The organism is Rahnella sp. CJA17(1/100), from assembly GCF_963881615.1.
Classification (GTDB): domain Bacteria; phylum Pseudomonadota; class Gammaproteobacteria; order Enterobacterales; family Enterobacteriaceae; genus Rahnella; species Rahnella aceris.
On record NZ_CAWOJA010000008.1, the window covers coordinates 57,672 to 102,831 of the forward strand.

The 45,160-nt window shown below is 52.4% G+C and carries 38 protein-coding genes, 6 tRNA genes and 1 rRNA gene (1 of these 45 running past the window's edge); 10 read left to right on the forward strand and 35 right to left on the reverse strand.

Annotated elements, in window-relative coordinates; all coding sequences use genetic code 11:
- A protein-coding gene (locus tag AACU55_RS05120) for a class I adenylate cyclase (RefSeq protein WP_013577520.1) crosses the window boundary here: on the reverse strand, positions 1 to 57 show its 5' end (the start). 2,502 nt of this gene lie to the left of the window's left edge; 57 of the gene's 2,559 nt are visible here — the first part of the coding sequence; it begins with the start codon at positions 55 to 57; its stop codon lies off the left edge, out of view.
- Between the two features lie 327 nt (positions 58 to 384).
- On the opposite strand from AACU55_RS05120, the gene hemC reads away from it, so the two are divergent.
- From hemC to hemY, 4 genes are read left to right on the forward strand one after another with little or no spacing between them, the layout of a single operon-like run.
- Positions 385 to 1,326, forward strand: a complete 942-nt coding sequence (hemC, locus tag AACU55_RS05125) for a hydroxymethylbilane synthase (protein ID WP_037035462.1) — start codon at positions 385 to 387, stop codon at positions 1,324 to 1,326.
- On the forward strand, positions 1,323 to 2,072 hold the full coding sequence (gene hemD, locus AACU55_RS05130; RefSeq protein WP_037035461.1) for a uroporphyrinogen-III synthase: 750 nt from the start codon (positions 1,323 to 1,325) through the stop codon (positions 2,070 to 2,072). Before hemC ends, hemD begins: the two co-directional genes overlap by 4 nt.
- Before the next feature lie 13 nt (positions 2,073 to 2,085).
- Positions 2,086 to 3,237, forward strand: coding sequence for a uroporphyrinogen-III C-methyltransferase (hemX, locus tag AACU55_RS05135; protein ID WP_037035460.1), 1,152 nt, complete (start codon positions 2,086 to 2,088; stop codon positions 3,235 to 3,237).
- A gap of 3 nt (positions 3,238 to 3,240) precedes the next feature.
- Positions 3,241 to 4,437, forward strand: a complete 1,197-nt coding sequence (gene hemY / locus AACU55_RS05140) for a protoheme IX biogenesis protein HemY (protein WP_134706781.1) — start codon at positions 3,241 to 3,243, stop codon at positions 4,435 to 4,437.
- 591 nt (positions 4,438 to 5,028) lie between these two features.
- Here the strand turns inward: hemY and AACU55_RS05145 are convergent.
- From AACU55_RS05145 to trxA, 17 genes are all read right to left on the reverse strand, one after another.
- A tRNA-Pro gene (locus AACU55_RS05145) sits at positions 5,029 to 5,105 on the reverse strand.
- A 59-nt stretch (positions 5,106 to 5,164) separates the two neighbouring features.
- Positions 5,165 to 5,250 (reverse strand) — tRNA-Leu (locus AACU55_RS05150).
- 29 nt (positions 5,251 to 5,279) lie between these two features.
- A tRNA-His gene (locus AACU55_RS05155) sits at positions 5,280 to 5,355 on the reverse strand.
- A gap of 65 nt (positions 5,356 to 5,420) precedes the next feature.
- Positions 5,421 to 5,497, reverse strand: a tRNA-Arg gene (locus AACU55_RS05160).
- A 143-nt stretch (positions 5,498 to 5,640) separates the two neighbouring features.
- Complete coding sequence (gene thrP / locus AACU55_RS05165; RefSeq protein ID WP_134706782.1) at positions 5,641 to 7,035, reverse strand: bifunctional threonine/serine APC transporter ThrP; 1,395 nt, start codon at positions 7,033 to 7,035, stop codon at positions 5,641 to 5,643.
- 241 nt (positions 7,036 to 7,276) lie between these two features.
- Positions 7,277 to 8,017 (reverse strand): lipopolysaccharide N-acetylmannosaminouronosyltransferase, encoded by a 741-nt coding sequence (wecG, locus tag AACU55_RS05170; RefSeq protein ID WP_013577526.1) that lies wholly within the window; start codon positions 8,015 to 8,017, stop codon positions 7,277 to 7,279.
- A complete protein-coding gene (wzyE, locus tag AACU55_RS05175) occupies positions 8,001 to 9,380 on the reverse strand; it encodes an ECA oligosaccharide polymerase (RefSeq protein WP_134706783.1) in 1,380 nt (459 codons plus the stop codon). Before wzyE ends, wecG begins: the two co-directional genes overlap by 17 nt.
- A complete protein-coding gene (locus tag AACU55_RS05180; protein WP_112198179.1) occupies positions 9,377 to 10,459 on the reverse strand; it encodes a TDP-N-acetylfucosamine:lipid II N-acetylfucosaminyltransferase in 1,083 nt (360 codons plus the stop codon). Before AACU55_RS05180 ends, wzyE begins: the two co-directional genes overlap by 4 nt.
- Positions 10,456 to 11,706 (reverse strand): lipid III flippase WzxE, encoded by a 1,251-nt coding sequence (gene wzxE / locus AACU55_RS05185; protein ID WP_134706784.1) that lies wholly within the window; start codon positions 11,704 to 11,706, stop codon positions 10,456 to 10,458. Before wzxE ends, AACU55_RS05180 begins: the two co-directional genes overlap by 4 nt.
- 1 nt (position 11,707) lies before the next feature.
- Entirely contained in the window at positions 11,708 to 12,838 is a 1,131-nt protein-coding gene (rffA, locus tag AACU55_RS05190) for a dTDP-4-amino-4,6-dideoxygalactose transaminase (RefSeq protein WP_134706785.1), read from the reverse strand.
- A gap of 4 nt (positions 12,839 to 12,842) precedes the next feature.
- Positions 12,843 to 13,577 carry a dTDP-4-amino-4,6-dideoxy-D-galactose acyltransferase gene (gene rffC / locus AACU55_RS05195; protein WP_134706786.1) on the reverse strand — a complete coding sequence of 245 codons (735 nt, stop codon included), beginning with the start codon at positions 13,575 to 13,577 and terminating at the stop codon, positions 12,843 to 12,845.
- Complete coding sequence (gene wecC / locus AACU55_RS05200; RefSeq protein ID WP_037035450.1) at positions 13,544 to 14,806, reverse strand: UDP-N-acetyl-D-mannosamine dehydrogenase; 1,263 nt, start codon at positions 14,804 to 14,806, stop codon at positions 13,544 to 13,546. The genes rffC and wecC overlap by 34 nt, the downstream gene beginning before the upstream one ends.
- Positions 14,803 to 15,933, reverse strand: a complete 1,131-nt coding sequence (gene wecB, locus AACU55_RS05205) for a non-hydrolyzing UDP-N-acetylglucosamine 2-epimerase (protein ID WP_013577533.1) — start codon at positions 15,931 to 15,933, stop codon at positions 14,803 to 14,805. Before wecB ends, wecC begins: the two co-directional genes overlap by 4 nt.
- Positions 15,930 to 16,982 carry an ECA polysaccharide chain length modulation protein gene (gene wzzE, locus AACU55_RS05210; RefSeq protein WP_134706787.1) on the reverse strand — a complete coding sequence of 351 codons (1,053 nt, stop codon included), beginning with the start codon at positions 16,980 to 16,982 and terminating at the stop codon, positions 15,930 to 15,932. The genes wecB and wzzE overlap by 4 nt, the downstream gene beginning before the upstream one ends.
- 44 nt (positions 16,983 to 17,026) lie before the next feature.
- Complete coding sequence (wecA, locus tag AACU55_RS05215) at positions 17,027 to 18,112, reverse strand: UDP-N-acetylglucosamine--undecaprenyl-phosphate N-acetylglucosaminephosphotransferase (protein WP_015690588.1); 1,086 nt, start codon at positions 18,110 to 18,112, stop codon at positions 17,027 to 17,029.
- A gap of 287 nt (positions 18,113 to 18,399) precedes the next feature.
- The gene (rho, locus tag AACU55_RS05220) at positions 18,400 to 19,659 is read right to left on the reverse strand and encodes a transcription termination factor Rho (RefSeq protein WP_013577536.1); all 1,260 of its coding nucleotides are present in this window, start codon (positions 19,657 to 19,659) and stop codon (positions 18,400 to 18,402) included.
- A 415-nt stretch (positions 19,660 to 20,074) separates the two neighbouring features.
- Positions 20,075 to 20,401, reverse strand: a complete 327-nt coding sequence (trxA, locus tag AACU55_RS05225; protein ID WP_013577537.1) for a thioredoxin TrxA — start codon at positions 20,399 to 20,401, stop codon at positions 20,075 to 20,077.
- Positions 20,402 to 20,518: 117 nt separating this feature from the next.
- On the opposite strand from trxA, the gene rhlB reads away from it, so the two are divergent.
- Positions 20,519 to 21,811, forward strand: coding sequence for an ATP-dependent RNA helicase RhlB (rhlB, locus tag AACU55_RS05230; protein WP_134706788.1), 1,293 nt, complete (start codon positions 20,519 to 20,521; stop codon positions 21,809 to 21,811).
- Positions 21,812 to 21,817: 6 nt separating this feature from the next.
- Complete coding sequence (gene gppA, locus AACU55_RS05235; protein ID WP_013577539.1) at positions 21,818 to 23,308, forward strand: guanosine-5'-triphosphate,3'-diphosphate diphosphatase; 1,491 nt, start codon at positions 21,818 to 21,820, stop codon at positions 23,306 to 23,308.
- 77 nt (positions 23,309 to 23,385) lie between these two features.
- Here gppA and rep read toward each other — a convergent pair whose 3' ends face one another.
- Positions 23,386 to 25,410 (reverse strand): DNA helicase Rep, encoded by a 2,025-nt coding sequence (gene rep, locus AACU55_RS05240; protein ID WP_013577540.1) that lies wholly within the window; start codon positions 25,408 to 25,410, stop codon positions 23,386 to 23,388.
- A gap of 175 nt (positions 25,411 to 25,585) precedes the next feature.
- Here rep and ppiC point away from each other — a divergent pair, with 175 nt between their 5' ends.
- On the forward strand, positions 25,586 to 25,867 hold the full coding sequence (ppiC, locus tag AACU55_RS05245; protein ID WP_015690589.1) for a peptidylprolyl isomerase PpiC: 282 nt from the start codon (positions 25,586 to 25,588) through the stop codon (positions 25,865 to 25,867).
- A gap of 89 nt (positions 25,868 to 25,956) precedes the next feature.
- Here the strand turns inward: ppiC and ilvC are convergent, their stop codons facing one another.
- Entirely contained in the window at positions 25,957 to 27,432 is a 1,476-nt protein-coding gene (ilvC, locus tag AACU55_RS05250) for a ketol-acid reductoisomerase (protein ID WP_013577542.1), read from the reverse strand.
- Positions 27,433 to 27,618: 186 nt separating this feature from the next.
- Here ilvC and ilvY point away from each other — a divergent pair, with 186 nt between their 5' ends.
- Positions 27,619 to 28,500, forward strand: a complete 882-nt coding sequence (gene ilvY / locus AACU55_RS05255; RefSeq protein ID WP_013577543.1) for an HTH-type transcriptional activator IlvY — start codon at positions 27,619 to 27,621, stop codon at positions 28,498 to 28,500.
- 48 nt (positions 28,501 to 28,548) lie between these two features.
- Here the strand turns inward: ilvY and ilvA are convergent, their stop codons facing one another.
- From ilvA to AACU55_RS05290, 7 genes are all read right to left on the reverse strand, one after another.
- Positions 28,549 to 30,093: a threonine ammonia-lyase, biosynthetic gene (gene ilvA / locus AACU55_RS05260; RefSeq protein ID WP_013577544.1), complete on the reverse strand. Its 1,545-nt coding sequence runs from the start codon at positions 30,091 to 30,093 to the stop codon at positions 28,549 to 28,551.
- Positions 30,094 to 30,098: 5 nt separating this feature from the next.
- Positions 30,099 to 31,949 (reverse strand): dihydroxy-acid dehydratase, encoded by a 1,851-nt coding sequence (ilvD, locus tag AACU55_RS05265; protein WP_015690590.1) that lies wholly within the window; start codon positions 31,947 to 31,949, stop codon positions 30,099 to 30,101.
- 134 nt (positions 31,950 to 32,083) lie between these two features.
- Entirely contained in the window at positions 32,084 to 33,013 is a 930-nt protein-coding gene (locus AACU55_RS05270; protein ID WP_013577546.1) for a branched-chain amino acid transaminase, read from the reverse strand.
- A 16-nt stretch (positions 33,014 to 33,029) separates the two neighbouring features.
- The gene (ilvM, locus tag AACU55_RS05275) at positions 33,030 to 33,293 is read right to left on the reverse strand and encodes an acetolactate synthase 2 small subunit (RefSeq protein WP_134706789.1); all 264 of its coding nucleotides are present in this window, start codon (positions 33,291 to 33,293) and stop codon (positions 33,030 to 33,032) included.
- On the reverse strand, positions 33,290 to 34,936 hold the full coding sequence (gene ilvG, locus AACU55_RS05280) for an acetolactate synthase 2 catalytic subunit (protein WP_013577548.1): 1,647 nt from the start codon (positions 34,934 to 34,936) through the stop codon (positions 33,290 to 33,292). Before ilvG ends, ilvM begins: the two co-directional genes overlap by 4 nt.
- A gap of 147 nt (positions 34,937 to 35,083) precedes the next feature.
- Positions 35,084 to 35,185, reverse strand: coding sequence for an ilv operon leader peptide (gene ilvL / locus AACU55_RS05285; RefSeq protein ID WP_015699153.1), 102 nt, complete (start codon positions 35,183 to 35,185; stop codon positions 35,084 to 35,086).
- A gap of 132 nt (positions 35,186 to 35,317) precedes the next feature.
- Positions 35,318 to 36,556: an MFS transporter gene (locus AACU55_RS05290; protein ID WP_037035442.1), complete on the reverse strand. Its 1,239-nt coding sequence runs from the start codon at positions 36,554 to 36,556 to the stop codon at positions 35,318 to 35,320.
- Between the two features lie 366 nt (positions 36,557 to 36,922).
- On the opposite strand from AACU55_RS05290, the gene AACU55_RS05295 reads away from it, so the two are divergent.
- Complete coding sequence (locus AACU55_RS05295; RefSeq protein ID WP_134706790.1) at positions 36,923 to 38,458, forward strand: YifB family Mg chelatase-like AAA ATPase; 1,536 nt, start codon at positions 36,923 to 36,925, stop codon at positions 38,456 to 38,458.
- Positions 38,459 to 38,483: 25 nt separating this feature from the next.
- On the opposite strand, the gene AACU55_RS05300 is transcribed toward AACU55_RS05295, so the two are convergent.
- A complete protein-coding gene (locus tag AACU55_RS05300) occupies positions 38,484 to 38,822 on the reverse strand; it encodes a DUF413 domain-containing protein (RefSeq protein WP_013577551.1) in 339 nt (112 codons plus the stop codon).
- 118 nt (positions 38,823 to 38,940) lie between these two features.
- Between AACU55_RS05300 and hdfR the strand changes: the two genes are divergently transcribed.
- Complete coding sequence (gene hdfR, locus AACU55_RS05305; RefSeq protein ID WP_037035439.1) at positions 38,941 to 39,765, forward strand: HTH-type transcriptional regulator HdfR; 825 nt, start codon at positions 38,941 to 38,943, stop codon at positions 39,763 to 39,765.
- Between the two features lie 12 nt (positions 39,766 to 39,777).
- On the opposite strand, the gene yjfF is transcribed toward hdfR, so the two are convergent.
- The 7 genes from yjfF to rrf form a co-directional block, all read right to left on the reverse strand.
- Entirely contained in the window at positions 39,778 to 40,764 is a 987-nt protein-coding gene (yjfF, locus tag AACU55_RS05310; RefSeq protein ID WP_013577553.1) for a galactofuranose ABC transporter, permease protein YjfF, read from the reverse strand.
- On the reverse strand, positions 40,764 to 41,783 hold the full coding sequence (gene ytfT, locus AACU55_RS05315; protein ID WP_015690591.1) for a galactofuranose ABC transporter, ATP-binding protein YtfT: 1,020 nt from the start codon (positions 41,781 to 41,783) through the stop codon (positions 40,764 to 40,766). Before ytfT ends, yjfF begins: the two co-directional genes overlap by 1 nt.
- Positions 41,784 to 41,795: 12 nt before the next feature.
- A complete protein-coding gene (gene ytfR, locus AACU55_RS05320; protein WP_205960148.1) occupies positions 41,796 to 43,277 on the reverse strand; it encodes a galactofuranose ABC transporter, ATP-binding protein YtfR in 1,482 nt (493 codons plus the stop codon).
- Positions 43,278 to 43,387: 110 nt separating this feature from the next.
- The gene (gene ytfQ, locus AACU55_RS05325) at positions 43,388 to 44,344 is read right to left on the reverse strand and encodes a galactofuranose ABC transporter, galactofuranose-binding protein YtfQ (RefSeq protein WP_013577556.1); all 957 of its coding nucleotides are present in this window, start codon (positions 44,342 to 44,344) and stop codon (positions 43,388 to 43,390) included.
- A gap of 403 nt (positions 44,345 to 44,747) precedes the next feature.
- Positions 44,748 to 44,823, reverse strand: a tRNA-Trp gene (locus tag AACU55_RS05330).
- Between the two features lie 53 nt (positions 44,824 to 44,876).
- A tRNA-Asp gene (locus AACU55_RS05335) sits at positions 44,877 to 44,953 on the reverse strand.
- An 87-nt stretch (positions 44,954 to 45,040) separates the two neighbouring features.
- Positions 45,041 to 45,156, reverse strand: a 5S ribosomal RNA gene (rrf, locus tag AACU55_RS05340).
- Positions 45,157 to 45,160 lie beyond the last annotated feature (4 nt).

A 45,160-nucleotide genomic window follows, 5' to 3' on the forward strand; every position in this document is an offset into this window, starting at 1 on the left:
TCGTAACTGATTGATCGCATCCAATCTTTGCTTCAATGTCTCGATGTAGAGGTACAAGACGTTTCGCCTGATTATGTGTCTGGAAAGAACCCCGTTCCTAATCCGTCATTTATCGTGATGCTTATGCTTTGAACAACCGCGATTGTGCAAATAGTTGACGAATAATTGCTGGAAACGTGATCAATTTAACACCTTGCTGTTTGACCGTAAAGAAAGTAACGCACCACAATTACTCTTCCGCTTCTCTGGATTTTACCGTCTGTTCCGAAACGGAACAAATCTCTTCAACACCCGTTAACCTTCTTTTACGAATGGCTTCTTACGCTGACAGCTTTCTATTGTCAGTGGTAGGATGGGCACAGAGACAGTTAAACGGTAACAAACATGGTAGACAAAATCATTCGAATTGCCACCCGCCAGAGCCCGCTGGCTTTGTGGCAGGCACAATATGTTCAAAGCCGGCTGATGGCCTGTCACCCCGGTTTGCAGGTGGAACTGGTTCCAATGGTGACCAAAGGCGATATCATTTTAGATACCCCGCTGGCCAAAGTGGGTGGCAAAGGTTTGTTCGTCAAAGAGCTTGAACTGGCGATGCTCGATGGCCGTGCGGATATCGCCGTGCATTCCATGAAAGACGTGCCGGTAGAGTTCCCGGAAGGTCTGGGACTGGTCACTATTTGTGAACGCGAAGACCCGCGTGATGCTTTCGTCTCCAATCAGTACGCCAGTCTGGCGGATTTGCCACAAGGCAGTATTGTCGGAACATCGAGCCTGCGCCGTCAGTGTCAGTTGCGTCAGAAACGTCCTGATCTGGTGATTCGTGATCTGCGCGGCAATGTGGGCACCCGCTTATCCAAACTCGATAACGGTGAATACGATGCCATTATTCTGGCTGTCGCTGGCCTGAAACGTCTGGGTCTGGAAAACCGCATCACTTACGCACTGACACCGGAAGAGTGTCTGCCCGCTGTAGGACAAGGTGCCGTCGGCATCGAATGCCGCCTTGACGATCAAACTACCCGCGACTTGCTGGCGCCACTGGCGCACCGTGAAACCACGTTACGTGTGCAAGCTGAACGGGCAATGAATATGCGTCTTGAAGGGGGATGTCAGGTGCCAATCGGCAGCTATGCCGAGCTGGAAGGTGACGAGCTCTGGCTTCGTGCGTTGGTCGGCGCACCGGATGGCAGCCAGATGGTGTGTGGAGAACGTCGCGGTCCGGCCGCTAACGCGCACCGCATGGGTGTCGACCTGGCAGAAGAGCTGCTCGCCAACGGCGCGCGCGAAATCCTGCATGAGGTCTATCAGGGGAACGTGCCTAAATGACCATTCTGGTCACCCGCCCCTCTCCGGCAGGAGAAGCACTGGTTAGCCGGCTGCGCGCTCTGGGGCGGGTTGCCTTCCATTCCCCGCTGATTGATTTTGCACCGGGGAACCAGCTCGCATCGCTTCCGAACCTGCTATCCTCATTAAATCAGCAAGATCTGGTGTTCGTGCTCTCGCAACATGCCGTCAGTTACGCTGACCGGGCTTTGCGCCAGTCCGCCACAAACTGGCCGGACACCGTGAATTATTTTGCCATTGGTCGCACCACTGGCCTGATTTTCCACCGGGTCAGCAGCCTGCCGGTTCTCTATCCTCAGGATGGCGAAACCAGCGAGACGCTATTGAATCTTCCGGCATTGCAACGCATACAGGGTAAAAAAGCGCTGATATTGCGCGGTAATGGCGGACGGGAGCTGTTAGCCGAAACGCTGACAGAACGCGGTGTCGATGTCACTTACTGCGAATGTTATCAGCGCAGCCCGGTTTACTACGATGCCAGTGAACAGAGTGCACTCTGGCAACGGGCCGGAGTTGATACGCTGGTCGTGACCAGCGGAGAAATGCTGCAACAGTTGTACCAGTTAGTTCCTGATTACTACCGAAATTCATGGTTACTGCGCTGTAATCTGGTGGTGGTCAGTGAACGTTTGGCAGCCCTTGCACGCCAGCTTGGCTGGAGCGCAATTCGGGTTGCTGAGAATGCAGACAATGATGCGCTGATCCGCGCATTACAACTACCTGACTAAGGGATGTGCCAAAATGACGGAACAAAAAAATCCTTCCGCGCCGGATGAGAATGTTGTTGTCTCCCCAGCGGTTGAGAGCCCCCAGCCAGACGCTTCCGACCTGGACAAGACGCTGAAAACGTTGCAGAAAAAGCAACGCACCGCGCCGGTACTGGGTGCTGTAGCAATTGTATTGGTGATCGCGCTTGGTGCCGGTCTCTATTATCACGGCCACCAGCAGTCGCTGGCGCAGGTTGCCTCAGATGAAGCGCTTTCTGAACAACTCGATGCGCTGCAAAAAACCCAGCAGCAGGACAAACAACAAATCGCTGATCTGCTCGCTCAGCAGCAAAAAACCCGGCAAGAGGCCGATCGTCAGCAGGCTTCCTTTGGTCGTCAGCTAAATGAGCTACAAGACAAAGTCGCCAGCATTTCCGGCAGCGATGCCAAAACCTGGTTACTGGCGCAGGCCGATTATCTGGTGAAACTCGCTGGCCGCAAATTGTGGAGCGATCAGGATGTCACCACCGCTGCCGCACTGCTGAAAAGCGCAGATGCCAGCCTGGCCGACATGAACGATCCGAGCCTGATTGACGTGCGCCGTGCGCTGAACGAAGACGTGGGCAGCCTTTCTGCCGTTGCGCAGGTCGATTTCGACGGCATCATTCTCAAGCTGAATCAGCTATCGAATCAGGTGGATAACCTGCGCCTGGCCGACAATGACACTGACGATTCCCCGATGGACAATGACAGTTCCAGCTTGTCCAGCTCTCTGACCGAATGGCGTCAGAACCTGACCAAAAGCTGGCACAACTTTATGGATGACTTCATCACCATTCGCCGCCGTGATAGCAGCGCAGAACCGCTCCTGGCACCGAATCAGGATGTGTACCTGCGCGAGAATATTCGCTCGCGTCTGCTGATTGCCGCACAAGCCGTTCCGCGTCATCAGGATGAAGTCTACAAACAGTCGCTGGAAAGCGTCTCAACCTGGGTTCGCGCCTACTTTGATACGTCCGATCCTTCGACCAAAGCGTTTCTTGAAGAACTGGACAATCTCAGCCAGCAATCTGTTTCGATGGACGTGCCGGAGGAGCTGAAAAGCCAGCCGATGCTGGAAAAACTGATGCAGACCCGCGTGCGTAACCTGCTTCAGCAGCCCGCCGCCGCCACGCAGGGGGAATAACACATGTTACGAGTTTTCGTGTTGTTCCTGATTGTGTTTGCCGGGATTATTGTCGGCCCGATTCTGGCCGGCCATCAGGGCTATGTCCTGATCCAAACCGACAATTACAATATTGAAACCAGCGTCACCGGTTTAGTCATCATGCTGATCGTGCTGATTGTGGTGCTGTTCTTGATTGAATGGATCCTGCGCCGCGTTCTGCGTACCGGTGCTCGCACCCGCGGCTGGTTTGCCGGGCGCAAAAGCTCTAAAGCGCGTAAGCAAACTCACGCAGCTATGCTCAAGCTGGCGGAAGGCGATCATCGTCAGATGGAGAAATTGCTGGCGCGCAATGCTGATCACGCCGAACAGCCGGTGGTGAACTATTTACTGGCAGCGGAAGCGGCGCAGCAGCGCGGCGACGATATCCGCACCAATCAGTATCTGGAGCGGGCGGCAGAAATCGCTGATATCGACCAGATGCCGGTCGATATCACCCGCGTACGTATCCAGCTGGCCAGAGGTGAAGTTCACGCAGCACGCCATGGCGTTGACCGTTTGCTGGGTCAGTCGCCACGTCATCCGGAAGTTTTACGTCTGGCAGAGCAGGCTTATCTTCTGACCGGCGCTTACGGTTCACTGCTGGAGATTTTACCGTCGATGGCGAAAGCCGATATTCATACCGACGATGAAATCCGGGTGCTTCAGGAGCAGGCTTATATCGGCATGATGAATCAGCTGATGGCTGAAGAAGGCAGCGAAGGCCTGAAGCGCTGGTGGAAAGATCAGAGCCGTAAAACCCGTCATGAAGTGGCCCTACAGGTCGCAATGGCAACGCATCTGATTGAATGCAATGATCAGGATCTGGCACAGGAAGTGATCCTCGACGGGCTGAAACGCCAGTACGACGATCGGCTGGTCGCGCTGATGCCGAAGCTGCGTTCGGGTAATCCTGAGCAACTGGAAAAAACACTGCGTCAGTTGATCAAACAGAATGGCACAACGCCGCTGCTGAGCAGCACCCTGGGCCAGTTGCTGATGAAACACGGTGAATGGCAACTGGCGAGCGAAGCCTTCCGTGAGGCGCTGAAACAGCGTCCTGACGCGTATGATTACGCCTGGCTGGCTGATGCGCTGGACAAGCTGCATAAACCGGCAGAAGCAGCGGAGATGCGCCGTGAAGGGCTGATGCTGACCCTGAATAATTCGCAGCAACAGTAATAACCTTGCTGTCTGTAAAAGGCTCCTTCGGGAGCCTTTTTTATGTCGGTCGTAAATTTCAGACAAAAAAAACACTTGTCTGGAAGACAAGTGTCTAAAAACAATCAGGTCTAGGACAACAGATTTAGTGCCTCACTCAACGTTTTGCCTTCTGGATGATAGCGCTTGCGCGTTATCGGTCAGGATGACAATAGGCACTGTAAATTGGCTCTGCATCATTCCCAGGTTTATGAAGCCGGAGCAAACATAATAGGTGGAATGAGCATCTACGGCGGGAATATTGCAGGACGCGTGCCAGTATGGCAAGAGTCAGGTTAAAATTTTTTATTTAACTGATAATTAACAACTTTATTTTCACTAACTTTCAGCAGTCAATTTTTGGAAAGCCAGGGACTGCCCGTTAAACCGCCATTCTGTCGCCAGTGAGCGACGTGTGAATGTCAGCTTATGTGAAGCTTTATTTATCAATAAGATAAGTGTCTCCTGCAAGAGACAGGCATACAGCGGAATGTCGCAGATAAACAACAGGGTGAGTTGAGAAACTCCAGACGAAAAAAAACCTGCTTTAAAAAAAGCAGGTTTCTTTGAATGTGGTCGGCGAGAGAGGATTCGAACCTCCGACCCACTGGTCCCAAACCAGTTGCGCTACCAAGCTGCGCTACTCGCCGATGTCGTGCATCTTACTACTTTCTGACGCTAACTGCATCATTTAAATGTATTTTGTGTGTGGTGCGAAGGGAGGGACTCGAACCCTCACATCCGAAGGACACTAACACCTGAAGCTAGCGCGTCTACCAATTCCGCCACCATCGCATGTCACAATCACAAAATCATTTTTAGAGTGGGGTGGCTAATGGGACTCGAACCCACGACAACTGGAATCACAATCCAGGGCTCTACCAACTGAGCTATAGCCACCATATCTCTAACTAACGTGAATTGTCTGACTTCAACATTCCACCGCAACTCTAGCGCATACTAAATGGTGCGCCCGACAGGATTCGAACCTGAGACCTCTGCCTCCGGAGGGCAGCGCTCTATCCAGCTGAGCTACGGGCGCTTAGCGCCGTTGCGGGTGGGGATACTACGGTTTTAACGCTTGGCTGTCTAGTGCTTTTTATCAGAAATATTGCGTTTGATTACGCTTTATCCAATACGCAGTAAAAGTAAGCATCTTGCCTTCCCCACCCGTGACTTACGACGTTATTTTGCTTTTTCTGCCGTCAGCGCAGCGCGCTTATGCATGCCGAGACCGAAGTATATCAGCGAGACTGCCGCGATAAAAATACCGCCGACCAGTAAAGAAACCCGCGTATCCGGATTAATCGCCATACCGACCAGCACACATGCCAGGAAAATCAGCGTCAGGTAGTTGGTATAAGGGAAGAGAACCGATTTAAACGGATGGTTTTTCAGTTTCTCTTTATGCGCATCACGGAAACGTAACTGGCTGATCAGCACCACAAACCACGGCACCATGCCCGGCAGTACGCTGGCGCTGTAGACATACACGAACACTTTCTCAGGATTCGGGATGATGTAGTTCAGGCACGAACCGACCAGCAGACACAAAATGGTGATGGCAATACCGTAAACCGGCACACCACTTTTCGAGACATTGCTCAGAAACGCAGGCAACTGCCGATTCTTCGACAGTGCATAAAGCATACGTCCGCAGCTGTACATACCGCTGTTACAGCCGGACAACGCCGCCGTCAGCACTACGAAGTTGATAATGCCAGCCGCCGAAGCAATGCCAATCTTCGCGAATGTCAGGACAAACGGGCTGCCGTGTATGCCCATTTCGTTCCATGGGAAAATGGTGATGATGACGAAAATCGCACCGACGTAGAAAATCAGGATACGCCACAGGATATTGTTGATAGCGCGTTTGAGCGTAACCTGCGGATTCTTCGCTTCACCGGCGGTAATCCCCACCAGTTCCACGCCCTGATAGGACGCCACAACGATACACAGCGCAAACAGGAAACCTTTCCAGCCGCCTGCGAAGAAACCACCGTGCGCGGTCAGATTGGCAAAACCGACAGCTTCGCCGTGATTGCCAAAGCCGAAGAAGATTACCGCCAGCCCCACCACGATCATCACAATGATGGTAGTGATTTTGATCAGCGCAAACCAGAACTCCATTTCGCCATACAGTTTAACGGCGGCAAGGTTCGCGGCGGCTACAATCGCCACAGCCATCAGCGCGGGGATCCACTGTGGTAAATCCGGGAACCAGTATTGGGCGTATACTCCGATAGCGGTGATTTCAGAAATCCCCACTGCTATCCACATAAACCAGTAACTCCATGCGGTCAGGTAGCCGTAATATGGCCCAAGATATTTATGGGCGTAGACGGCGAACGAACCGGCAACGGGCTCCAGATGCAGCATCTCGCCCATCGAGCGCATGATAAAGAAGACGAACACGCCCGCCAGAATATAGGCCAGCAATACTGACGGCCCGGCCCATTTCAGGGTACTGGCCGCGCCCATAAATAATCCAACCCCGATGGTGCCGCCGAGCGCTATCAGCTCAATATGTCTCGCTTCAAGCCCCCGGTGTAGCCCACCCTTTTCCTCTTGATTCGCCATAGTTCCTCAGTTTCTCTTTAATTGTGTTTGCCTTCCGGAATGACCGAAATGTTATTTTTATTTGTGATGATGCCCATATAGGGCGGAAAAACGGCGCTATGGTTCCGCATTTCAGCATGAGTTGCAAATCACAATTGAGAAAGATCCGCACGGGTAGACATGTCAGGGTGAAAACGACAGTAAACGATGGAGTGAAATGAGAGGTAAAACGCCGCGCTGAAGATCAGCCACGGCGCAAGTATTACAGACGACCGGTATAGTAATAACGGATAAATTTAAGCAGTTTGAGCTGACGACGTAAACGGCTCGGCTGTAAAATCAACCGGTAGAGCCATTCCAGCCCCAGATTTTGCCAGATTTTAGGCGCACGTTTAACATGTCCGGTAAAGACGTCATAGGTTCCGCCGATGCCCATATAAAGCGCATCAGGATGCACAAGGCGGCAATCGCGCATCAGGATTTCCTGTTTTGGTGAACCCATTGCCACGGTCACGATAGCCGCGCCGCTGCTTTTCACCCTTTCGAACAATGCCTCGCGCTGTTCCGGCACAAAATAACCATTCTGGCTACCGACAATATTGACGTTCCACTTGGCGCGCAGCTTTTCTTCTGTCTGCGCCAGTACTTCCGGCTTACCGCCTATCAGAAAGACCGGTGTTCCTTCACGGCCTGCTCGCTCCATCAGCCCTTCCCAGAGGTCAGCACCCGCGATACGCGAGACGTGTGACTGCGGGTATTTACGCCGTATAGCCCGCACAATGCTGATCCCGTCAGGGTACTTAAATTCCGCGTGCTCGATCAGCGTACGCATTTCAGGATTGCTTTCGACCGTCAGCACTTTCTCTGCATTTATCGCCACCAGCGAACCGTTTTTCACCTGATGACCGGCAAAAAGATAATCGAGAAAATGCGCCATATTGCGAAAGCCCCAAAGGCGGATCCCACGGATGTCGTATTGCGGGATTTTATTCTCCAAATTCATCCATCTTCCTTACTGCCAAAGGCTCCATGAGGTTTTTCCTGACCGGCATTTTGGCACGTATCAGCCCGGCGGCGTCAAACATCCAGTACAACAGTTTTGCGACAATCAGGCAGGCGCCGAATACGACACAGAAAAACACCACCCGCGAGAAAAAGGAATCCACGCCTTCGCGGGCAAGTACGATCATATTGAACACAGCACCAAAGCAAAAACTTTGCAAAATGGCGGCCTTATAAATGTTGGTGTCGGCTTTGCCTTTTTCATAAAGCCAGTCGAACCATTTAATGATCATGCCCACAGCCACTGCGCCAAGCGGGATAAACCAAACGCCGCCCATCACGACCAGTGAGCCAATTAACGTCGGCGAAATGGCCAGACCGGAATGGTTGTCGAGCACATCCCAGGTGAAATAGTTGGCCGTGTTGAGCACTACGCCCGGACGGTCATGCCACAGCCAGCTGGGGATAAAGACGTAGAAATCACGGACAATAGGCGCCAGCCCCTGAAAACTAATTTTGTCGTAATTTTGCAGCAACAGCCCCAGATTTTCCCATGGCGAAAATGTATCACGCGTCAGATAAAGGAACGTGTAGATCGCCTCAGGGCCGCTGACATTCAATCCGTAGCGTTTAAGTGCCAGCCAGAACATACCGACGATACCCAGTACGCCCGCCGCCGCCAGCATCCACAAACTAATCCAGCCGCGTACAATACCGATAAACAAAAACAGTGCGAACGCGATGATAATATTCGCGCGCGTCCCGCCGACGATGATGTACGTCAGCAGGCCAAATGCGACGGTACTCACCAGGAAAAACAGCCAGCGCTGCGGATTGGGTTTGAGGAAGAACACCACCAGCATCGCTGGCAGGAAGAAATAGAAGAAGCGTTTAAGCGCAACCCCGGACACATCACTGGAAAAAATCTGGCTGTACGACTTGAGCTTAAACAGCAAAAAACCGTTATGCATAAAGAAGATGGAAACGGTCACCACGGCGATAAGCGCCAGCAAAAACCAGGTCAGATGGGTTTCGACACGGTTCATCGTAAACAGCGGGCGGGACGGGCCTTCACGCTTCGCCCTGAGCCGCGTTTTATAGCTGACATAATAAATACCGTAAAAACAGGTTGCGGCCAGCATCGCCTGTAACAGGTTTTCAACCGGTACAACGTTGACATCAAACTGGAAAACCAGCAGACAGGTCAGCGGAAAACCAAAATAAAATGTCAGCAGATACAACAGCGAAAACAGGACGTTGAAGTTAAAACGTACGCGGCGGAATTCTTTATAAGTCAGCGTCAGAATGAACAGCAGCGAGAACGCATAAACGACCGACAGGCCGCCAAGCTGTGCCATTGTCATGATGTTTCTCCTGCCGCCAGCAGTAATGCCTGTTGCCAGCCCGCGATGTAATTCGGGTTGAAGAAGGCGATATTCTCCCGATCCGTGTTCAGCAACTGACGGCGCGCTTCGGCCACGGTTCTGGCATCCAGCGCATCACCATAAAACAGTACCGGCAGATTTTGCTCCGCCAAATCCTGCCAGAACGGGTTCTGACGGCTGACCACAAACGGCACGCCAAACTGAATCAGCAAACACTGCGTCCCGATACCCTGCTGGCGGTCGAAAATAAAATACCCCAGCGAGCAACGGCGCAGCACATCAAGATAATCAGCAAAAGGCATCGAGCCAGTCATCACTTCAATGTTTTCGGGCGCAAACAGTTTCAACGCTTCACTGTGCACCTGGTCGATGTACGCATGATTATTGGCCGGATACCCCATCGGGATAATCACCCGGATATCCGCACCAAACTGCTGATGCAACGAACGCAGCGCTTCAATATGTCGGTTAGTGCGGTCACCGGAATTGCCGACCAGCACCGTCATCGGCCCTGTCGGTTCAGGCTGACCGGCTGGAAGCGTCAGTGACGGATCCATGCGCGTCGGAAAATACAGTAATGAGGACGGTACACGCGGATGTCGCTGATGGAAATAAATCAGATCGCCGCGGGTAGCGAAAACATGGCCGATACGTCCCTGTGCCAGACGACGCATCAGATAGAACAGACGGAATTTCAGACCACCTGCCGATTCATAAAGATCGGCACCCCAGATGTGCCAGCTGGCCTGTTGCGACTTAATTTTGCCGGTCAGCAGCGCCAGCCAGAGCGTCGGGTTGAACTGACCATGGAAGAAGAAGTGATGTGTGCGATCCTGGGCGCGGGAAATAACCGCATCGGCCAGCGATTTTTTGTCCGGATAAACACGAATATCCAGACGAGTGAATTCAGCAAATGCTGATGCATCCGCTGCCGCCACCATAAAATGATAAATCAGCTTTTCAGGCGCACATTCGGCCAGAACATCATTAAAAAAGCGCAGCACGGTGACATTATGGTGGGGAATGTCAGATCCCAAAACGTGAATCAGCGTTGTCATGCTCGTCTACGATAAATAACAAATACGGTACAGCACAGGGCGAAATAAACGACATACGTCGCCATATACGCTTGCGCGGCGCCAAGAGAACCCCGTATCGGGATCAACCAATGTGAAAAACCCGTCAGTAACGCAAACTGGCTGATTTCAGTCAGCACGTAAAAGCGCAGAGACGCTCTCGCAATCACCAGATAGCCAAAAACATACGAGCCGACTTTCAGTACGTCACCGACTAACTGCCAGGCAAACAAATCGCGCATTGCGATAAATTGTGTTGAAAACAGCAACCAGATGGCGAAGTCGCGCAGCAGCCAGACAGTAAAACTGACGGCCGCCACGGCGGGCAGAACAAATTTTAACGACTTAACGATTTCACGCGAGACATCGCGTTTGTCAGTCATGCGCGATAACGTCGGCAATAAATACACGCTGAAAGAGGCGGTAATGAACTGCAAATAGGCATCGGAAATACTGCTGACGCCCTGCCAGATCCCCACATCCTTCCAGCTGTAATGCTCCGCCAGCAGATTTCGCATCATCACATACGCCACGGGCAACGTAACAGACGTGATCAGCGCCATCAGGGTAAATTTCCCCAAATGACTGGCGATAAAGCGATCCCAGCCCGGTTTTAAGTAGGCCAGCGGAAAGGATTTTCGTCGCCACACCATGCCACCCGCAGGGAGTATTACCAGTGCAGGCACCAGCGCCAGCCCGGCCAGCGCGCCTTCATAGCCACCCAGTTTGAAACACAACAGATAGGCCAGTAAACCAATCAGACTGCCGCCAATTACGGCCAGCGCATTACCCATCGCATCACGATAACCTTTCAGGATGGCCTGAAAGTAGTTGGCGTAAGCAATGCCCATCTGGATAAAGGCCACGGCCCGGACAACGGACTGATAGCGGTCGTGCCCGAACAACCCGACACTGATGGGCCCGGCGGCCAGCAAAAAGATGGCGGCCAGCAGCGTCGAGAAACCCAAAATCAGCGAAGACGACGTGCCGAGTACGGCTTTAAGCCGCTCAGGATCCTGATGATATTCGGCAACGTATTTGGTAATACCATTGAAAATACCTGCACCGGACAGAACGCCAAGTACGGTTACGAGCTGGCGGAAATTGCCTGCCTGCCCCACGCCTTCAGGGCCGAAGGTTACGGCCAGCAATTTCACCACCAGCAGCCCGGCACCAATTTTAATCAGCGTAGAACCGGCGGTCCAGACGGACGCTTTTGCCAGCGACATATCAGGCGAAATATTGCAGCATGGCCGCAATCACGACGCGCTGCGTGTCATCGGTCATGTTGTAAAACAACGGTAAACGCACCAGCCGCTCACTCTCTTTTGTCGTGAAACGATCGACACCCGCGAAACGACCAAAATTTTCGCCCGCCGGACAAGCATGCAGCGGGATGTAATGGAATACGGTGAGAATATCGGCCGCTTTCATGTGACGAATAAAGGCATCGCGGTCGTCGATATCGTTCAGGCGCACATAGAACATATGGGCGTTTTGCACGCAATCCTGCGGAACTGAAGGCAGCTGAACGCGGCCAGCGTCGGCCAGATCCTGCAACGCTTCGTAATACTGATTCCAGATTGCCAGACGGCGCTGATTAATCTTTTCAGCCGCATCCAGATTTCCCCACAGATACGCAGCCTGCAAATCGGACATCAGATAGCTGGAACCAATGTCGCGCCAGGTGTATTTATCCACCTGACCACGGAAGAACTGGCTGCGGTTGGTGCCTTTTTCACGAATGATTTCGGCACGATCAATCAGGGCCGGATCATTAATCAGCGTGGCACCGCCTTCGCCGCCCGCTGTGTAATTCTTGGTTTCATGGAAACTGAAGCAACCGATATGGCCGATAGTGCCCAGCGCTTTGCCTTTGTAAGTCGACATCACGCCCTGCGCCGCATCTTCCACCACAAACAGATGATGTTTTTCGGCGAGCGCCATAATGGTGTCCATTTCACAGGCCACGCCCGCGTAATGCACCGGGACAATCACTTTCGTTCTTTCCGTGATAGCCGCTTCAATCAGGGTTTCATCAATATTCATGGTATCCGGGCGGACATCCACAAATACAATCTTCGCGCCACGCAGTACGAACGCATTAGCGGTCGAGACAAAGGTGAAGCTCGGCATAATCACTTCGTCACCGGGCTGGATGTCGAGCAATAATGCCGCCATCTCCAGAGAAGCGGTACAGGAAGGCGTCAGCAACACTTTCGGGCAGTTAAAACGTAGTTCAAACCACTTCTGGCAACGCAGGGTGAATCCGCCATCGCCACACAGTTTGCCGCTGTTCATCGCCTCGCGCATGAAATCAATTTCAGTACCCGCAATCGGTGGCGCATTAAAAGGGATCATCGTTTCACCTGTACAACCAGTACGCCGTGCGGATAACTTTGCCACCGCTGGCGAGATAAAGATTTAAGGCCGCGATATTGCCGGTTTGCGTGGCCACATACATTCGCGACACGCCCTGTTCAGCACACCATTTTTTCGCAGCCGCCATTAACTTTTTGCCCGCTCCCTGCCCCTGATATTCAGGTCTGACAGCCAGCAGGCCAATTCTTGCTTCGTCTTGCGAAATACGACGCAAGGTGACAAAACCCTGCGCATTGCCCTGCTCGTCATCGGCCCAAAGGCAAAGATGGTCGAACGTACCCAGCACCGCCTTTTCCGCCCACATCGCATAGAAACGGGCGCTGTCATCAGGCTGATACCAGGGCGCGCGAAAACGGCTGAGATGAAAAGCCTGACGGGCAATCGCGGTCACATCCGCAATATTGTCCGGTACCGCCAGACGCCCGGCCGTCAGCGCATTATCTTGCGTCGTCACCGCGACACAAATGTCCGTTTCACCTTCTGCCAGCCGGAAACCCAGCGCAGAAAGTGCGTCCAGCGTGTGCGTTTGTGACGCATCCACTTTCGCCTGCACCAGCGCATATTGTTCCAGCCTCTGCGGCGTGATTTCACCGGCAGAGGCCTCTGGCGTCAGACGCGCACTGTTGAGCTGGAAGAAATCACTCTCCCATTCGAGCGGGGCGATATTGCCGTGCAAAGGCAGGTTTATCGCCATACGCCTTTGGTATCCACAATCCATGACTGCCGGACCTGATCAGCAGGGATCGCTTTGAACGGCTTGTGATCGACTAACATCACCAGCAGATCGGCTTCTGCCAGCGCGCGATCAAGGGGATGTAACGTCACTTTGTCCGCCAGAGAAGCAGGAAGCTGATGCACGTTAGGTTCAACCGCCCAGGTTTCACCTGAATGCCAGTCAGCAATCAGATGGGTCACTTCCACTGCCGGACTTTCGCGGAGATCGTCAATATTCGGTTTAAACGCCAGACCAAAGCAGGCGATTTTGATGTCGGCCGCACGTTTTCCCGTGGTGGTCAGGCAATCTGCCAGTGCCGCTTTCACGCGCTCCACCACCCAGTGCGGTTTGCTGTCGTTCACTTCACGCGCCGTGCGGATAATTCTTGCCAGCTCAGGGTTTTGCGCAACAATGAACCATGGATCGACCGCAATACAATGCCCGCCCACACCCGGACCCGGCTGCAAAATATTTACCCGTGGATGGCGGTTCGCCAGGCTGATCAGTTCCCAGACGTTAATGCCCTGCGCATCGCAAATCAGCGACAATTCGTTAGCAAAGGCAATGTTTACGTCACGGAAACTGTTTTCCGTCAGCTTGCACATTTCGGCAGTGCGGGAGTGGGTAATAACACATTCACCTTCGAGAAAAATGTTATACAAATCGCTGGCACGCCGTGAACAAACTGATGTCATGCCACCAATCACGCGGTCATTTTTAATCAGTTCAACCATCACCTGCCCTGGCAACACACGCTCCGGGCAATAGGCAATATTGATATCGGATTGCTCACCGGCCTGCTGAGGGAAGCTCAGGTCAGGGCGGACTTCTGCCAGCCAGGCGGCCATTTGCTCTGTCGCACCCACCGGTGACGTGGATTCCAGAATGATCAGATCGCCTTTTTTCAGAACCGGCGCCAGAGAACGTGCAGCAGATTCGACGAATTTCATATCCGGTAGATGATCGCCCTTAAATGGCGTCGGGACAGCGATCAGGAAAGCATCCGCAGGTTCAGGCTGAGTCACTGCCCGCAAAAATCCCGCATCAACCGCCTGTCTGACCAGAAGGTCGAGATCGGGTTCAACAATGTGGATCGCACCGCGGTTAATCGTCTCCACGGCATGCTGATTGATATCAACACCCACCACCTTTTTCTGGCGTGAGGCAAAAGCGGCGGCGGTTGGCAGACCGATGTAGCCCAGTCCGATAACAGAGATAGTGTTAAAACTCATTGTGATACCCAATGATTTTTCAATGCGTCAAGAATGTGGCGGCAGGCATGCCCGTCGCCGTAAGGATTGTGCGCCCGGCTCATGCTGTTGTATTCGTTTTCATCGTTCAGCAGACGGTTCACTTCCTCGACTATTTTAGCGGGATTTGTACCCACCAGCCGGACTGTTCCGGCATCAACCGCTTCCGGACGTTCTGTGGTTTCACGCATCACCAGCACGGGCTTGCCCAGTGAAGGCGCTTCTTCCTGCACGCCACCGGAGTCGGTCAGGATCAGATAGGCTTTATCCATCAGATAAACGAACGGCAGGTAGTCCTGAGGGTCGATCAGCACGATATTGTCGATGCTTTGCAGAATGCGGTTCACCGGTTCGCTGACATTGGGGTTGAGATGCACCGGATAAACAATTTGTACATCAGGGTGCTTGCACGCAATTTCCGCCAGGGCCGAGCAAATCCGCTCAAAGCCTTCGCCAAAACTTTCACGGCGGTGGCCCGTCACCAAAATCAGCTTTTTGTTCGCATCAAGAAATGGATAGTTATCAGCCAGTTGCTGGGCCAGCGAGGCATCGCTATTAAAGCGGTCGCGAACCCAGAGCAGTGCATCAATCACCGTATTTCCAGTAACAAAAATATTCTCTCCGGCAATATTTTCCCGCTGCAAATTGGCACTGGCATTCTCGGTGGGCGCAAAGTGCCATTTCGCCAGATGGCCTGTTAACAGGCGATTACCTTCTTCCGGCCACGGAGAAGACAGATCTCCGGTACGCAGGCCTGCTTCAACGTGCCCGACGGGGATCTGGTGATAAAACGCCGCAAGGCTGGCGGATAACGTCGTGGTGGTATCACCGTGAACCAGCACAATGTCAGGCCTGAACTCATCCAGAACAGGCTTAAGCCCGGTCAGGATCCGGCTGGTAATTTCTGTCAGACCCTGCCCTGGTTTCATGATGTTGAGATCATAATCCGGAGTAATTTCAAAGAGGCGCAATACTTGATCGAGCATTTCACGGTGTTGAGCCGTCACACAAACTTTAGATTCAAAAGCCGCATCCTGCGACAAAGCAAGCACCAGCGGGGCCATTTTGATGGCCTCCGGACGAGTGCCGAAAATCGTCAACACTTTCACAATGTGTTTCTCTTATTTTTACGGCGAGTCAGGGCAACACCAGCCCCGATTAAACCACCGACAATGCCCCACATAATCATCAGTAATGCCCGGCGCGGGCTGTCACGTTTTACAGGTTCTTCAGGCGTTCTCAAATAACGATAAGTCTGGAATTTTGCCGTAAGCGTTGGCCCGACGTTGAGGGTCGACAGCATCGCACGGTTCTGATCGTAGTCCAGATCATACCCCGGACCGGATGCTTGCAGTAATTCAAGACGGGCCTTGAGCATGGGCACACCCAGCAGGAACATATCGGAATCCGGTAATTCTTCAGCGGGCGTGTCAGTCACACTTTTATGAATGTTTTGCTGCTGAGCAATCTTCATTGCCTGCTCAGTATTATGCGTGGTGCGCTTGAAAATAGTCTGAGCAACTTCTTCCTGACGTTTGACCTGCGCTTTCATTGACTGCGTTCGTGCCGCCCACGCACCTTCCAGTTCATCATACAGATGCTGTGCAGCACGCTGGCTGGCAAAATCGACATACTGGCGCAAAAGCTTATTAGCATCAGCCGCGTTTTCCGCAGTGAGTTTCACAATATCGTTCGGCACTTTCGGTACATCACGGGCAGTAAACTGAATGTCATTGATCATTTCATCCAGCAGAACGGCATCAGCACGCGCAACATTTTCCTGACGTTGCTTGTAATAAGGGCTATGCAGCCAGAAATCCCGGCGGGTGTCATAAGCCGCGAGTTGCATGACAAACTCGTTGTAGGCTTCATCAGAAATGGGTGGCCTGCTGGCGTCTGACTGCGGCGCGTTATGCACATCCAAATTACGCAGAAACTGTGCCTGCGAGAAATAGGACGAAAGATTATTGACCGTAGGTCGATCCGTGATCGCCGTGGAACTCCACTCCTGTTTCATCAGGTAAGACGAGCCCAGGGCGATTAAGGCAAAGAGTATCGCCAGACCTGCAATCCAGAATTTTCCGTTCCATAAAGTGCAGCACAACCCACGGATATCAAGCTCGTTCTCGATGGCGTGTTCGTTCTGGTTTCTCATCATTTCTGGTTTATCCACAGCCAGTATGCCCTTGCTTAAAAGAGTGATTATTGATTAGAGGAACGGCGCAAACGTCTTTTAACCCGTTTAATAAACCGCGCCACGCGCCAGGCGTGCTTGATGCAAATGCCGTACACCAGGAAGGCAACGAAGAATAAAGCCAGCATTATCCATTCGGGAACAAAACTCAGATGTTCGCCCACCACGCCAATCCCCGCCAGAATGGCGGCAGCGACGGTAATTAAGACGAAAGCCTGGCGAGAAGTAAAACCTGCACGCATGATCAAATGATGAATGTGCTGACGATCCGCTGAGAACGGGCTCATTCCTTTGCGAAGGCGTCGGTACATGATGGCAACCATGTCCATCAGGGGAATAGCGATAAGCCAAAGTGCCGTCACCGGATTCATCGGATGAGATTCACCTTGCGTACTTTGCAGGAGGATCCAGATGACAGTAAACCCTATCAGCGTGCTGCCAGCATCACCCATAAAGACTTTGTAACGGGGCCCTAAAACACCCAGATTGAGTAAAATATAGGGGATGATCGCGGCAATCATCGCGAAGCACCAGAACGCGAGTTCCATGTGTCCGCTGTCGTACATGATAATGCCTAACGAGCCAAAGCTGACACAAGACAAGCCACCCAGTAAGCCATCAATACCGTCGACCATGTTGAAGGCATTAATAGCAGCCCAAACGGCAAACAGGGTGACAAGATAGCCAAACGGGCCTAATACCATTTCCCAGGGACCAATCAGATGTCCGAGGCTGCGAAGAGTGAGGTTAGCAAAACTCATCATCGCAACAGCGACCACAGCCTGAACCATCGCCCGGGTTTTGACACTGATATCGAAACGGTCATCCAGACCACCGACTAATACCAGTAGTCCGGCGCAGGCAAGGTAAAGATAGCCATGGGGGATGGTATAACTGGTGATCAGAAAGGCAAAGCAAACGCCAGCAAATACAGAGATCCCACCCACCAGTGGGATCAGTCCCTGGTGACGCTTACGAAAATTTGGCTTATCAACAAGTCCGATTTTATTCGCTACCTTCCGGGCAACGAATAAAAAGAGGAATGAAAATACGAAAACAACAGCTAGCTCAGTACTCATATTGAGTAAATTCACAGTTAAGAATTCTCTTCTGCAAAAATAAGGTGTGTGGAGTCGAAAGCATCATAAACCTCACAGCCTTAAATCATATCCTATGGTGGCAGTTATGGTTTTGTCTCGGGCAAGACCTTATCTGCTGCCATTTCTTGGGCAATCAACCGACAAAGTAAAGAAAGGGCACGTGGAAAACCATCAGCTATTATCCGAATAGTCTGACAATCTTCCCAAAGTAGCATTATGGTAGCCACCAAAAGCAAAAAACGCCACGACTGTGCGTGGCGTTGATCTGACGTTACACCAAATTACGAACGTTTCATCATGTCGAAGAAGTCGTCATTTGTCTTAGTCATTGCAAGCTTGTTGATGAGGAATTCCATCGCATCAATCTCACCCATCGGATGAATGATTTTACGCAGGATCCACATTTTTTGCAGTTCTTCAGAAGTGGTCAACAGCTCTTCTTTACGGGTACCAGAGCGGTTGTAGTCGATGGCAGGGAATACACGTTTTTCAGCGATTTTACGCGCCAGATGTAATTCCATGTTACCGGTACCTTTAAATTCTTCATAGATAACTTCATCCATTTTAGAACCGGTATCGACCAGCGCAGTAGCGATGATGGTCAGGCTGCCGCCCTCTTCCACGTTACGCGCAGCACCGAAGAAACGTTTTGGACGGTGCAAGGCGTTGGCGTCCACACCACCGGTCAGTACCTTGCCTGAAGCCGGTACCACGGTATTGTAAGCACGTGCCAGGCGGGTAATGGAGTCCAGCAGAATGATCACATCTTTCTTATGCTCAACCAGACGCTTCGCCTTCTCGATCACCATTTCGGCGACCTGAACGTGTCGGGATGCCGGTTCGTCAAAGGTGGAAGCGATAACTTCGCCTTTCACCAGACGCTGCATCTCGGTCACTTCTTCCGGACGTTCGTCAATCAGCAGAACCATCAGTACGCAATCAGGATGGTTATACGCAATGCTGGTCGCGATGTTTTGCAGCAGCATGGTTTTACCGGCTTTCGGCGGCGCAACAATCAGACCACGTTGGCCACGGCCAATTGGAGACGCTAAGTCCAGTACGCGAGCGGTCAAATCTTCTGTTGAACCGTTACCCCGTTCCATACGCAGACGTGAATTTGCATGCAGAGGGGTTAAGTTTTCAAACAGGATTTTGCTGCGGGCGTTTTCTGGTTTGTCGTAGTTAACTTCGTTAACTTTCAACAGGGCAAAATAACGTTCACCTTCTTTAGGTGGACGGATTTTACCGGAAATGGTGTCGCCAGTACGAAGGTTGAAGCGGCGGATTTGGCTTGGAGATACGTAGATGTCGTCGGGGCCTGCGAGGTAGGAACTGTCTCCGGAGCGGAGGAAACCAAATCCATCCTGCAATATCTCCAGTACGCCATCACCGAAGATGTCTTCTCCGCTTTTCGCATGCTGCTTCAATATTGAAAAGATAATGTCTTGCTTGCGCATGCGGGCCTGGTTTTCCAGTCCCATATTTTCGCCGAGTGCAATCAGGTCAGAGACCGGCGTATTCTTTAATTCGGTAAGATTCATAATGGTGGGTTCTTAAACTCGGGGTATGTCTCGAACATCTGTCGTGAATGGGTATGGCAGGGTCATCCATGCCTGTTTATTGTATGACACTTAAATAACAGCCCGGAAATCCAGCCGCAGGTAGTCGCTCGCGGGCGATTCTTGAGGGATAGTGCTGATATTGAAGGTGTCTTAAAGCCGATTTTGTCAAAACCGTTAGATGGTCAAGCACAGTGCCAGTTCAATTTAATTATTATTCAAAGAAACTTTATAGGCAGATGTTTTTGACACAACAGAGTAAAACGTAAGAATCAAACTACAGGTAAGCTCTATTTGCAGTAAGCGTAAACTTAGCACGCTTCTTGACAGGCGTCTAGCGGACAATGTGAAAAACACGACAGCCCGCTAAACACCTGGCTTGGGTCATCCCGACCGATTACAGATTAGCTGTTAAGAACTCTTTCAGCTGACCTTTCGACAGTGCGCCAACTTTAGTTGCTGCGACTTCGCCGCCTTTAAATAACAGCAGGGTAGGAATACCACGGATGCCGTATTTAGGTGCAGTACCTGGGTTTTCGTCGATATTCAGTTTCGCGATGGTCAGCTTGCCTTCGAACTCAGTGGCAATTTCATCCAGAATTGGAGCGATCATCTTACATGGTCCGCACCACTCTGCCCAAAAATCGACCAGCACCAGCCCTTCGGCTTTCAATACGTCGTTGTCGAAACTGTCATCGGTCAGGTGAATAATTTTATCGCTCATGTTTACTCCAAAGGATTATCTTTACCTTGTTGATGTAGCATTAACCAACATCAGGTTGACTTTATTTCACCGGATACGCTTTCGTAAAGCAATAGTTAGCTGATATTCTACCACACTATGAGCAAAACACACTTGACCGAACAGAAGTTTTCCGACTTCGCCCTGCACCCGCTGGCAGTAGAAGCCCTTGAAAAGAAAGGGTTCCATTACTGTACTCCTATTCAGGCATTGGCATTGCCAATCACGCTCGCTGGGCGTGATGTTGCAGGTCAGGCGCAAACCGGTACCGGCAAGACGCTGGCTTTTTTAGCGTCTACTTTCCATTATCTGCTTTCTCACCCTGCTGCGGAAGGTCGTCAGACTAACCAGCCGCGTGCCTTGATCATGGCACCTACGCGTGAACTCACGGTGCAGATTCACTCCGACGCCGAAGCATTATCTGAATCTACCGGGCTGAAATTAGGTCTGGCGTATGGCGGCGACGGTTACGACAAACAGCTTAAAGTGCTGGAAAGCGGCGTGGACATCCTGATCGGAACCACCGGCCGTTTAATCGATTACACTAAACAGAACCACATCGACCTGGGCGCGATCCAGGTGGTGGTACTGGATGAAGCAGACCGTATGTTCGATCTGGGCTTCATCAAAGATATCCGCTGGTTGTTCCGCCGGATGCCTCCTGCTAATCAACGCCTGAACATGCTGTTCTCAGCAACGCTTTCCTATCGTGTGAAAGAACTGGCGTTCGAAAACATGAATAATGCCGAGTCGATTGAGATCGAACCGGAACAAAAAACGGGCCACCGTATTCAGGAAGAGCTGTTCTATCCTTCAAATGAAGAAAAAATGCGTCTGTTACAGACGCTGATTGAAGAAGAATGGCCGGATCGTTGCATTATTTTTGCAAACACCAAACACCGTTGTGAAGATGTCTGGGGCCATCTGGCTGCCGACGGACACCGCGTCGGTTTGCTGACCGGTGACGTCCCGCAGAAAAAACGCCTTCGCGTTCTGGAAGACTTCACTAAAGGCACGCTGGATATTCTGGTTGCGACCGACGTTGCTGCCCGTGGTTTGCACATTCCTGCCGTGACACACGTCTTTAACTATGATTTGCCTGACGACTGTGAAGACTACGTGCATCGCATTGGTCGTACCGGCCGTGCGGGTCTGAGTGGTCATTCCATCAGCCTGGCGTGTGAAGAATATGCCCTGAATCTGCCAGCGATAGAAACCTATACCGGCCACAGCATTCCGGTGAGTAAATACAACAGCGATGCGCTGTTAACTGATTTGCCTCCTGCAAAACGTCTTGCCCGCTCGCGCACCGGTAACGGCCCGCGCCGCAACAGTAATTCGTCTTCACGTCGCAGCAGTGCACCACGTAGCAACCGTAAACGTCCGGGCTGATAACCTATGTTAAGTTCCACCTCACTGTATGCAGCGATTGATCTGGGCTCTAACAGCTTTCACATGCTGGTTGTTCGTGAGGTGGCAGGCAGTATCCAGACCCTCGCCAGAATTAAGCGCAAAGTGCGTCTGGCAGCCGGTCTGGATAAACAAAACCTGCTTTCTCAGGAAGCGATGCAGCGTGGCTGGCAATGCCTGAAACTATTTTCTGAAAGATTGCAGGATATCCCGCGCGACCAAATTCGTGTGGTTGCCACCGCAACGCTGCGTCTTGCCAGCAATGCCGATGAGTTTCTGGGTAAAGCTCAGGCAATTCTCGGTTGCCCGATTCAGGTCATTACCGGTGAAGAAGAAGCACGTCTGATTTATCACGGCGTTGCTCACACCACGGGCGGGCCAGATAAACGTCTGGTGGTCGATATTGGTGGTGGCAGCACCGAACTGGTGACCGGCATTGGGGCTCAGGCCACCACGCTTTATAGCCTTTCGATGGGCTGCGTCACCTGGCTCGAGCAGTATTTTGCAGATCGAAATCTGGCAAAAGAAAACTTTGATCAGGCTGAACAGGCTGCGACCGACATGATCCTTCCTGTGGCACCTGAGCTGATTGCCAATGGCTGGCAGATTTGTGTCGGCGCTTCAGGTACCGTGCAAGCCTTGCAGGAAATCATGGTCGCTCAGGGCATGGATGAACGCATCACTCTGCCTAAACTTCAGCAGCTCAAACAGCGCGCCATTCAGTGCGGCAAGCTGGAAGAACTGGAGATTGAAGGTCTGACCCTTGAACGTGCGCTGGTTTTCCCGAGCGGACTGTCTATTCTGATCGCCATTTTCAAAACGCTGAACATCGAAATGATGACACTGGCGGGTGGTGCACTGCGTGAAGGTCTGGTTTACGGCATGCTGCATTTGCCGATCGAGCAGGATATCCGTCAGCGTACGCTGCGTAATCTGCAACGCCGTTATCTGCTGGATAACGAGCAGGCCGAGCGTGTGGCGCAACTGGCTGAGAACTTTTCGCTGCAGGTGGCTCAGGAATGGAAGCTGGATGCCCGTGCCCGTGAACTGCTCAACAGTGCCTGCCTGATCCACGAAATTGGGCTGAGTGTCGATTTCAAGAAAGCACCGCATCACGCAGCCTATCTGATCCGTCATCTGGATTTACCGGGTTTCACGCCGGCGCAGAAAAAACTGCTGGCGACGTTACTGCAAAACCAGAACAACATGCTCGATTTACCGTTGCTCAATGAGCAAAACGCCGTGCCGCCGCGTCAGGCACAACGTCTTTGTCGTATTCTGCGCCTGGCGATCATATTTGCCAGCCGTCGTCGCGACGACACACTGCCTGCTGTGCGTTTACGTGCTAATGATGATGAACTGAGTGTGATTGTGCCGCAGGGCTGGCTGGAACAGCATCCTTTGCGCGCTGAAGAATTAGAGCAGGAAAGCCACTGGCAAAGTTATGTCCACTGGCCGCTGTTTGTCGAAGAACAGTAATGAGCAGTTGTAAAACGTTAGAAAAGCAGAGACCTGATTCATCAGCCTCTGCTTTTTTAATGGCTCATGCTTAATGGCTAATTGCCGCCTTTCGCTTTCGCCAGTTGCTCGCGAATTTTCTCCAGATGGCTTTGTCCTTTCACCATGCGTTCCTGCGCACTTACCACTTTGCGTTCGCTTTCCCAGGCCAGGTCATCCTGCGGTAATTCCAGCAGGAAGCGGCTCGGTTCCGGACGGATCAGCTCGCCGTACTGACGGCGTTCGCGACAGAGTGTAAACGTCAGCTCTTTTTGTGCCCGGGTAATTCCCACATAAGCCAGACGCCGCTCTTCATCCACGTTGTCTTCATCGATACTGCTCTGATGCGGCAGCAAACCTTCTTCCATACCGACCAGATACACATACGGGAACTCCAGCCCTTTCGAAGCATGCAGCGTCATCAGCTGAACCTGGTCCAGCTCTTCGTCGTTCTCACCGCGTTCCATCATGTCACGCAGCGTGAAGCGGGTGACCACCTGCGTGAGCGTCATTGGCTCATCCAGATCAGTACCCTCAAGCATTTCCGTCATCCAACTGAACAGCTGATTAACGTTTTTCATGCGCATTTCAGCCGCTTTCGGGCTTGGCGAGGTTTCAAACAGCCAGCTTTCATAGTCAACGCCGTGGATCAAATCCCGGACAGCCGCAACCGGCTCACGTTCGGCCAGCTCAGAGATATTACCCATCCAGTGCGTGAAACGTTGCAGGGATTCCAGCCCGCGTCCGGTCAGAGACTGGCTCAGTCCCATATCAAAACTGGCTTTGAACAGCCCTTTGTTGCGCTGATTGGCCCACTCCCCCAGTTTCTGCAGGGTGGCCGCGCCGATTTCACGACGTGGCGTGTTAACGATGCGCAGGAATGCGCTGTCGTCGTCCGGATTGGTCAGCACACGCAAATAGGCCAGCAGGTCTTTAATCTCCGGTCGGGAGAAGAAGGACGTGCCGCCGGAAATCCGGTACGGGATGCGGTTTTGCATCAGCATTTTTTCAAACAAACGCGACTGGTGGTTACCACGGTACAAAATCGCGTAATCGCCATAAGCGGTTTTGTTGATGAAATGATGAGCAATTAGCTCACCGACCACCCGCTCGGATTCATGATCTTCATTATTCGCCGTCACGACCTTCAGCGTTTCGCCATAAGCCAGTTCAGAGAACAAGCGCTTCTCGAACACATGCGGATTATTGGCAATCAGAATGTTGGCGGCTTTCAGAATACGCTGGGTGGAACGGTAATTTTGCTCAAGTTTGATGACCTGTAACTGCGGGAAGTCTTCTTTCAGCAGCACCAGGTTTTGCGGTCGTGCGCCGCGCCAGGAGTAAATCGACTGGTCATCGTCACCAACAACGGTGAAACGTGCGCGGTTGCCAACCAGCAATTTCACCATCATGTACTGGCTGGTGTTAGTGTCCTGATATTCATCGACCAGCAGATAACGCAACTTGTTCTGCCAGCGTTCACGCACTTCTTCATTACTTTGCAGCAGTAACGTAGGCAACAGGATCAGGTCATCGAAGTCGAGAATATTACACGCGCGCATATGATCGTGATAAAGGCTGTAGCAGTGCGCAAAGATTTGATCACGTTCAGATCGCGCCAGCCCGGCGGCATGCGAAGGATCAACCAGATCGTTTTTCCAGTTGGAGATCGTGGAAACCAGCTGCTGCAATAATGTTTTATCGTTCTCCAGCCATTTTTCGCTCAGCTCTTTCAGCAGCGCCAGCTGGTCCTGATCATCAAATAAAGAGAAGTTAGATTTCATCCCCAGGGCAGCAAATTCGCGTTTGATGATTTCCAGCCCGAGCGTGTGGAACGTTGCAATCAGCAAGCCCCGCGCTTCTTTGCGACCGAGGGTTTGTGCAACACGCTCTTTCATTTCACGCGCGGCTTTATTGGTAAAGGTGACAGCCGCAATGTGACGTGCCTGATAGCCACATTCACGGATCAGGTGTGCGATTTTATTGGTAATTACACGGGTTTTACCGGAGCCAGCCCCCGCCAGAACCAGGCAGGGTCCGGTGACGAATTCGACGGCGTGTTGTTGGCTGGGGTTTAATCGCATGGCGTATTTTTGCTCACCTGATAGACAAGGACGGCGATTGTAGCAGAAACATCGCCTGAGATTGACAGGCTTTAAGGCGCAATTTGTGATGTATGGAATGCAGGCCGGATTCCCCCCGCAGTGTTTCAGATGTTACATTACGCCTCTGGAAACACTCTCGCAAAAAGGTCTTATCATGGCAAAAACTGCCGCAGCAATGCATATCCTGGTAAAGGAAGAAGCACAGGCACTTGATCTTCTGGAACAACTGAAGAACGGTGGCGATTTTGAGAAACTGGCTAAAAAACATTCCACCTGTCCGTCAGGCAAGAAAGGCGGCCATTTAGGTGAATTCAAGCAAGGCGCAATGGTGCCAGCTTTCGATAAAGTGGTTTTCTCTGCGCCGCTGATCGAGCCACAGGGCCCGCTGCACACTCAGTTCGGTTACCACATCATTAAGATTTTGTACCGCAACTAAGTTCTGCCTCAGACAGAACCAAAAGAAAGGGCACCGCATTTTCATGCAGTGCCCTTTTTATTTCTATTTCATACCTGAGGGTTAATGAATTAACTCGCTACAGCAATGCGTTTCATATCGGTCATATAGCCACGCAGGGTGCGGCCGATGGACTCAATCGGGTGATTGCGAATCGCTTCGTTAACATCGCGCAGCTGCGCGTTATCAACCTGAGTTTCGGCAACTGATTTGCCCAAATCGCCTGCCTGCAGAGTGGTCATGAACTCTTTCAGCAACGGTACAGCAGCGTTAGCGAACAGGTAGTTACCGTATTCAGCCGTATCGGAGATTACCACGTTCATTTCGTACAGACGCTTACGTGCAACGGTGTTGGCGATCAGCGGCAGTTCGTGCAGTGATTCGTAGTAAGCAGATTCTTCGATGATGCCGGAAGCTACCATGGTTTCGAAAGCCAGCTCAACACCTGCTTTCACCATCGCAATCATCACAACACCGTGGTCGAAGTATTCCTGCTCGGAGATTTTACCTTCGAACTGTGGCGCGTTTTCGAATGCAGTTGCGCCCGTCTCTTCACGCCACGTCAGCAGTTTCTTATCGTCGTTCGCCCAGTCAGCCATCATGCCGCTGGAGAATTCGCCAGAGATGATGTCGTCCATGTGTTTCTGGAACAGCGGCGCCATGATCTCTTTCAGTTGTTCAGACAGCGCATAAGCACGCAGTTTCGCCGGGTTAGACAGACGGTCCATCATCAGCGTGATGCCGCCTTGTTTCAGCGCTTCGGTGATGGTTTCCCAGCCGAACTGCAGCAGTTTTTCTGCGTAAGCTTCATCAACGCCGTCAGCAACCAGTTTGTCGAAGCACAGCAGAGAACCCGCCTGCAACATGCCGCACAGGATAGTCTGCTCGCCCATCAGGTCAGATTTCACTTCGGCAACGAAGGAAGATTGCAGAACACCTGCACGATGGCCGCCGGTTGCTGCTGCCCAGGCTTTAGCGATCGCCATGCCTTCGCCTTTCGGGTCGTTTTCCGGGTGAACGGCGATCAGTGTTGGTACACCGAAACCACGTTTGTATTCTTCACGCACTTCGGTACCCGGGCATTTCGGCGCAACCATCACCACGGTGATGTCTTTACGGATTTGCTCGCCCACTTCAACGATGTTGAAGCCGTGGGAATAGCCCAGTGTTGCGCCGTCTTTCATCAGAGGCTGAACCGCTTTCACTACCGCGCTGTGCTGTTTGTCTGGTGTCAGGTTGATAACCAGATCTGCCTGCGGGATCAGCTCTTCGTAGGTACCGACTTTAAAGCCGTTTTCGGTCGCTTTACGCCATGAAGCACGCTTCTCAGCAATCGCTTCTGCACGCAGGGTGTAGGACACATCCAGACCGGAATCACGCATGTTCAGCCCCTGGTTCAGGCCCTGTGCGCCACAGCCTACAATCACCACTTTTTTACCTTTGAGGTAGCTGGCTTCGTCCGCGAATTCATCGCGACCCATAAAGCGGCATTTGCCCAGTTGTGCCAGCTGCTGACGCAGGTTCAGTGTGTTGAAATAGTTAGCCATGTCTTGCTCCGTTCTATCGAGGTAAGTGCTGTTATTTTTTGTTTCACCGGTGAGCCGGTGAACGCCGTGAATTCACTATATGTCATGTGACACATTGCTTAAATTGATATATTACGAAGATGACGTTGCAAATTATGCAATATACTTAGCCTGTCATCTGTGAAACCAAAGAGCCGGATATTCTTTATGGACTTACGTGATCTGAAACTGTTTTTACATCTGGCGGAAAGTCGCCATTTTGGCCGTTCGTCGAAGGCGATGCATGTCAGCCCGTCCACGTTGTCACGCCAGATCCAGCGGCTGGAAGAAGAACTCGGCCAGCCGTTATTTCAGCGTGATAACCGCACCGTGCAACTGACCAGTGCCGGTGAACAACTCAAAAACTTTGCCCAGCAGACGCTGCTGCATTACCAGCAACTGCGCAGCGGGCTGGATCAGCATGGCCCGACGCTGAGCGGCGAACTGCACCTGTTCTGCTCGGTGACGGCCGCCTACAGCCATTTGCCGCCAATCCTTGACCGCTTCCGTGCGCAGCATCCGCTGGTCGAAATCAAACTCACCACCGGCGACGCTGCGGATGCGGTTGAAAAAGTCCAGTCCACCGAAGCGGATCTGGCGATTGCCGGACGTCCGGAAAGTTTGCCGGGCAGCGTCGATTTCACGCAGATCGGCGAAATCCCGATGATCCTGATTTCTCCTTCCCTGCCCTGCGCCGTCCGCACCCAGGTCAGTGAGCCGCATCCGGACTGGTCACAAATTCCGTTCATCCTGCCGGAACATGGCCCGGCGCGAAAACGCATTGACGTCTGGTTCAAACGCAACCGCCTGAGCAATCCGCTGATTTATGCCACGGTATCCGGCCACGAAGCGATTGTATCGATGGTCGCGCTCGGCTGCGGCATCGCGCTGATCCCGTCCGTAGTGGTCGATAACAGCCCGGAACCGGTGCGCAACCGTATTTCCATTCTGGATAACATCACGCTCGGCGCGCCGCTGGAACTGGGCGTCTGCGTGCAAAGAAAACGCCTTAGCGAGCCACTGATCGACGCGTTCTGGCAGTTGCTCTGAACGTTTACAGAATAAAAAAGGGGCACTTTTCAGATGCCCCGTTTAGTTTTAGCCCGCCAGGAAGAAGCGGAACGCCGGATTATCACTTTCGTTGTGACAGTCATAACCCAGCGCCGACAGGTTCTGCTCGAACTCCGGCTCTTCTTCGTTCAGCTCAAATGCGGCCAGCACACGACCGAAATCGGTACCGTGACTGCGGTAATGGAACAGCGAAATATTCCAGTGCGTGCCCAGCGTATGCAGGAATTTCAGCAAAGCCCCTGGAGATTCCGGGAATTCAAAGCTGTAAAGCCGCTCGCGCAGAGGTTTGGTCGGACGCCCGCCCACCATGTAACGCACATGAAGTTTCGCCATTTCATCGTCGGACAGATCCACAACCTGATAACCGTCGTGATTCAGTTCGTCGATAATTTCCTGACGCTCAGCGTGACCGCGCGTCAGACGCACGCCCACAAAAATGCAGGCGTTGTCGGCATCGGCATAACGGTAGTTGAACTCTGTCACCGAACGGCCACCCAGCAACTGGCAAAACTTCAGGAAACTGCCTTTGCGCTCAGGAATGGTCACCGCCAGCAGCGCTTCGCGTTGCTCGCCCAGTTCACAGCGTTCCGACACATAACGCAGACCGTGGAAATTCACGTTCGCGCCGGAAAGCACATGCGCCAGTCGTTCGCCCTGAATATTGTGCTGCTGCACGTATTTCTTCAGTCCCGCCAGCGCCAGCGCGCCGGAAGGTTCAGCAATCGCACGCACGTCTTCGAACAAGTCTTTCACCGCGGCACAAATTGAATCGCTGTCGACGGTGATGACGTCATCAAGATATTCGCGACACAAGCGGAACGTTTCGTTGCCGATACGTTTCACCGCCACGCCTTCTGCGAACAAACCCACACGCGCCAGGTCGACCGGTTCACCGGCGTCCATTGCCGCGCGCAGACAGGCAGAATCTTCGGCTTCAACACCGATGACCTGAATCTGCGGCATCAGTTGTTTGATCAGCACGGCGACACCAGCGGCCAGACCGCCACCGCCGACAGGCACGAATACGCGGTCGAGATGCGCATCCTGTTGCAGCAACTCCATGGCCAGCGTGCCCTGCCCGGCAATCACCGCCGGATGATCAAATGGCGGCACAAAAGTCATGCCCTGTTCCTGCGACAGCGTGATCGCTTTGGCTTTCGCCTCATCGAAATTCGCGCCATGCAGCAACACTTCACCGCCAAAGTTACGCACGGCATCCACTTTGATATCCGCTGTGGCAACCGGCATCACAATCAGAGATTTGATGCCTTTTTTGGTCGCCGACAATGCAACGCCCTGCGCGTGATTTCCCGCGGACGCAGTGATAACACCACGCGCAGCCTGTTCTTCCGTCAGGCTGGCGATCATCGAATAGGCACCGCGCAGTTTAAAACTGTGGACGGCCTGACGATCCTCCCTCTTCACCAGAATGGTGTTACCCAACCGGGAAGAAATCTTTTCCATGACCTGCAAAGGCGTAACCTGTGCGACTTCATAAACCGGCGCACGCAGCACGGCACGCAGGTATTCTGCGCCGCACGGCTGGTCGGGTAGAGGTTGTGATACCGCCATGACTGTCAGCCTCCCAGCTTAGACTTGTCGCGCACTGCGCCTTTATCGGCACTGGTCGCCAGCAATGCGTAAGCACGCAGCGCAAGTGAAACCACACGTTCGCGGTTTTTCGGCGTCCAGGCTTTGTCGCCACGTGCCAGTTCAGCTTCGTGACGCGCCGCCAGTTCTGCCGCAGGCACATCCAGCACCATGCTACGGTTCGGAATGTCGATATCGATGATGTCGCCATCTTCCACCAACGCAATCAGGCCGCCGCTGCCCGCTTCCGGAGAAACGTGGCCGATAGACAGACCGGATGTGCCGCCGGAGAAACGACCATCGGTAATCAGCGCGCACTCTTTGCCGAGACCCATGGATTTCAGGTAAGTGGTCGGATACAGCATTTCCTGCATGCCCGGCCCGCCTTTCGGCCCTTCGTAACGAATCACAACAACGTCGCCGGAAACCACTTTGCCGCCGAGAATCGCTTCAACCGCGCTGTCCTGGCTTTCGTACACTTTTGCCGGACCACGGAAAGTCAGGTTGGATTTATCCACACCCGCCGTTTTAACGATACTGCCCGCTTCGGCGATGTTGCCGTAAAGCACGGCCAGACCACCGTCTTTGCTGAACGCATGCTCAAGCGAACGGATACAACCTTCGGCGCGGTCGTCATCAAGCGTATCCCAGCGGCAATCCTGTGAGAACGCCTGGGTAGTACGGATACCTGCCGGACCGGCGCGGAACATTTTTTTCACGGCTTCGTCTTTGGTCAGCATGATGTCGTACTGATCCAGCGTCTGGTTCAGGGTCAGGCCGAGAATGTTTTTCACGTCGCGGTTCAGGAGATTGGCGCGATCCAGTTCGCCCAGAATAGCCAGCACGCCACCGGCACGGTGAACGTCTTCCATGTGGTATTTCTGTGTGCTCGGCGCGACTTTACACAGGTGCGGGACTTTGCGTGACAGACGGTCGATGTCGGTCATGTCGAAGTCGATTTCGCCTTCCTGCGCGGCAGCCAGCAGGTGCAGAACGGTGTTAGTCGAGCCGCCCATCGCGATATCCAGGATCATGGCATTTTCGAATGCCGCTTTGCTGGCGATGTTGCGCGGCAATGCGCTTTCATCGTCTTTTTCGTAATAACGTTTGGTCAGCTCAACGATGCGGCGACCGGCGTTAAGGAACAAATCGCGGCGATCGGCGTGCGTTGCCAGCAATGAACCGTTACCCGGCTGAGACAGACCCAGCGCTTCGGTCAGACAGTTCATGGAGTTGGCGGTAAACATACCGGAACAGGAGCCGCAGGTCGGACAGGCAGAACGTTCGATTTGTTCGCTGTCGGCATCGCTGACGTTCGGGTTTGCGCCCTGAATCATCGCATCGACCAGGTCGAGTTTGATGATTTTGTCAGACAGTTTGGTTTTACCGGCTTCCATCGGACCACCGGAAACGAAGATCACCGGAATATTCAGGCGCAGTGAGGCCATCAGCATTCCCGGGGTGATTTTGTCGCAGTTTGAAATACACACCATGGCATCAGCGCAGTGCGCGTTAACCATGTATTCCACCGAGTCAGCAATCAGTTCGCGTGAAGGCAATGAATACAGCATGCCGCCATGCCCCATGGCGATCCCGTCATCCACAGCGATAGTGTTGAATTCTTTCGCCACGCCGCCGGACGCTTCGATTTGCTCGGCAACCAGCTTACCCAAATCGCGCAAATGCACGTGGCCCGGCACGAACTGGGTGAATGAGTTGACGACGGCAATAATGGGCTTACCAAAATCGTTATCCGTCATGCCGGTAGCGCGCCATAATGCGCGGGCGCCAGCCATGTTGCGGCCGTGTGTCGTGGTGTGGGAACGGTACTTAGGCATGCTCTGTTCACTCCAAATCATTTCTGTTTAGCAGGCAGCGAAATCGCTACCTGCTGAATTTCTTATTTACCCTGAATCATTCGGGTTGCACCAGGCAGCGAACGCGGAGGCGGCCTGAAGGATGACGGGTAAAATTATTGTGGGTTGATTGGATCCAGCCAACCCCATTTATCTTCGGTTTTGCCGGTGAACAGGCCGAAGAATGCATCCTGAATTTGTTTGGTCACCGGACCACGTTTACCGATACCGACCTGAATGCCGTCAACGCTGCGCACCGGGGTGATTTCTGCAGCGGTACCGGACATGAAGACTTCGTCTGCCAGATACAGGGATTCACGGGACAGAACTTGCTCACGCACTTCAAGACCCAGGTCTTTTGCCAGTTTAATAATAGCGTCACGGGTGATACCTGGCAGGGCAGAAGAGGTAAATGGCGGTGTGAACAGAATGCCTTCTTTCACTTCAAACAGGTTTTCGCCAGCGCCTTCAGACACATAGCCGTGAATGTCCAGCGCGATACCTTCCTGATAACCGTGACGACGTGCTTCGCTGCCGACCAGCAGGGAGGACAGGTAGTTACCACCGGCTTTCGCAGCGGTTGGAATGGTGTTTGCAGCAACGCGGTTCCATGAAGACACCATCGCGTCGATACCCTGCTCCAGCGCTTCTTCACCCAGATACGCGCCCCACGGGAAGGCGGCGATGATCACATCAGTTTTGTAGCCGTCCGGCGGATTAACGCCCATACCCACATCGCCGACAAACACCAGCGGACGGATATACGCGCTGACCAGATTGTTTTTGCGCAGGGTTTCGCGGCAAGCTTCCATCAGCTCGTCCACGCTCTGGGAAACAGGCATACGGTAAATTTTTGCGGAATCGCGCAGACGCTGCATATGTTCACGGTGACGGAATACGACCGGGCCTTTATGGGAGTCGTAGCAACGCACGCCTTCGAAAACGGAAGTGCCGTAATGCAGTGCGTGTGACATGACATGGACTTTAGCTTCTGCCCACGGAACCATCTCGCCGTTGAACCAAATGTAATCAGCTTTCTTCGTCATTCTCTCGTTCCTTTACTCACGCATTCGCGCGTATTTGTTGTGATGTATGTTGCTGGATCTCGACACAAGCGACATCCATAAGTTTGCGTAACTGTGAAGACAGTAAATCTACGGGCCGCTGACTGGCAACGGTCAATTCGATATTTATGTTTTCCGCATTGAACATCGGCGTCATGTTCATTGCGCACACCTGAAAACCACGGTGACGGACGACGCGTAATACGCGCTCTAACATTTCGGGGCGGAAGCGGGCCTGAATTGAGACGTTATGTTGCATCATGACATTTTCTCCAGCATGGTTTCGTTGCCTGCGCCCGGTGGAACCAGCGGCCAGACATTCTCATTTTCGTCGATGGAAACCTGGAGCAAATACGGACCTTCACTGTTGAAGAAAGCGTCCAGAGCGGCATCGACTTGATCTTTACGGTGGATACGTTGGCCGGGGATGTTGAATGCGCTGGCCAGCGTGACAAAATCGGGGTTATCGGAGAGGTTGGTTTCACTGAAGCGTCCGTCGAAGAACAATTCCTGCCACTGTCGAACCATCCCTAATCGCTGGTTATCCAGCAACAGGATTTTGACGGGCAACTGTTTTCGCTTGATGGTGCCCAGCTCCTGAACATTCATCATGAATGAACCGTCACCGGAAACGCAGATCACCATATCGTCCGGGCGGGCAACCTGTGCGCCGACGGCGGCAGGAACGCCGAAACCCATCGTGCCCAGACCGCTGGAGGTGATGAAGTTTTCCGGGCGGGTGAACTGCATATGTTGCGCGGTCCACATCTGATGCTGGCCGACGTCGGTGGTCACCACGGTATTGGCCGATTTACGGTCAGAGATTTGTTTCAGTAACAACGGCGCATAAATCGCTTCACCCGGATGATCGTAGCGCCATTCGCCCTGCGCTTTCAGCGTCATCACTTCATCACGCCAGGCGTTGATGTTCAGGGGTTGTTGCAGCGCCGGTAACAGCGCATTCAGATCACCCTGCAACGCCACATGCGCCTGGCGCAATTTGTTCAGCTCGGCCGGATCGATATCCATGTGGATAACCGCGGCGTCTGGCGCAAAAGTATTCAGCTTGCCGGTCACGCGGTCATCGAAACGCGCGCCGACGGCAATCAGCAAATCGCAGGACTGAACAGCCAGATTCGCCGCTTTGGTACCGTGCATGCCCAGCATACCCAGATAACATGGGTCGCTGGCATCCGGCGCCCCCAGACCTTTCAACGTTGCTACCGCAGGAATGCCTGTCGCAGTAATGAATTCGCGTAATGCCGGAACGGCCTGCGCGATACCGACACCGCCACCGACGTAAACCATCGGTTTTTGCGCTGCAGCGATCATGGCGCGGGCTTGTTGTAATTCAGCCGCAGGATGCGGAAAAGTTTCTTCAACCGCCACCAGATGCGGCGGTAATTCACCCACGGCCAGTTGGATATCTTTCGGAATGTCGATCAGAACCGGGCCCGGACGACCGGAGCTGGCGATGGCAAAGGCTTCCGCCATGATTTCCGGCAGCGCTTCCAGAGATTCAACCAGGAAACTGTGTTTGGTGCAGGCCAGGGACAACCCTAAAACGTCGATTTCCTGGAAGGCATCGGTGCCGATGAAGGCAGAACCAACCTGCCCGGTGATGGCCACCAGCGGAACGGAGTCTAACAGCGCGTCGGCCAGACCGGTGATCAGGTTGGTCGCACCAGGACCGGAAGTGGCGATACAGACGCCAACTTTTCCGGTAGAACGGGCATAGCCGATGGCGGCCATTGCAGCACCCTGCTCATGCCGGCACAACAGGTGTTCCACGCCGCCGTCATACAATGCATCGTATACCGGCATGATTGCCCCGCCAGGATAACCAAATACTGTATTTACACCCTGCGCACGCAACGCTTGTACTACCCATTGTGCTCCGTTCATCTTTATTCTCCTGCCTTTTTGCGACAAGTGCAGAATATTATGCTGTTGCTCATTTTCCGACCCCGCTTCTCTGTTCTCTGAAATTCCTGACCCAAAAAAAAACCCCGGACCTTTCGGTGCGGGGTTTCTTTTCAGGTTCAGGCTTGTTTAATAAGCCTTTCTTCGTCCAAGTGCAGCCCCGCACGGTGGGATAATAATCACCACCACGCTAATCACGACTAGGCTAACTACGAGGAGAAGGGCTTTCATTTTTAGGTTTCTAAAATTCATATTGCGAACGATTGCCTACAGAGTTATCACAGTAAGATGATTAATGACAACACTTTTCTTGCGTTATTATTTGCAGTCCGTTGCAGAAACCATGAAAAATCATCTGAAAAATCAAAACTTAGCGTGATGATTTGCCGTTTGATTATTTATTGCTCCAGCAATCGCTTTTCCACGGGTATCCCGGCCAAATGCCACCAGAACAGAAATCAGGATGGCGACGGTACCGGCCACAATTGCCATCGCCAGTCCGTAGTTGTGTCCGTGGCTTTCGGCAATGTAAGCCTGAAGCGTCGCATTAACCGAAGCAATCAGATTACCGAGCTGGTAAACAAACCCCGGCAGAACCGCGCGCGTGTTAGCAGGCACCAGTTCGGTCAGATAAGTCGGCACGACGCCCCATGCGCCCTGCACCATAAACTGCATCAGGAACGCGCCCAGCCCCAGCATCCATGAACCGCCGGAGAAAGCCCATAATGGAATGACCGGCAGTGAAAGCAACGCGGCGATAATAATCGCTTTCTTACGACCAATTTTCTCAGACAGCGAACCAAAGAAGATCCCACCGATAATTGACGCAATGTTGTAGCTTATGGCGATTAAACTGACGGTATGTGCGTCAAAACCGTGCTGAACTTTCAGGAACGTCGGATAGAGATCTTGCGTACCGTGGCTGAAGAAATTAAAACCCGCCATCAGCACAACCAGATAAATACATAGCTTCCAGTTTTTCTTCAGCACCGGCATCAGTGCCGTGCTTTCGTTGCGTTCCCGCGCCGCCAGCCAGACCGGCGATTCCTGTACTTTGAACCAGATGAAAGGCAGCAGGAAAACCGGTATCGCACCAATCACAAACATGCCGCGCCAGCCGACCACGTTAAACAGCAAACCATATACCACCGCCGCCAGCAGATAACCAAACGGATAACCCGCCTGGAAAATCCCCGACATCACGCCACGGGAACGGTCGGGTATGGTTTCCATCGCCAGAGAAGAAGCTACGCCCCAGACACCGCCCATCGCAATGCCGTAAATCACGCGAAGGATCAGGAAAACGGTCAGGGAAGGTGCCGCCGCAGTACACAGCTCGAAGAAAGAAAATAGCGCGATATTGACCATCAGCACCGGCTTGCGCCCGTACTTTTCCGCCGCACGCCCGAACAGCAACGCCCCAATCGGTCGCACGGCCAGCGTCAGCAGTATTGCCAGCGTGACCTGTTTGATATCTACCTGAAATGCCGATGCGATATCGCTGAGCAGGAAGACCAAAATGAAGAAATCGAAAGCGTCGAGAGTCCAGCTCAGAAAGCTGGCGATGGCAACGTTACGCTGCCGAGAAGTCCAACCAAACATGGGTGAGTCCCTATTTCGGAATAGCTGCAGGTAGTGCACTCACCAGGGCATTGCGGAAAATCCCTGGTCAGGCAGAGAGATGTTAATCAGTGTTCTGTATTTGTTTATTTATTGTTAAATACAGCAAGATTAAACACCCCTGCCGGTATTTGCGGCAACTTAATTAGTCCGCTAATTTGTTTCCAGAAACCTTAAACTGTTAAGGAGTATTGCTGTCGTTGCGAAGCAGTTCGCATCCCTTCATGTTAAGTCGGTGACTTGCAGATTATTTTCCCATCGCATTACGCATTGCAGCAAACTTCTTCCCGAAAGCGTTTCCAGCTCAGGCATGCTGCCGTCAGCAGAGCTCATAGCAAAGGAAAAAGCATGTCATTAGCCGTGGTATATACCCGCGCATCGCTGGGGGTTCAGGCACCCGGTGTCTCGATTGAGGTCCATCTCAGCAACGGATTACCGGCCCTGACACTGGTCGGTTTACCGGAAACCACCGTCAAGGAAGCCAGAGATCGGGTTCGCAGCGCCATCATCAACTGCGGGTTTACCTTTCCGGCCAAACGCATCACCGTCAATCTTGCACCCGCTGATTTACCCAAAGAAGGCGGACGGTATGATTTGTCCATCGCGCTGGCGATTCTGGTGGCCTCAGAGCAGCTTCAGGGCGATAAGCTTGAGGAGTACGAGTTTCTGGGTGAACTGGGCCTTTCCGGTGCACTGCGCAGTGTAAATGGTGCGATTCCGGCGGCACTTGAGGCGCAAAAAGAGGGCCGGGTGTTGATCCTGCCGCAAAGTAATCAGACGGAAATGACGCTTCTTGATCCCGGTGTAGCGCAGGTGGCCGGGCACTTATTGCAGGTCTGCGCATTCCTTCAGGGCGAGGACAATTTGCCACCGATTGAATTTCCGGCGACGGCGCCTCCGCCCGAGTATCAACCTGACATTGCCGATATCATCGGACAGGAGCAATCAAAGCGCGCGCTCGAAGTGGCGGCAGCGGGAGGGCATAATTTATTGTTGATTGGGCCTCCTGGCACCGGAAAAACCATGCTGGCTAGCCGGTTGCCCGGTTTACTGCCGCCCATGAGTAACGAGGAAAAGCTGGAAACGGCCGCCATTGCCAGCCTGGTGTATAACCCCGAAGATGACGGCGAGTTTTCACGCATCCGCCCCTTTCGTGCACCGCATCACAGCACATCCATGAGCGCGCTGGTGGGAGGCGGGTCGTTACCCAGACCGGGAGAAATATCACTGGCACATAACGGCGTATTGTTTCTCGACGAACTGCCAGAATTTCAGCGCCAGGTTCTTGATGCCTTGCGCCAGCCAATGGAATCCGGCGAAATCACCATTTCCCGTGCACGGGCGAAAGTCCGCTATCCGGCAAGAGCGCAACTGATTGCAGCGATGAATCCCAGCCCGACCGGACACTATCAGGGCATTCATAACCGCACACCACCACAGCAGGTTTTACGCTACCTGAGCCGGCTTTCCGGGCCATTTCTCGACAGATTCGATCTGTCGATTGAAGTCCCACTCCTGCCGCCCGGCATTTTGAGCCAGCAAAACCATACGCCTGCGCTCAGGGAAAATAGTGTACAAGTGCGGGAACGGGTACTGACCGCCAGAGAAATTCAGTTAAAACGCGCGGGAAAAATCAACGCGCATCTGAGCAGTAGCGAAGTGGAGACGTACTGTGTGTTAACCAAAGCAGATGCTGAATTTTTGGAAGAAGTCCTGCATAAACTGGGATTATCGGTCAGAGCCTGGCATCGCATTCTGAAAGTCGCGAGAACATTGGCTGATTTGGGCGGCGGGGAATCTATTGAACGAAGACATATTGCTGAAGCACTGAGCTATCGCAGCATGGATAGGCTATTGTTAACTCTACATAAGAGTCTGGCATAAAAAAACGGGGCATCGCCCCGTTTCATTAGTCATCGCTTTCCGTGTAGTCTTCTACAGCGTCAGCCTGCGGTTTACCGCCAGACAACGTGTGGAATTTCTTCGGACGACGGGTGCGGACAATGTATTTGTTCCACACTTTTTCTGCATCCGTTACAGGTTCGCGCGTACCACGGCAAACCTCCAGGAACAGTTTTTCTTCGTCGGTAACGGGCTCACGTTTTCCCAGATCCAGCTCGTTAAAAGCAAAGCCGTAACGTTCTAGCATTTGCGCTTCTTTAATGGTGAAATCGCCATGCCGGGAGAACCCGCGAGGGTAATGTTTATTATCAAAAAAACGACTTGTCGTGGTGAAGCTTTCCGCCATCTGACACGCTCCTAATTCTCTCATGGTCGTGCTGTTATGGCGCGGAGTATTAGTTAGGCTTGACATTGTGTAAAACAAAACATTTAAATCTTAACGACAAAAAATATTGGAGATAGTTTTGGACACGGAATTACTGAAAACCTTTTTGGAGGTCAGTAGAACTCGCCACTTTGGTCGGGCGGCGGAATCCCTTTACCTGACGCAATCCGCTGTCAGCTTTCGTATCCGGCAACTGGAAACCCAACTTGGCGCCAATTTATTCACACGGCATCGCAATAACATCCGCTTAACGCCCGCAGGAGAACGTCTGCTGCCTTATGCAGAGAATCTTATGTCAACGTGGCAAATGGCGAAAAAAGAGGTTGTACGCTCGTTACAGCACACAGAATTGTCGATTGGTGCGACGGCGTCGCTCTGGGAAGCCTATCTGACCCCGTGGCTGCAGTCTCTTTACACCCAGCGTGGCACGCTTAGGCTTGAGGCGCGCATTGCACTGCGTCAGTCGCTGGTCAAACAATTGCATGAAAGACAACTGGATTTGCTGATCACCACCGAGCCACCAAAGATGGACGAGCTCTCAAGTCAGTTACTAGGTAATTTCTCGTTACGACTATTCTCATCGCAGAAAACGGTCAGAAGCGAACAATCACCGTATGTGAAGCTGGAATGGGGCGCTGATTTTCCTCAGCAGGAAAAACTGCAAAACAGCGATCAGGAACCGGTGTTAACCACAACCTCTGCACATCTGACGCGTCAGTTGCTGGAAAATACCGGCGGTTGTGCGTTCCTGCCTGCGCACTGGGCCAAAGAATATCCGCAACTGGCCGCACATGAAGATATTCCGCCGGTGATCCGCCCGCTTTACGCCGTCTGGCTGCAAACCAGCGACCAGCAAGTGTTGATCCGTCAGTTACTCAAAACACCGCTGATCACTAATTTCTGATACCGTCCTGTTTCAGGACGGTTCTGGTCGCGGATGGCGCGCTCTTCTGGCTGTCCAGAAGCTGCCCATCCCTTTTTGCAATCCGATGAAGATAAACAACAAAACGCCCATCACGATTTTGGTCCACCACGAACTAAGCGTACCATCGAAAGTGATGTAGGTTTGGATCAACCCCTGAATAAGCACGCCAAACAAGCTGCCTAAAACTGTGCCTACGCCGCCACTCAGTAACGTCCCCCCAATCACAACAGAGGCGATAGCATCCAGTTCTACACCACTCGCCGCGAGTGCATAACCCGCAGAGGTGTAGAGCGAGAAAATGATGCCCGATAAGACCGCCAGCGTACTGGACAGCATGTAGATATAAATCGTGGTACGCCTTACCGGCACCCCCATCAGCGCAGCCGACACATTGCTACCGCCAACGGCATAGACGTTGTTACCGAATCGCGTACGGTGAGCCAGAATAATCCCGCCAAGCACCACCAGCAACATAACCAGAGCCAGCAATGTGAAACGACCACCACCGGGCATTTTCCAGGCATAATTGGCGAGGAATTCATAAACCGGATGGTTAATCGGCAACGATTCTTCCGAAACAATAAAACTCATACCGCGCACAAAAAACATGCCCGCCAGCGTGATGATGAAAGCAGGCAGTTTCAACGTATCAATGATCCATCCCATCAGCGCACCAAACGTGGTGCCCATCAACAGCACGATGACAAAGGCATAGCCAGGCGCGATGCCATAAGCACCGATGAGTTTCGCCAGCAAAACACCGGTGAAAGCGATAACAGAACCCACTGACAGATCGATGCCGCCGGATAAGATGACAAATGTCATCCCGACGGCCACGATGCCGAGAAACGCGTTATCCGTCAGCAAATCAAAAAACACGCGTGTGGATGCAAAACCGGGGAACTGAGTGAAGCAATAGGCGTATCCGGCCAGGAAAACCACGATAGTAATCAGCAGGGGCAGATTTCTTTTGAGCATTATCCTTTCCTCCGGAACAGATTACTGAAAGAGACGCGGGGCGACTGAACTACCAGTACAGCGAGCACCACCAGAGCTTTCAGCACCAGGTTGAATTCCGGTTTGAAGCCGGAGAGCAGAATGCCGGTATTCATTCCCTGAATGATCAGTGCACCGACAACCGAAAGAAGCAGGTTAAAACGTCCACCCAGTAACGAGCCGCCGCCGATGACGACGGCAAGAATGGCATCAAGTTCCAGCCATAGTCCGGCATTATTGGCGTCCGCTCCGCGAATATCGGCCGTTATGATAACGCCCGCAACGGCCGCGCAAATCCCACAGATGACGTAAGTGGAGATCAGCACTAAACGGGCATTTACGCCGGCGTTATAAGCAGAACGGATATTGATGCCGACTGATTCGATGAACAGGCCAAGCGCTGTTTTCCGCGTCAGTGCCCAGACAAGAACCAGCATAGCGACGGCAATGATCACCGGCATTGGCAGATAGAACAAAGAACCACTGCCAAACTGCGATAGGCCATTGTGTTCAAACGTGACGATTTGCCCTTCCGTAATTAGCTGTGCGATGCCACGTCCGGCGACCATCAGCATCAGCGTGGCAACAATCGGCTGAATTTGCAGAACAGCGACCAAAAAACCATTCCACAAACCGCATATTGCCCCCACCCCGACCGAGGCCAGCAGCACGATCATCAGCGGATATCCTTGCACCGTCATGGTCGCGGCTGTTGCACCGGCAATCGCCATGACCGCACCGACGGAAAGGTCGATGCCGCCGGTCGCGATAACCAGCGTCATCCCGAGAGCCAGCAAAGCGACAGGGGCACCACGGTTGAAAATATCCACCAGGCTGCCAAACAAGCGGCCATCCTGAATATGGATAGAGAAAAAGCCCGGGGCGACCAGGCTGTCTATGATTAATATTGCGACGAAAGCACCGATTTGCGTGGTGCCTTTTGGAAATACCCATCTTACTTTGCGCGGTTTTCCCGTCATTGGCAGGCTCCTGTTATTCATCACTATCTCCCCTCATTGCGCCGCAATGGCTTTCATAATGGCTGGCACGGAGATATCAGCCTGCTCAATTTCGGCAATATGACGACGGTCGCGTAAGACAACAATACGATCGGCATAACCCGCCAGTTCTTCCAGCTCAGAGGAAATGACCAGTAACGCCAGGCCTTCGTCACAAAGTTTTTCAATCAGACGGATGATTTCTGCATGGGCACCGACGTCAATCCCACGGGTAGGTTCATCGAGAATGAGGAAACGAGGATTGGTTGCAAGCCAGCGAGACAGCAATACTTTTTGCTGGTTACCACCGGAAAGATACTGAATTTCCTGCTCAGTGCCGGGTGTACGGATGCCAAGGAGTTTGATAAATTTTTCGGCGATCTGATGCTGCTCTTTCATGGGTAAAGGACGCAACCAGCCGCGCTGCGCCTGTAAGGCAAGGATGATATTTTCACGCACTGTAGCCGCGCCGATAATGCCATCGGTTTTACGATCTTCCGGGCAGTAACCAAATCCCAGTTTGGTCGCTTTTCTGGGCGTGCTGATGGCGACTTCTTTGCCATCGACACGTGCATTGCCGCTGTCATGCCCTTTAATGCCAAAAATCAGCTGAGCGGTTTCCGTCCGTCCTGATCCCAGTAAACCCGCCAGTCCGACGATTTCACCCCGACGTACTTTCAGGTCAAAATGTTCGACCACACCTCGACGCCCATAGTCTTTGAAATCCACTAATGGCTCGCCCGTTACATTTCTATGTTCGGTGCGTTTGAGCAGGTTTTCATCAAAACTGTGTCCCAGCATCATCGGCACGAGATCGATACGCGGTAAATCCACCGTTCGTTCAGACCCCACACGCTTACCGTTTCGCAAAACGGTAATCCGGTCGCTGATCCGATAAACCTGATCGAGGAAATGGGTGACGAAAATCATCCCCACCCCTTTATTACGCAGTTGAACCAGAATATCGAGCAACATACTGACTTCTTTGGCATCAAGGCTGGCAGTGGGTTCATCAAGAATTAAAACCTGTGCAGACAGGTCAACAGCGCGGGCAATTGCCACGATTTGCTGAATCGCAATGGAGTAGGTTGAGAGTGGCTGGCTGACATCCAGATGCAGCCCATAGCCTTCCAGAAGGGCGTCGGCCTGTTGTTCCATCTTGCGCTGATTAACCAGCCCGAAACGGGTTGGCTCGCGCCCAATGAACAAGTTGGCAGCAACAGAGATATTTGGCAGGAGATTTACTTCCTGATATACCGTACCAATCCCCAGCGACTGGGCATCAGCAGTACTGATTGGCTCGATCGGTTTTCCGTTAAGAAAGACCTGGCCAGCAGAACGTTTATAGACACCGGTGAGGGCCTTAATCATTGTGGACTTACCGGCGCCGTTCTCACCTAAAAGGGCAACAATTTCACCGCGTTCGAGGGTAAAGTCGACATTTTCCAGCGCTTTTACGCCGGGGAATTCAACTGATAAGCCGCGTACTTCAAGCAGCGTTTCTGAACCAGGATTATCCGTCACGTCACTACTCCTGCTGCATTCGCTATAAGCGAAAAGGGAATAATTGTTACCGGCTTGCCCGTGAGACAAGCCGGTAAACCGGCTTAATAACCCATGTTTTTCTTCATGTCATACTCTTTCTGAGCCATGTCCGGCAGGATCAACGCGGATTGAGTCTGAATGAATTTCTTCGGTTGCGTACCATCCTTTTTCATCGCAATCAGCGCATCAAATGCCGGGCCAGCCATGTTTGGTGTCAGCTCAACAGAAGCATTCGCTTCACCCGCCAGCATAGCTTTGTAGATATCAGGAACACCGTCGATAGAGACGATTTTGATCTGCGAACCCGGTTTCAGGCCAGCTTCTTTGATAGCCTGAATTGCACCGATCGCCATATCGTCGTTATGGGCGTAAACAGCACAAATGTTCTTACCGTTTTGCTCAGCCTTGATGAAGCTTTCCATGACTTCTTTGCCTTTACTGCGGGTGAAATCGCCGGACTGTGAGCGGATAATTTTGACGTTTGGTGCAGCTTTCAACGCATCTGCAAAACCTTGTTTACGATTTAACGCCACACTGGCACCGACCGTACCCTGCAATTCGACAACATTACATGGTTTGCCAGCAGCATCCTTCACCAGCCAGTCACCCGCCACTTTGCCCTCATACACGCTGTCAGAAGCGACTGCAGCAGTGTAAAGAGACGGATCACTGACTTCGATCGTACGGTCTAACAGGAACACAGGGATCTTAGCTTCTTTAGCTTCGGTCAGAACCGGAGCCCAGCCAGTAGCAACAACAGGAGCGATGAAAATGGCATCAACACCCTGTGCGATGAATGAACGTATTGCTTTGATTTGGTTCTCTTGTTTTTGCTGAGCATCAGATATTTTCAGTGTAATACCACGTTTTTCCGCTTCTGATTTAGAGACTTTGGTTTCCGCAGAACGCCACCCAGACTCAGAGCCGATCTGCGAAAAACCAACAACCAGCGGAGCCGCCTGAACTGCGCCACAAAATGCTGTTGCTACTGCTGCTGCCACAAATAAGCGTTTGTACATGTTTCTTTCCTCGCGTGTAGTCTGAGCTACTTTTTGTTATGACTCGTAGGGTACGGCCAGGACGTTTACCCGACATACGCATTCAGCCGCTACGACAGTTTTGTCGGAAAAAGGATAAAAGAATGCTGTCAGGGTCTGATAGTCGTCATAAGACGATGATTAGGTTTAGTACATAGGGAAAATGGGAGCATGAGCGAGGTCACATACGGGGAGAACAATCAATTCGTGCATGTATTCAGCCAAAACATGACAAAAAACAACTGGCAAAAGCGAAGATTTTGAGCCCATTGGTGCAAATAATCCCCAGAATAATGGGGCTAAGGGGAAGAGGTTAAAAAATAGAGAGGAGTTTCAGGAAATTGAGACGAAAAAAAACCCCTCGCTTTCGCGAAGGGTTTAAATATGGCAGGGGCGGAGAGACTCGAACTCGCGACACCCGGTTTTGGAGACCGGTGCTCTACCAACTGAGCTACGCCCCTAAATTACGCTTACTATTATGCCTGCTAATTTAGCAGGCATAATTTTTAATAATTGGCGGAACGGACGGGGCTCGAACCCGCGACCCCCTGCGTGACAGGCAGGTATTCTAACCAACTGAACTACCGCTCCACCGGTTCTTTCACACGTATCAGCAATCGTCTGATACCTGTTTGTTCCTGTTATTTTCCTTGTCAGGGGAAAAGGAACTAATTTGATGCCTGGCAGTTCCCTACTCTCGCATGGGGAGACCCCACACTACCATCGGCGCTACGGCGTTTCACTTCTGAGTTCGGCATGGGGTCAGGTGGGACCACCGCGCTACTGCCGCCAGGCAAA

Bases quoted from the DNA above. Each gene is read 5' to 3' on its own strand.
- hemC (WP_037035462.1), top strand. From the start codon at position 385: ATGGTAGACAAAATCATTCGAATTGCCACCCGCCAGAGCCCGCTGGCT.
- hemD (WP_037035461.1), top strand. From the start codon at position 1,323: ATGACCATTCTGGTCACCCGCCCCTCTCCGGCAGGAGAAGCACTGGTT.
- hemX (WP_037035460.1), top strand. From the start codon at position 2,086: ATGACGGAACAAAAAAATCCTTCCGCGCCGGATGAGAATGTTGTTGTC.
- hemY (WP_134706781.1), top strand. From the start codon at position 3,241: ATGTTACGAGTTTTCGTGTTGTTCCTGATTGTGTTTGCCGGGATTATT.
- thrP (WP_134706782.1), bottom strand. From the start codon at position 7,035: ATGGCGAATCAAGAGGAAAAGGGTGGGCTACACCGGGGGCTTGAAGCG.
- wecG (WP_013577526.1), bottom strand. From the start codon at position 8,017: ATGAATTTGGAGAATAAAATCCCGCAATACGACATCCGTGGGATCCGC.
- wzyE (WP_134706783.1), bottom strand. From the start codon at position 9,380: ATGACAATGGCACAGCTTGGCGGCCTGTCGGTCGTTTATGCGTTCTCG.
- AACU55_RS05180 (WP_112198179.1), bottom strand. From the start codon at position 10,459: ATGACAACGCTGATTCACGTTTTGGGATCTGACATTCCCCACCATAAT.
- wzxE (WP_134706784.1), bottom strand. From the start codon at position 11,706: ATGTCGCTGGCAAAAGCGTCCGTCTGGACCGCCGGTTCTACGCTGATT.
- rffA (WP_134706785.1), bottom strand. From the start codon at position 12,838: ATGATCCCTTTTAATGCGCCACCGATTGCGGGTACTGAAATTGATTTC.
- rffC (WP_134706786.1), bottom strand. From the start codon at position 13,577: ATGGATTGTGGATACCAAAGGCGTATGGCGATAAACCTGCCTTTGCAC.
- wecC (WP_037035450.1), bottom strand. From the start codon at position 14,806: ATGAGTTTTAACACTATCTCTGTTATCGGACTGGGCTACATCGGTCTG.
- wzzE (WP_134706787.1), bottom strand. From the start codon at position 16,982: ATGATGAGAAACCAGAACGAACACGCCATCGAGAACGAGCTTGATATC.
- rho (WP_013577536.1), bottom strand. From the start codon at position 19,659: ATGAATCTTACCGAATTAAAGAATACGCCGGTCTCTGACCTGATTGCA.
- trxA (WP_013577537.1), bottom strand. From the start codon at position 20,401: ATGAGCGATAAAATTATTCACCTGACCGATGACAGTTTCGACAACGAC.
- rhlB (WP_134706788.1), top strand. From the start codon at position 20,519: ATGAGCAAAACACACTTGACCGAACAGAAGTTTTCCGACTTCGCCCTG.
- gppA (WP_013577539.1), top strand. From the start codon at position 21,818: ATGTTAAGTTCCACCTCACTGTATGCAGCGATTGATCTGGGCTCTAAC.
- rep (WP_013577540.1), bottom strand. From the start codon at position 25,410: ATGCGATTAAACCCCAGCCAACAACACGCCGTCGAATTCGTCACCGGA.
- ppiC (WP_015690589.1), top strand. From the start codon at position 25,586: ATGGCAAAAACTGCCGCAGCAATGCATATCCTGGTAAAGGAAGAAGCA.
- ilvC (WP_013577542.1), bottom strand. From the start codon at position 27,432: ATGGCTAACTATTTCAACACACTGAACCTGCGTCAGCAGCTGGCACAA.
- ilvY (WP_013577543.1), top strand. From the start codon at position 27,619: ATGGACTTACGTGATCTGAAACTGTTTTTACATCTGGCGGAAAGTCGC.
- ilvA (WP_013577544.1), bottom strand. From the start codon at position 30,093: ATGGCGGTATCACAACCTCTACCCGACCAGCCGTGCGGCGCAGAATAC.
- ilvD (WP_015690590.1), bottom strand. From the start codon at position 31,949: ATGCCTAAGTACCGTTCCCACACCACGACACACGGCCGCAACATGGCT.
- AACU55_RS05270 (WP_013577546.1), bottom strand. From the start codon at position 33,013: ATGACGAAGAAAGCTGATTACATTTGGTTCAACGGCGAGATGGTTCCG.
- ilvM (WP_134706789.1), bottom strand. From the start codon at position 33,293: ATGATGCAACATAACGTCTCAATTCAGGCCCGCTTCCGCCCCGAAATG.
- ilvG (WP_013577548.1), bottom strand. From the start codon at position 34,936: ATGAACGGAGCACAATGGGTAGTACAAGCGTTGCGTGCGCAGGGTGTA.
- ilvL (WP_015699153.1), bottom strand. From the start codon at position 35,185: ATGAAAGCCCTTCTCCTCGTAGTTAGCCTAGTCGTGATTAGCGTGGTG.
- AACU55_RS05290 (WP_037035442.1), bottom strand. From the start codon at position 36,556: ATGTTTGGTTGGACTTCTCGGCAGCGTAACGTTGCCATCGCCAGCTTT.
- AACU55_RS05295 (WP_134706790.1), top strand. From the start codon at position 36,923: ATGTCATTAGCCGTGGTATATACCCGCGCATCGCTGGGGGTTCAGGCA.
- AACU55_RS05300 (WP_013577551.1), bottom strand. From the start codon at position 38,822: ATGGCGGAAAGCTTCACCACGACAAGTCGTTTTTTTGATAATAAACAT.
- yjfF (WP_013577553.1), bottom strand. From the start codon at position 40,764: ATGCTCAAAAGAAATCTGCCCCTGCTGATTACTATCGTGGTTTTCCTG.
- ytfT (WP_015690591.1), bottom strand. From the start codon at position 41,783: ATGAATAACAGGAGCCTGCCAATGACGGGAAAACCGCGCAAAGTAAGA.
- ytfQ (WP_013577556.1), bottom strand. From the start codon at position 44,344: ATGTACAAACGCTTATTTGTGGCAGCAGCAGTAGCAACAGCATTTTGT.